General features: G+C 43.2%; 49 protein-coding genes, 1 tRNA gene and 3 pseudogenes (1 of these 53 running past the window's edge). 42 read left to right on the top strand and 11 right to left on the bottom strand.

What is annotated here, in order from left to right; all coding sequences use genetic code 11:
• On the top strand, positions 1-289 hold the 3' portion of the coding sequence (locus AB5170_RS09555; RefSeq protein ID WP_148463155.1) for a helix-turn-helix domain-containing protein. The gene continues 266 nt to the left of window position 1, outside the view; 289 of the gene's 555 nt are visible here — the last part of the coding sequence; its start codon lies beyond the left edge, outside the window; its stop codon occupies positions 287-289.
• 69 nt (positions 290-358) lie between these two features.
• On the opposite strand, the gene AB5170_RS09550 is transcribed toward AB5170_RS09555, so the two are convergent.
• Positions 359-529, bottom strand: coding sequence for a DUF362 domain-containing protein (locus tag AB5170_RS09550; protein WP_118583690.1), 171 nt, complete (start codon positions 527-529; stop codon positions 359-361).
• Positions 530-826: 297 nt separating this feature from the next.
• Between AB5170_RS09550 and AB5170_RS09545 the strand changes: the two genes are divergently transcribed.
• Positions 827-1,030, top strand: coding sequence for a DUF1858 domain-containing protein (locus AB5170_RS09545; RefSeq protein WP_117851487.1), 204 nt, complete (start codon positions 827-829; stop codon positions 1,028-1,030).
• Here AB5170_RS09545 and AB5170_RS09540 read toward each other — a convergent pair.
• On the bottom strand, positions 1,027-1,194 hold the full coding sequence (locus AB5170_RS09540; protein ID WP_368361631.1) for a DUF6783 domain-containing protein: 168 nt from the start codon (positions 1,192-1,194) through the stop codon (positions 1,027-1,029). The genes AB5170_RS09545 and AB5170_RS09540 overlap by 4 nt on opposite strands.
• On the opposite strand from AB5170_RS09540, the pseudogene AB5170_RS09535 reads away from it, so the two are divergent.
• Positions 1,172-1,336: pseudogene (locus tag AB5170_RS09535) on the top strand (hypothetical protein); the annotation flags it as partial. The gene AB5170_RS09540 and the pseudogene AB5170_RS09535 overlap by 23 nt on opposite strands.
• Here the strand turns inward: AB5170_RS09535 and AB5170_RS09530 are convergent.
• Positions 1,296-2,075: an adaptor protein MecA gene (locus tag AB5170_RS09530; RefSeq protein WP_148463156.1), complete on the bottom strand. Its 780-nt coding sequence runs from the start codon at positions 2,073-2,075 to the stop codon at positions 1,296-1,298. The pseudogene AB5170_RS09535 and the gene AB5170_RS09530 sit on opposite strands and share 41 nt — an antisense overlap.
• A gap of 704 nt (positions 2,076-2,779) precedes the next feature.
• On the opposite strand from AB5170_RS09530, the gene AB5170_RS09525 reads away from it, so the two are divergent.
• The 23 genes and pseudogenes from AB5170_RS09525 to AB5170_RS09415 all read left to right on the top strand — a co-directional run bounded on the left by AB5170_RS09525 (position 2,780) and on the right by AB5170_RS09415 (position 29,114).
• Positions 2,780-2,947 carry a hypothetical protein gene (locus AB5170_RS09525; protein WP_227200025.1) on the top strand — a complete coding sequence of 56 codons (168 nt, stop codon included), beginning with the start codon at positions 2,780-2,782 and terminating at the stop codon, positions 2,945-2,947.
• Between the two features lie 418 nt (positions 2,948-3,365).
• Entirely contained in the window at positions 3,366-5,024 is a 1,659-nt protein-coding gene (locus tag AB5170_RS09520) for a glycosyl hydrolase family 18 protein (protein ID WP_148463157.1), read from the top strand.
• A 191-nt stretch (positions 5,025-5,215) separates the two neighbouring features.
• Positions 5,216-5,902: an N-acetylmuramoyl-L-alanine amidase gene (locus AB5170_RS09515; RefSeq protein ID WP_226815392.1), complete on the top strand. Its 687-nt coding sequence runs from the start codon at positions 5,216-5,218 to the stop codon at positions 5,900-5,902.
• 109 nt (positions 5,903-6,011) lie between these two features.
• The gene (locus tag AB5170_RS09510) at positions 6,012-7,994 is read left to right on the top strand and encodes a hypothetical protein (RefSeq protein WP_148463158.1); all 1,983 of its coding nucleotides are present in this window, start codon (positions 6,012-6,014) and stop codon (positions 7,992-7,994) included.
• Positions 7,978-10,251, top strand: coding sequence for a DUF2298 domain-containing protein (locus tag AB5170_RS09505; protein WP_368361620.1), 2,274 nt, complete (start codon positions 7,978-7,980; stop codon positions 10,249-10,251). Before AB5170_RS09510 ends, AB5170_RS09505 begins: the two co-directional genes overlap by 17 nt.
• Positions 10,252-10,335: 84 nt before the next feature.
• Positions 10,336-11,379 (top strand): L-threonylcarbamoyladenylate synthase, encoded by a 1,044-nt coding sequence (locus AB5170_RS09500; protein ID WP_347088245.1) that lies wholly within the window; start codon positions 10,336-10,338, stop codon positions 11,377-11,379.
• Positions 11,376-11,810, top strand: a complete 435-nt coding sequence (gene rpiB, locus AB5170_RS09495; protein ID WP_173770842.1) for a ribose 5-phosphate isomerase B — start codon at positions 11,376-11,378, stop codon at positions 11,808-11,810. The genes AB5170_RS09500 and rpiB overlap by 4 nt, the downstream gene beginning before the upstream one ends.
• A gap of 82 nt (positions 11,811-11,892) precedes the next feature.
• Complete coding sequence (locus tag AB5170_RS09490; protein ID WP_118581740.1) at positions 11,893-12,378, top strand: dCMP deaminase family protein; 486 nt, start codon at positions 11,893-11,895, stop codon at positions 12,376-12,378.
• A gap of 16 nt (positions 12,379-12,394) precedes the next feature.
• Positions 12,395-14,548, top strand: a complete 2,154-nt coding sequence (locus AB5170_RS09485; protein WP_195409156.1) for an LTA synthase family protein — start codon at positions 12,395-12,397, stop codon at positions 14,546-14,548.
• Positions 14,549-15,054: 506 nt separating this feature from the next.
• Positions 15,055-16,494, top strand: a complete 1,440-nt coding sequence (proS, locus tag AB5170_RS09480; RefSeq protein ID WP_148463164.1) for a proline--tRNA ligase — start codon at positions 15,055-15,057, stop codon at positions 16,492-16,494.
• A gap of 134 nt (positions 16,495-16,628) precedes the next feature.
• Positions 16,629-17,969, top strand: a complete 1,341-nt coding sequence (locus AB5170_RS09475) for a CCA tRNA nucleotidyltransferase (RefSeq protein ID WP_195409157.1) — start codon at positions 16,629-16,631, stop codon at positions 17,967-17,969.
• A gap of 78 nt (positions 17,970-18,047) precedes the next feature.
• Positions 18,048-19,031: a CotS family spore coat protein gene (locus tag AB5170_RS09470; protein ID WP_368361619.1), complete on the top strand. Its 984-nt coding sequence runs from the start codon at positions 18,048-18,050 to the stop codon at positions 19,029-19,031.
• A gap of 71 nt (positions 19,032-19,102) precedes the next feature.
• Positions 19,103-19,378 (top strand): HU family DNA-binding protein, encoded by a 276-nt coding sequence (locus AB5170_RS09465; protein ID WP_117851504.1) that lies wholly within the window; start codon positions 19,103-19,105, stop codon positions 19,376-19,378.
• Between the two features lie 72 nt (positions 19,379-19,450).
• A complete protein-coding gene (locus tag AB5170_RS09460; protein ID WP_173773275.1) occupies positions 19,451-19,690 on the top strand; it encodes an RNA-binding S4 domain-containing protein in 240 nt (79 codons plus the stop codon).
• 101 nt (positions 19,691-19,791) lie between these two features.
• Entirely contained in the window at positions 19,792-20,073 is a 282-nt protein-coding gene (yabP, locus tag AB5170_RS09455; RefSeq protein ID WP_118581555.1) for a sporulation protein YabP, read from the top strand.
• 3 nt (positions 20,074-20,076) lie between these two features.
• Positions 20,077-20,580 (top strand): spore cortex biosynthesis protein YabQ, encoded by a 504-nt coding sequence (gene yabQ, locus AB5170_RS09450; protein WP_368361618.1) that lies wholly within the window; start codon positions 20,077-20,079, stop codon positions 20,578-20,580.
• Positions 20,534-20,848 (top strand): septum formation initiator family protein, encoded by a 315-nt coding sequence (locus AB5170_RS09445; protein WP_226815895.1) that lies wholly within the window; start codon positions 20,534-20,536, stop codon positions 20,846-20,848. The genes yabQ and AB5170_RS09445 overlap by 47 nt, the downstream gene beginning before the upstream one ends.
• A gap of 177 nt (positions 20,849-21,025) precedes the next feature.
• Positions 21,026-21,088: pseudogene (locus AB5170_RS09440) on the top strand (DUF6783 domain-containing protein); the annotation flags it as partial.
• Positions 21,089-21,103: 15 nt separating this feature from the next.
• Positions 21,104-22,594 carry a SpoIIE family protein phosphatase gene (locus tag AB5170_RS09435; RefSeq protein WP_173770428.1) on the top strand — a complete coding sequence of 497 codons (1,491 nt, stop codon included), beginning with the start codon at positions 21,104-21,106 and terminating at the stop codon, positions 22,592-22,594.
• 122 nt (positions 22,595-22,716) lie between these two features.
• A complete protein-coding gene (gene tilS, locus AB5170_RS09430; RefSeq protein ID WP_173770427.1) occupies positions 22,717-24,252 on the top strand; it encodes a tRNA lysidine(34) synthetase TilS in 1,536 nt (511 codons plus the stop codon).
• Positions 24,245-24,772, top strand: a complete 528-nt coding sequence (gene hpt / locus AB5170_RS09425) for a hypoxanthine phosphoribosyltransferase (RefSeq protein WP_173770426.1) — start codon at positions 24,245-24,247, stop codon at positions 24,770-24,772. The genes tilS and hpt overlap by 8 nt, the downstream gene beginning before the upstream one ends.
• 16 nt (positions 24,773-24,788) lie before the next feature.
• Positions 24,789-26,639: an ATP-dependent zinc metalloprotease FtsH gene (gene ftsH, locus AB5170_RS09420; protein ID WP_173770425.1), complete on the top strand. Its 1,851-nt coding sequence runs from the start codon at positions 24,789-24,791 to the stop codon at positions 26,637-26,639.
• A gap of 342 nt (positions 26,640-26,981) precedes the next feature.
• Entirely contained in the window at positions 26,982-29,114 is a 2,133-nt protein-coding gene (locus tag AB5170_RS09415) for a glycoside hydrolase family 13 protein (protein WP_173770005.1), read from the top strand.
• A 455-nt stretch (positions 29,115-29,569) separates the two neighbouring features.
• On the opposite strand, the gene AB5170_RS09410 is transcribed toward AB5170_RS09415, so the two are convergent.
• Both AB5170_RS09410 and AB5170_RS09405 read right to left on the bottom strand, forming a co-directional pair.
• Positions 29,570-29,651: transfer RNA gene (locus AB5170_RS09410), tRNA-Tyr, on the bottom strand.
• Between the two features lie 13 nt (positions 29,652-29,664).
• A complete protein-coding gene (locus tag AB5170_RS09405; protein ID WP_334285894.1) occupies positions 29,665-29,748 on the bottom strand; it encodes a hypothetical protein in 84 nt (27 codons plus the stop codon).
• On the opposite strand from AB5170_RS09405, the pseudogene AB5170_RS09400 reads away from it, so the two are divergent.
• From AB5170_RS09400 to AB5170_RS09360, 9 genes and pseudogenes are all read left to right on the top strand, one after another.
• A pseudogene (locus AB5170_RS09400) lies at positions 29,733-29,831 on the top strand (DUF6783 domain-containing protein); the annotation flags it as partial. The gene AB5170_RS09405 and the pseudogene AB5170_RS09400 overlap by 16 nt on opposite strands.
• Before the next feature lie 183 nt (positions 29,832-30,014).
• On the top strand, positions 30,015-30,884 hold the full coding sequence (gene fba, locus AB5170_RS09395) for a class II fructose-1,6-bisphosphate aldolase (RefSeq protein WP_148463679.1): 870 nt from the start codon (positions 30,015-30,017) through the stop codon (positions 30,882-30,884).
• 312 nt (positions 30,885-31,196) lie between these two features.
• Positions 31,197-32,474, top strand: coding sequence for an ABC transporter substrate-binding protein (locus AB5170_RS09390; RefSeq protein ID WP_256144472.1), 1,278 nt, complete (start codon positions 31,197-31,199; stop codon positions 32,472-32,474).
• Between the two features lie 194 nt (positions 32,475-32,668).
• On the top strand, positions 32,669-33,523 hold the full coding sequence (locus AB5170_RS09385; RefSeq protein ID WP_195983006.1) for a carbohydrate ABC transporter permease: 855 nt from the start codon (positions 32,669-32,671) through the stop codon (positions 33,521-33,523).
• Positions 33,523-34,359, top strand: coding sequence for a carbohydrate ABC transporter permease (locus AB5170_RS09380; RefSeq protein WP_118581591.1), 837 nt, complete (start codon positions 33,523-33,525; stop codon positions 34,357-34,359). The genes AB5170_RS09385 and AB5170_RS09380 overlap by 1 nt, the downstream gene beginning before the upstream one ends.
• 215 nt (positions 34,360-34,574) lie before the next feature.
• Positions 34,575-36,176, top strand: a complete 1,602-nt coding sequence (locus AB5170_RS09375) for a response regulator (RefSeq protein ID WP_243243651.1) — start codon at positions 34,575-34,577, stop codon at positions 36,174-36,176.
• Positions 36,148-37,968, top strand: coding sequence for a sensor histidine kinase (locus tag AB5170_RS09370; RefSeq protein WP_368361617.1), 1,821 nt, complete (start codon positions 36,148-36,150; stop codon positions 37,966-37,968). Before AB5170_RS09375 ends, AB5170_RS09370 begins: the two co-directional genes overlap by 29 nt.
• Entirely contained in the window at positions 37,952-39,799 is a 1,848-nt protein-coding gene (locus AB5170_RS09365; protein ID WP_368361616.1) for a sugar ABC transporter substrate-binding protein, read from the top strand. The genes AB5170_RS09370 and AB5170_RS09365 overlap by 17 nt, the downstream gene beginning before the upstream one ends.
• 3 nt (positions 39,800-39,802) lie before the next feature.
• Positions 39,803-40,705 carry a radical SAM protein gene (locus AB5170_RS09360; RefSeq protein ID WP_368361615.1) on the top strand — a complete coding sequence of 301 codons (903 nt, stop codon included), beginning with the start codon at positions 39,803-39,805 and terminating at the stop codon, positions 40,703-40,705.
• A 222-nt stretch (positions 40,706-40,927) separates the two neighbouring features.
• On the opposite strand, the gene AB5170_RS09355 is transcribed toward AB5170_RS09360, so the two are convergent.
• The 4 genes from AB5170_RS09355 to AB5170_RS09340 all read right to left on the bottom strand — a co-directional run bounded on the left by AB5170_RS09355 (position 40,928) and on the right by AB5170_RS09340 (position 43,042).
• On the bottom strand, positions 40,928-41,560 hold the full coding sequence (locus AB5170_RS09355) for a manganese catalase family protein (protein ID WP_173715653.1): 633 nt from the start codon (positions 41,558-41,560) through the stop codon (positions 40,928-40,930).
• Positions 41,561-41,566: 6 nt separating this feature from the next.
• Positions 41,567-41,842 (bottom strand): spore coat protein CotJB, encoded by a 276-nt coding sequence (locus tag AB5170_RS09350; RefSeq protein WP_148462539.1) that lies wholly within the window; start codon positions 41,840-41,842, stop codon positions 41,567-41,569.
• Positions 41,839-41,961, bottom strand: coding sequence for a spore coat associated protein CotJA (locus AB5170_RS09345; protein WP_226815951.1), 123 nt, complete (start codon positions 41,959-41,961; stop codon positions 41,839-41,841). Before AB5170_RS09345 ends, AB5170_RS09350 begins: the two co-directional genes overlap by 4 nt.
• A 427-nt stretch (positions 41,962-42,388) precedes the next feature.
• The gene (locus AB5170_RS09340) at positions 42,389-43,042 is read right to left on the bottom strand and encodes a restriction endonuclease (protein ID WP_148462538.1); all 654 of its coding nucleotides are present in this window, start codon (positions 43,040-43,042) and stop codon (positions 42,389-42,391) included.
• Positions 43,043-43,644: 602 nt separating this feature from the next.
• Here AB5170_RS09340 and trkA point away from each other — a divergent pair.
• On the top strand, positions 43,645-45,003 hold the full coding sequence (gene trkA / locus AB5170_RS09335) for a Trk system potassium transporter TrkA (RefSeq protein ID WP_148462537.1): 1,359 nt from the start codon (positions 43,645-43,647) through the stop codon (positions 45,001-45,003).
• Between the two features lie 12 nt (positions 45,004-45,015).
• Positions 45,016-46,455 (top strand): TrkH family potassium uptake protein, encoded by a 1,440-nt coding sequence (locus tag AB5170_RS09330; protein ID WP_173773265.1) that lies wholly within the window; start codon positions 45,016-45,018, stop codon positions 46,453-46,455.
• Between the two features lie 100 nt (positions 46,456-46,555).
• On the opposite strand, the gene AB5170_RS09325 is transcribed toward AB5170_RS09330, so the two are convergent.
• Both AB5170_RS09325 and AB5170_RS09320 read right to left on the bottom strand, forming a co-directional pair.
• Entirely contained in the window at positions 46,556-47,329 is a 774-nt protein-coding gene (locus AB5170_RS09325; protein ID WP_173773264.1) for a DUF6062 family protein, read from the bottom strand.
• A 35-nt stretch (positions 47,330-47,364) separates the two neighbouring features.
• On the bottom strand, positions 47,365-47,985 hold the full coding sequence (locus AB5170_RS09320) for a TetR/AcrR family transcriptional regulator (RefSeq protein WP_173773263.1): 621 nt from the start codon (positions 47,983-47,985) through the stop codon (positions 47,365-47,367).
• Positions 47,986-48,333: 348 nt separating this feature from the next.
• On the opposite strand from AB5170_RS09320, the gene AB5170_RS09315 reads away from it, so the two are divergent.
• The 5 genes from AB5170_RS09315 (at position 48,334) to AB5170_RS09295 (ending at position 57,320) form a co-directional block, all read left to right on the top strand.
• Entirely contained in the window at positions 48,334-51,915 is a 3,582-nt protein-coding gene (locus tag AB5170_RS09315) for a hypothetical protein (protein WP_368361942.1), read from the top strand.
• Positions 51,916-52,128: 213 nt separating this feature from the next.
• On the top strand, positions 52,129-53,349 hold the full coding sequence (locus tag AB5170_RS09310) for an FtsW/RodA/SpoVE family cell cycle protein (RefSeq protein WP_330386282.1): 1,221 nt from the start codon (positions 52,129-52,131) through the stop codon (positions 53,347-53,349).
• 102 nt (positions 53,350-53,451) lie between these two features.
• A complete protein-coding gene (acpP, locus tag AB5170_RS09305) occupies positions 53,452-53,685 on the top strand; it encodes an acyl carrier protein (protein WP_021924300.1) in 234 nt (77 codons plus the stop codon).
• A 331-nt stretch (positions 53,686-54,016) separates the two neighbouring features.
• Positions 54,017-55,471 carry a glutamate--tRNA ligase gene (gene gltX, locus AB5170_RS09300; protein ID WP_195391922.1) on the top strand — a complete coding sequence of 485 codons (1,455 nt, stop codon included), beginning with the start codon at positions 54,017-54,019 and terminating at the stop codon, positions 55,469-55,471.
• 19 nt (positions 55,472-55,490) lie between these two features.
• Positions 55,491-57,320, top strand: coding sequence for an ATP-dependent helicase (locus AB5170_RS09295; protein ID WP_368361943.1), 1,830 nt, complete (start codon positions 55,491-55,493; stop codon positions 57,318-57,320).
• Positions 57,321-57,671 lie beyond the last annotated feature (351 nt).

The following is a 57,671-nucleotide window of genomic DNA, read 5'->3' as shown; positions in this document are numbered from 1 at the left end:
AATACATTTACTGGAATATGAGAGTATAGAAAAAGAAGAGAATGAAACAAGAGATACACTTCGGGAAGAACTGCTGGAGAATGTTCAGAATTTTAAAGCGGAGCCAGATAAAAAGATTCTGGAGTTTCAGGAGATATTAGAACGTCTGATTACTCAGGAGCTTCATGCCCAAAAAGAAGGAGAAGACAGGTGGCGCACTCTGGATGCAGCCATCAGGAGACAGCAGATGGCAAGAAGAGAAGCAGCGGCAGCTTCGGAGAAGAAAGGAAAAAAGAAAAACGGAGTGTAGAATGTGTTTGAAAAAGGGGAGCTCCATAGGAAGCTCCCCTTCATGCTATCATCACTTATGTGGGAAAAATCAACCCTCGCTGATAGCGCCTGTAGGACAGGCATCAGCACAAGTTCCGCAGTCCATGCAAGAATCTGCATCGATTACGTAATGATCATCTCCCTGAGAAATAGCACCTGCTGGGCACTCGCTCTCGCATGTTCCACAGCTTACGCACTCGTCAGAAATTACATATGCCATTGTTATATCCTCCTTTAATCTCTTTAGTTCCCTTATGATTACTGGTCACAGAGTGAACAGAAACCCCTTCTGGGATATGAGTCTATTCTAATATATATGTCAAAGGATATCAAGTACAAAATTATAAACAAAATTTTAGAATTGTGACGGTTGCGTAAATGTGTATTTGGTATTATAATAGTGGAACGTGGAGAGTTACTGCCGGTTTTGATGTAATGGCAGGGAATTTTTTACGAGAGAAGCAGTTGCTGGTCAGGCATGAACAGTAACTCGATATAAAAAAGGAGGAAACAGATCATGGCACAGGTGACAAAAGATATGCTGATTGGTCAGCTTCTTCAGTTAGATCCTAATATGGCTGGTATTCTTATGGCATCCGGTATGGGATGTGTAGGATGCCCATCCGCACAGATGGAATCTCTGGAGGAGGCTGCTATGGTACACGGAATTGATGCTGATGTTTTAATCCAGCAGCTGAACGATTATCTTGCAGGCCGTTAGTATATAGTTTCTTGACGGGGGGTCCGGTTGAGAAGGTAACCCCGACAGAGTATATACGAACTTATAATAAAAAGGACTGGCGATTTGCCAGTCCTTTTTAATAAGGTTTTAGAGCGTGTTTGAAAAAGGCTTTCTGCAAGATGTGCGTCACAATTTGCGGGAATGATTTTTCAAACACGCTCTAGCATGTTCAAAATGTCTGCGCAGCGTGCAGGCATTTTGGAATTGTCAGGCGGAGAATCCTGCAGGCAGGATTCTTTTTATTTCAGATTTTTGCAAGCTGCTGCAAGGCTTTGCGGGAAATGAGCTCACCATGTTCCTTTAAATGAGCCTCTCCGGCAGCAGTAAAAGCGCGTCCGCTGCCGTATTCAGAAAGAATATTGCATACTTTATTGAATTCTTCTGCTGTGCAGGAGGATTGATGTACAATCAGCTGGTAAAGGGAATTCTCATCCTTGTAAAGGGTATTGATGCCTTTATAGAATCCATCCAGTCCATGTGCGGCAGCAATGACATCATCCAGAGTATGGAAAGTATAGAGCCGTATCAGGTTTACCGAAACTTTCCGGGTATTGGAAACAGATTCAGAAGCTTCCGTACTTCTGGAAGTCCTGGAAGCTCCAGATTCTTTGACCTCCTTGTTACTGGAAGAAGCTCCCTGAGAGGCTGCTTTCTGTGTCTCCTCATATAATTTCTGGAAGATATCGATGATATTATCAGCACCATCGAAATGAAGGGTATCCTGCTTGGTTTTCTTATATGGTGAAAATTTGGAGAAACGAGTGTCAAGTTCTTCGGGATCCTCTACCTTGGTGACAATCAGAATGACACTTTCACCGTTTACGGGAATTGCCTCGATCATCAGCGGGATGTTATCAGCTTCAAAGCCAAATTCAATCTGAGCCTGCTGCATCATTTCACGGAAAAGCTTCTTGGCTTTATCTGTGCCGTAGGCAAGCTCGCTGATACGGATCTGGTGGCTGTCCAGATCTTCCTTTGTAAGAGTACAGCGGATTTGATTGTCACTGATTTTTTCTATTTTCATATGATCACATCCTGTTCTTGGAAATAGTGTTTATTATTAAAAGATTACCATAATCAGTTGTTAATGCTCACTTCGCGAATAACAACACACTTCGCGATGCACAGAAATCATGCATTCGCATGATTTCGCGCCGGGTTTCCCAGGTTTTCTGTGAACTATATTCACAAAAACACCTCGCGGAACACTACCAGTGAACAGTAACAATCAGCTATCTTGATTCCTCATTGTATAATATATGTTTCAAAAGTGCAATAGGAAAAAAACAGGTAATTTCAGTTTGTAAATTTCAGTTGCAACTTATTAAATTTTTCGAAACAGAATGGAAAAAAAGAATAAACTGGTCAAAATCTATTGCATAATGGAAAATGAATCCGTATAATGGGGAACAAGAAAAAAGAAATGGATCTGTGACTCACAAGCAATTGAGAACAGAGATAACACAGATTCGTATTAAATATTAACATTAACATCTATTTTTTCTAAAAACAGCGTCGATTTATCATGCAGCGTATCAGCTGGGGCGGTGTTTGCATTCCCTGAAGATGAAATGAGCTCACATTCCGTCTCTTTTTTCTGCAAAATGATTCAGGTGTTTTCTGAATCCATAAAGGAGGAAAGGAGGTTAGGACACGAAGCGTATATCACGATCAGGAAAGGAAGAATCCTGCAGATCGCTGGAGGGTGAGCTGAATCAGTATGAAGAATTGGGAATTGCTCTTTATCTGGAAGGGCTGCCCAGTGATGCCAGAGCCATTGCAAAAGCCTGTCAGATTGCAGATGGCGGAGGATATATGCGGGATTATACAGAGGACGAGAATGGGCATATAGCCCGTGTGGATTTCGATTTTGTAATCGATGATCAGCAGTTGTAAACCATGAATATTCAGTACATACCGGAATTTCTTCAAGACCAGCAGTTTCCCCCTACTCATGCTTTGGCAGGAAGAAATTTCCGGTGCTGCTGATTGCAGGAATGATTCTAGTACATCGAATATTAAGTAATTGCCATATTGACTTGTCTGATTTTTCATCTGCTGCGTTGTCGTCAGTCGCCGTAGCCACCGCTACGCCTCCTTCCTCCGCCTTGCATATGAGAAAATCATCCTACGTCAATATAGCAGATACTTAATTTTCGATGTACTAGATACCAACATTCAATAATGTAAACAAATTGTAAAAAGTCGAATTATGTAATACAATCCTGAAAAAAAATATGTTATAATGATAATCGACTGTGGAAAAGTCCGCAGCAGATATCAATTAGACGTTCACTGAGAGGATAAATATTTTATGAAGAGAAGAATTAATCCTGTAGTAGTGGTATGCATGCTGATCGCAGCAGTTACCCTGATCGGAATTGTTACAACCCTGATCATGCGCCGCATTCCTACCAGGAAACAGATGGATTTGACTGAATATTATGGACAGACAGACGATTCAGAAGCCGTAATTATAGTAGGTACCCAGATTCTGGAGCAGAAGGCAGTTATGTCTGGCGAACAGCCATATCTTCCTGTAGATGTGGTGGATAGTTATCTGAACCAGAGATATTACTGGGATGAAGAAGGTCAGCAGATTCTGTACGCTACTCCGTCGGAGCTGATTTATACACCTGCTTCCGCTGAGGCGGGCGGTGATGTATGGCTGAAGGACGGAACCGCTTATCTGAGCCTTGATTTTATAAAGAGATATACAGATCTGGATACTTATGTGTACCAGCAGCCAAACCGTATAGCGATTCAGAAGGATTTTTCAGGCGTATCAGTTGTCACAGCAACTAAGGATACATATGTGCGCTACCGTGGAGGAATCAAATCAGAAGTACTGTCCAGGGTAAACAAAGGAGATAATCTGATCCTTATGGAAGAACTGGAGAACTGGGATCAGGTAGCCACATGGGATGGTTATATCGGATATATAGAGAAGAGCAGTGTAAGTGATATTCAGAATCTGAATATGGACAGAGAAGCAGTTGGGGAATCTTATACTTATCTTACCATGGACCAGCCAGTGAATCTGGTATGGCATCAGGTAATGTCCACAGATGCCAATGCAGGACTTTCGGAGGCTATTCAGAATATGACCGGAGTGAATGTAATTTCACCAACCTGGTTCTATGTAACTGACAACAATGGTAATATTATCAACAATGCTACAGCTGATTATGTATCTCTTGCCCATGAAAAAGGGCTGAAGGTATGGGGACTTGTGGACAATTTTACGCAGGACATCAGTACTTATGAGGTATTGTCCAGAACAAGTTCCAGACAGAATCTGGTTTCACAGTTGGTGAATGCAGCTGTTGGAGCTGGAATTGATGGAATTAATGTGGATTTCGAGCAGCTTAGTGAGGACGTGGGCGTTCATTTCCTGGAGTTCCTCCGGGAGCTTTCTATAGAATGCCATAAGAACAATCTTGTTCTTTCCGTAGACAATCCGGTTCCAGAGGATTTCACCAGTCATTATGACAGGGCTGAACAGGGCAAGGTAGTAGATTATGTCATTATTATGGGATATGACGAGCACTACGTTGGATCCGAGGAAGCGGGCTCAGTAGCGTCTCTTCCATGGGTAGAGAAGGGAATTCAGGATACTATCGCTGAAGTTCCGGCGCAGCGTGTGATCAATGCAGTTCCATTTTACACAAGATTATGGAAAACAGAAGCTGGCAGCTTATCCAGTGAGGCAATTGGCATGGATACTGCCCAGGAAGTAGTAAATACAAATAATGCCCAGGTATACTGGGACAGCGATGTAAGTCAGAATTATGGAAGCTTTGAGAAGGATGGATGCACTTACCAGATCTGGATTGAGGATTCTCAGTCTATTGCAGCGAAGGTACAGCTGGTACAGAAATATAATCTTGCCGGTGTGGCAGCATGGAAATTGGGATTTGAGAATAGCAGTATCTGGCAGGTGATCACAGATAATCTGTCTGCGTCTAATTAAAACAGGTACTATTTTGCGAAGCATATTGCTGTGAGGGTACTGAACAGTTACGCCTTTTTCAAACATGCTCTAATACACGAATGATAAAAACACTCTCTGAGACATATAAATAATGTGAAGGTCGTGAACAGCGACAAAAGACGAAAGTTTAACGATAACATTATATATTATATGCCAGGGGGTGTTTTATATTGAAAAAGCATATAGTGGAGCTGATTATGGGATGTCTTTTGCTGATATGCTTTTATTATCTTTCCCGCGAGGCGGCAGCAGTATCGGTAGAGATGAATCAGAAGCAGGTAATTGTGGTGGATTGTGGTCATGGAGGAATGGATCCAGGTATGATCGGGATAGACGGTCTGAAGGAGAAGGATGTAAATCTTGCCATTGGCCTGAAAGTGAAAAGTGCATTGGAAAAGAAAGATTTTCAGGTGGTTATGACCAGGGAAACAGACGTGGGATTATACGATGAAGACTCTAATAATAAGAAAGTACAGGATATGCAAAAAAGGATTTTTCTTATTCAGGAAGTAAAGCCTGTACTTGCAGTAAGTATCCATCAGAACAGTTACGAAGATTCTGGGGTGAAGGGTCCTCAGGTTTTCTATTATCGGGACTCTGTTAAGGGAGAAGAACTGGCGGAAATAATTCAGGAGAAACTGAATGATTATCTTGAGGTGGAGCGGCCAAGGCAGGCGAAAGGAAATACTACTTATTATCTTTTGAAACGAAGCCCGGGGATATTGAATATTGTGGAGTGTGGATTCCTTACGAACCCGGAAGAAGCCGGAAAACTGTTACAGGATGATTATCAGGAAAAAGTAGCGGCAGCAGTGGCTGACGGTGTGGAAGAATACATAAAAAATAATGAACAATGAGAATCCTCTGTTAATGAAAAAACATTTCAGTTTATCAAAAACTATACACTTTTCAGAAGCTGTGGATTCTGCTATACTGGACTGGAAAAAATAAGCGAGGGAAAATACCATGTTAGGATGTGTTTATCTGATTCTGGCAGCATTATTGGGTAGGGAAATTACCCATAATTTTTTGCCGGAACAAAGAATGAGAGAAAAAGGAATCACGCCCTTGTGGGTGACTTTTGCAGCGTCATTTGGAAGTGGTGTGCTGCTTATGACCTGGGCTGTCTATATAGCAGCATGGCTGCTAAGCGTGTACTCTGAAGCGGAGAACCCCCTCTTTGGAGCAAATCTGATGGTGATGGCAGCTGTGGGGATATTTTTGCTCTTGTGCTGTTATAGAAGAAAAGGTTCTTTTGGGAAATTTATTAAAAGACTTTCCGGCGAGGTTCCTCCAGCGAAAGAAATCGTGTTCTTATTGATTTTACTGGCGGGAATTACCTGGATCATGGTATTTGTATTTCATGTTAGTGACGGATATTTGTATTCCGGATTTACTGTATTTGGAGATTATGCCCCTCATACAGCGATGATGAGATCATTTTCGCTGGGAAATAATTTCCCCACGCAGTATCCTCATTTTGGTGGTGAAGATGTAAAATACCATTTTATGTTTCAGTTTCTGACAGGAAACCTGGAATATCTTGGAATGAGAATTGATATAGCGTACAATGCCGTAAGCAGTCTGTCACTCTGGTGCTTCTTTATCATGCTGTATTCTATGGCGAAAAGGTTCTTTGGCAGTATGAGTGCCGGAGTGCTTTCTGTTTTGTTTGTTGTATTTCGAAGTGGAACTGCTTTTTTCAGATTTGCATATGAACATTTACAGGCTGGTGATTTGTGGGAGACTCTGGCCGGGAATACTGCTTTTATTGGATATACCCCCAATGAGAACTGGGGACTTTGGAATTTTAATGTATATTTGAATCAGCGGCACTTGGGATTTGGTCTTTTGATGGCTGCGCTGGTATTATGGATTTTCCTGGACTGGGTGGAAGAAAGCTGTGCAGAGAAAGATAAGGGAATATTGTGGCTGAAGAACAGATTTCTTACAAAAAAAGCATGGATGTTTAAGAAACCTGATACAGCTCTTTTTGCCGGAATGCTATTGGGTCTGTGTTCATTTTGGAATGGAGCTGCTGTAATTGCATGTCTTCTGATTCTTATGGGATTTGCCTTTTTTTCTGATGGAAAACTTGACTATCTGATTCTGGCAATCGTGACAGTTGTGTTCTCGGAAATTCAATCTAAAATGTTTGTATGGGGAAGTGTTGTATCACCTTCTGTATATTTTGGATTTCTGGCAGAAAAGAAATCACTTCCAGGCATAGCTGTATATTTATTTGAAATAAGCGGCATTGTTTTCCTTGGCGTTTTAGTACTGCTGTTTTTTCTGAAAAAAATGGAAAGAGCAGTTGCAGTGAGTATACTTTTCCCAACAATCTTTGCATTTGTGGCGTCTCTTACACCAGATATAAACGTGAATCATAAATATATTATAATATCTTATGCATTCCTTGCTGTTTTCTGGGGTGGAGCTGTAAGCAGATTGTTCCATTGGAAAGGTGCTGTTGGGAAAATTTTGAGTTTGATTCTGGCACTTAGTCTGACCATAACAGGAATTTATGATTTTGCAGTAATCCTAAAAGATAATGATTCGGGACATCGGGTTTCTGTGAACCTGAACAGTGGACTGACCAGCTGGCTTGCAGAAAATCTGAAAAAAGACGATCTGATTTTGACACCGGAATACAGTATAAATGAAGTCACTATGTCAGGGGTTATGATGTATCTGGGATGGCCTTATTATGCATGGTCCGCAGGCTATGACACTTATTACAGGGCTGCCAGGGCAGTAGAAATCTATACAACAGCCAGCGCACAGGTACTAAAGAAAACAGTTGAGGAAGAACAAATTACATATATCCTTTTTGAGGAAGGTATGAAATTTGAGGAGAAAGAATGCCGCGAAGATGTGATTGCGGATACATATCCTCTGGTGTATCAGTCAGATGACGGGAGAATAAGAATTTATGGAACAAAAGAATAAGAAAAAAATCAGTACACAAACAATAATTAAACTTCTGCTGGCGGTGGTGCTGCTTGGCCTATCTGCATTTTTACTGAAAGGTGATGTGTGGACTTTCTGGACTTGGTGGCTTCTGGCGGGAGTGATGGGATTTGCTGCAATGCCTGTTACAGGAAGACTGTTCTGGCGTTTTGAGGACAAAGGATGGATTTTTTCTAAGGTACTGGCGATTGCTGCAACAGGTTTTCTTACCTGGTTTCTGACAGCTATCAGACTAATCCCTTTTAATGCCCTGACTTGTGCTGCTGTAACAATCCTATGCGCAGTTATCTGTTTTTTCCTTCTTCGAAAGGAATCAAAAGAAAAGACAGAATGTTTTCCAGTTGACAGGATTTCTCTGATTTACTGGGAAGAATTATTGTTTTTCCTTGCATTTCTTATGTGGACATATCTGGCAGGATTCCGCCCTGCTGCATATGGAACCGAGAAGTTCATGGATTATGGTTTTATGGAAGCTATGATGAGAAGCACCACACTTCCGGCAAGAGATCTGTGGTATTCAGAAGGACATATTAATTATTATTATGGCGGTCAGTATTTTGCTGTTTTTCTTACCAAGCTTTCCCATACAAAGGTGGAACTGACTTACAATCTTATGCGTACTTTTGTAGCCGGACTGGCTTTTGCAATGCCATTTTCCCTTGTTTACCAGATGATGTCAGACCGTATGAAGGGACAGCAAAAAAGCGAAAAAGTAATAAAAGGACTTCCTTTTGCAGCTGGATTTACAGCTGGTACAGCTGTTTCCATTGCAGGAAATATGCATTACGTAATTTATGCGCAGATCATTCCCCTGATTGAGAAGCTGACAGGTAAGGAAGTGAGCAGTTACTGGTTTCCGGATGCTACCCGCTATATAGGATATAATCCATATCGTGAGGAAGACCGGACGATACATGAATTTCCCTGCTATTCTTTTGTACTGGGAGATCTTCATGCTCATGTGGTAAATATTATGTTTGTACTTCTTGTAATAGCATTTCTTTATGTATGGCTAAGGGGTGTGCGCAAGAAAACAGTACCGGTTGAGACTTCCATGAAAGATGGAAAATTCTGGAAAGAGCAGCTTCTTATGCCTCATCTTCTGGTAATCAGTGCGCTTCTCGGAATGTTTCAGTGGACAAATTTCTGGGATTTTGTAATTTATTATGTAGTAACTCTTGGAACGGTGCTTTTTGCCAATATTATCCGTTTCCAGGGAAAAATAAAGAAAATCATGGTTGTAACTTTTGCACAAATGGCAGAAATCTATCTGCTTGCCTATCTTGTGATCCTGCCATTTACCTTACAGTTTGACACTATGGTGGATGGAATAGGAATTGCCAAGTACCATTCCTATTTCTACCAGCTGCTGGTTCTCTGGGGACTTCCGGCAGTTCTTACCATTACATTTGTAATTTCTATTCTCTGGGAAAAGCTGCGGGGGATGGAGCACAAGAGCCTGTACCGTCTTATGAAAGCTATCCGCACGGCAGATCTTTTTGCCATTATTATGGGACTTTGCGCTATTGGTCTGGTGGTAATCCCGGAATTTGTTTACGTGCGTGATATTTATGAAAATGGAAATGCCAGGGCAAACACTATGTTCAAGCTTACTTATCAGGCATATATTATGTTTGCACTGACTATGGGATATGGAATTTACAGACTTCTGGCTGTTAGCAGACAGAAAGTATTTAAGATCATTTCCGGAATCTGTCTGTTTTTCCTGATCTGGACGGTAGGATATTTTGGAAAAAGTGTGGATTCCTGGTTTGGAAAGGTTTTGAATCCGTCAGGCTATCAGGGGCTTTATGCTCTGGGCTATCTGGATACGGATTTTTCAGAGGATGTGTCTGCAATCCAATGGCTAAAGGAGAATATTAAAGGGGCTCCGGTAGTGCTGGAGGCAAACGGTGACAGCTACAGCGGTTATGAGCGTGTTTCTGCAGCTACAGGTCTTCCAACAATTCTTGGCTGGTATGTACACGAATGGCTCTGGAGGAATGATACAGATGATCTGAACCGGAAACAGGCAGATATTATGAGTATTTATACTTCACAGGATGAGACCCAGGTAAGAGCTCTTCTTACGGAATATGGTGTTTCCTATATCTTTGTGGGCTCTAAAGAAAGAGAGAAATATGAGGACAGCCTGAATAATGCACTTCTTCAGTCACTTGGAGAAATTGTATTTATGGATGAAGATTCCGGCACTTATATTGTTAAGGTGGATTGACAAGGTTTTTAAACAGGTGTTATATTAAAGAATGCTGAAAAAATAATAGAAAGCTGGACTAAAATGAAAGCAGAAATTGTAGCCATGACGGCAGATGCTATCGACCATGCGGCACTTGCCAGAGGCGGAGAGATATTGAAACAGGGAGGACTGGTGGCATTCCCTACAGAAACTGTTTACGGTCTTGGAGGAAATGCACTGGATCCTATGGCTTCGAAGAAGATATATGCAGCCAAGGGACGTCCTTCGGATAACCCGTTGATCGTTCATATTGCAGATTTAAATGCGCTGGTTCCAATTGTAAAGGAAGTACCGGAGAAGGCGAAGATACTGGCAGAGAAATTCTGGCCTGGTCCCCTGACTATGATTTTTGAGAAATCAGACCTGGTTCCATTGGAGACAACTGGTGGTCTCAACAGTGTAGCTGTGCGTTTTCCAAGTGATCCCATTGCAGCGGAGCTTATTTTGCAGGCAGGGGGATACGTGGCAGCGCCAAGTGCAAATACTTCCGGACGGCCAAGCCCGACTACAGCACAGCATGTTGAGGAGGACTTAGGGGATGCCATTGAGATGATCATTGATGGAGGTCCTGTGGGAATTGGCCTGGAGTCAACGATTGTAGATTTTACCGAGGACGTGCCGGTGGTTTTAAGACCCGGTTATATTTCACTGGAAATGCTCCAGGAGGTTCTTGGTGATGTGAGAATGGACAAAGGTCTTATAAAGCCTGATAGTAAAGTTCATCCCAAGGCGCCGGGAATGAAATATCGGCATTATGCACCGAAAGCAGATCTTGCAATTGTGGAGGGCCCCACAGAAGAAGTAATAAATGCCATTAATCAGTTTGTAAAGGAAGATCAGGCAAATGGACTTCAGGCGGGGATTATTGCCACAGAGGAGACTATTTCCAGATATCCCTGTGGAACTGTGAAGTGTATTGGAAGCAGAGAGGCAGAGGAAACCATTGCTCATAACCTTTATGAGGTGCTGCGTGAATTCGATCAGTGCCAGGTAAGCAAAATTTATTCCGAAGCTTTTTATACCCCAAAAATGGGACAGGCAATTATGAACCGGCTTCTAAAAGCAGCCGGTCACAAAATAATCAATATAAGGAGAGAAGAACAATGAGAGTAGCATTAGGTAGTGATCATGGCGGATTTGAACTGAAACAGGAGATTATCAAATATCTGGAAGAAAAGAATATTGAGTATAAGGATTACGGCTGCTACAGCACAGAATCCACAGACTATCCGATCTATGCAAAGAAAGTTGCACATGGGATTCTGGAAGGAGAGTGTGAGCTAGGAATCCTTGTATGCGGAACTGGTATTGGTATTTCTATCACTGCAAACAAAATTAAGGGAATTCGTGCAGCAGTATGTACAGATTGCTTTACTGCTGAAGCAACCAGACTTCACAATGACGCAAACATCCTTGCGCTTGGAGGACGTGTAGTTGGACCTGGACTTGCAGTTAAGATTGTGGATACTTTCCTGAATACACCATTTTCAGGAGATGAGAGACATATCCGCCGAATTGCTCAGATCGAGACGGAATAGGAAGGAGAGCTCTTCTATGGAGAACACAAATCAGAAAAACACCGGGAATATACAGATCGCGCCTGTAAGTGCCGCGGCAGATCTGAACCACAAAAGAGAAGGTTACCTTACCTGGGACGAATATTTCATGGGAGTTGCCATGCTTTCCGGCATGCGCTCCAAGGATCCCAATTCACAGGTAGGAGCGTGTATTGTCAGCGATGATAATAAAATTCTTTCCATGGGATATAATGGTTTCCCAAAAGGCTGTTCCGATGATGAATTTCCCTGGGCAAGAGAGGGAGAGCCTCTGGATACCAAATATCTGTATGTGACCCATAGCGAGCTCAATGCGATTTTGAATTACCGTGGAGGAAGCCTTGAGGGAGCGAAAATGTATGTAACTCTTTTTCCATGCAATGAGTGTGCCAAGGCAATCATCCAGGCAGGAATCAAGACTCTGGTCTATGATTGTGACAAATATGCAAGCACTCCGTCAGTCCTTGCTTCCAAGAGAATGCTGGACTCCGCCGGTGTACGCTATTATCAATACAAGAGAACCGGACGCGAGATTTCGCTGACGGTGTAAGTTAAAGAGGTTTGTTGTGGAAAATACGAAAGAAAATACAGATTTGAATATGGGCAGAGCGAAGAATGACAGATGGAAAAAGATACTGGGAATCATTTTGAACATTGCTTTGCTTCTGCTTATAGATGGATTGTTGGTATATACTTTTATTAACGAAGGAAATCGTATATATAAAGGAACAATCATTAAAATATTACTAATTGTTACAGGAAATATTTTGTTTCTTGTTCTTCTGTTCTGGGGGGAGAAAATCTGCAGTGCAATTAAAAATACCACTTTTTTGAAAATAGCAGATGTCGTATTGCTGTTGGCAACTCCTGGAATTGTATTTATGCTTGTCCAGATGGTCACCTGGGTGTCGGGATATAAGAATAAGGCAGTGTCAACATTTAAAGGCCTGGTTAAGATGTCATTACTGATGGAGCAGCCTTATTTGACACTGAATCTTATTATTTATGCAATATTTTTTATAATACTTATTATTTTATTCAGGAAAATCAATATTGCTTCTTCTGCGTTGTGTTACCTTTTTATAATCCTTGCAATGGTAAACTATTATGTAATGGAATTCCGTGGAGAACCATTCCAGCTTCTTGACATTGTAGGAATGGGAACGGCAGCAGAAGTTGTTGGAGAATATAGCTTCAAAATCAAACTGATGCTTGGAATTCCACTGATCTATGCCCTGGTATTTGGTGAGTTTGTACTGAAATTCCAGAAACTGGAGCTTGGAAAAAAGAGCAGAAAGAATACAGCTGCCCGGTTTGGTGTACTGGCTGTGATCGTGATTACATTATGTTTTACTATAAGACCTATCCTCCAGAAGCTTGACGCTGTTACTTTATGGCAGATTAACCGTATTTATAAAGAACAGGGCTACATTTCCTCTCTTGTTAAGGAAATCAAGTATTTTTATATCGAGCAGCCAGAAGGCTATTCTGTTGGAAAAACCGTAGAACTGGCACAGGAAATTGAAGATGGGGAGAATATTGTTTCAGAGACAGACAAGAGTGAGTCTGAAGAAAGTGTTGATAATACAGCTGCAGATACTTCTGAAACAGTAACACCGAAAAATATTATCCTGATTATGAATGAAAGTCTTACAGATTTTGAAAATGTAGGTGAAATAAAGTCAAATGTAGAAATTTTGTCATACATAAGAAGCCTTAACAAAAATGTAAAACATGGACAGCTTCATGTACCTACATTCGGAGCCGGAACTGCACGCTCTGAATATGAGGCTCTTACAGGAAACAGTATGAGCTTTTTGCCATCCGGAAGTGTTCCTTATCAGCTTTATGTGCGGGATCCGGAGTATGGTCTGGCAGATATCCTGAAATCCCAGGGATATTACACAATTGCCATGCATCCCAACAAGGCTCATAACTGGAACCGGGCCTCTGTTTATCCATGCATGGGATTTGATGAATTTATCAGCCTGGAGAACTGGGGAGATGAACACAGAGAGCTTCTTCGAAATTATGTAAGTGACAAAGCAACATTTGAAAAGATCATCAGCCTTTATGAAGAGAAGGATGCGGATGAAAAATTATTTACATTCTGTGTAACCATGCAGAATCATGGCGGTTATACAGTAGAAGACAGAGCTGGATTTGAACCTACTGTAAAGCTTGGATATGATACAGAGTATCCTCTGGCTGAAACGTATTTATCGTTGGCAAGAGAATCTGATTCAGCATTTAAGGAATTGCTGGAGTACTTTGAAAAAGTAGATGAGCCTACCATGATTGTTATGTTTGGGGATCACTGGCCTAAGATTGAAGAAGAATTTATGGCGAAACTTTTAGGCGGCAACAGGCAGAGCCTGGGACTTGTTGAAAGCCAGCAGTCCTATACAACTCCTTATGTGATCTGGACAAATTATCCATCTGAGACAGTAGAGGAAGATTTCAGTGCTAATTATCTGGGAAGCTATATGCTTCAGCTGGCTGGTCTTGAAATGCCAGGCTACAACCAGTTCCTTATGAATCTGAAAGAGCAGCTTCCAATCATCGGAGTTGGTGCTGTTTGCGACAAAGATGGAAACTGGTATGCAAATGATGCGCTTCCGGATGATTATAAAAAACTGATGACGGATTACAATATCCTGGAATATAACAACCAGTTTGAGAAAAAAGATGTAATAGAGAGCTTGTTTACATTGAAGTAATAAAAAAGTACCCGGACAAAACAGATGCGGTGGATGGTAACTCTGGCTGTTACTGTGAACGGAGTGAACAGTAACCTCTGGCTGTTTTTTGTCTGGGTATTTTCTGTTTCGCCACTTGACATATGGGAAAATTTCGCATAAAATAAACAAGACTTAACGAGCAAATTAAATAAATGAAGTGGCAATGAAGAGAATAGTACATGAGGAGCAATCTCAGAGAGAAATCCAGGCCGACAGGCAATGGTGTGAGGATTTTGTGCGCAAGTCATGGAACCGGCCTCAGAGCTCCGCACAATTGAAGTGCGGCGTCTGTCCTACGTTATCAGGATAATTGAGTGAGCAGTGGAGCAGTCATTTCCAGTGTTAATCAGGGTGGTACCGCCGAAGCCTTTCGGTCCCTTTTGCAGGGATGGAAGGTCTTTTTTTATGTGTTTTTCAAATAATACATGGAATTTACCAGATTTCCCTGGCGTTTAAATATTAGAAAATCAAAAAGGAGAAAAATCATGGCAAAAGAAAAGAAAATGGTAGAAGCTATCACATCCATGGATGTGGATTTTGCACAGTGGTATACCGATGTTGTAAAAAAAGCGGAACTTTGCGGCTATACAAGTGTAAAGGGATGTATGGCAATCAAACCGGCAGGATATGCAATCTGGGAGAATATCCAGAAAGAGCTTGACCGCAGATTCAAAGAGACAGGCGTAGAGAATGTATACATGCCAATGTTCATTCCGGAATCCCTTCTGGACAAAGAGAAGGATCACGTAGAGGGATTTGCACCGGAAGTTGCATGGGTAACACACGGCGGACTTGATCCTCTTCAGGAGCGCCTTTGCGTACGTCCTACATCCGAGACTCTGTTCTGTGATTTCTATCAGAAAGAGATCCAGTCCCACAGAGATCTTCCGAAAGTATATAATCAGTGGTGCTCAGTAGTTCGCTGGGAGAAAACAACCCGTCCGTTCCTTCGTTCCCGTGAGTTCTTATGGCAGGAAGGACATACTGCCCACGCTACAGCTGAGGAAGCAAAAGAACGTACCATCCAGATGCTGAACCTGTATGCAGACTTCTGCGAGGAAGTACTTGCAATCCCGGTTATTAAAGGTCAGAAGACAGAGAAAGAGAAATTTGCAGGTGCAGAGGCTACTTACACAATCGAGTCTCTGATGCATGATGGAAAAGCACTTCAGTCTGGAACCAGCCATAACTTTGGTGATGGATTTGCAAGAGCATTCGGCATCCAGTACACAGATAAAAACAACCAGCTTCAGTATGTACACCAGACATCCTGGGGAATGACAACTCGTATGATCGGTGCTCTGATCATGGTTCATGGAGACAACAGCGGACTTGTTCTTCCACCAAGAATTGCTCCGGTCCAGGCTGTTGTAATCCCGATCCAGCAGAGAAAAGAGGGCGTTCTGGAGAAAACAGAGGAGCTGACACAGATTTTGAAAGCAGCTGGAATCCGTGTAAAAGCAGACGTTACAGACAAGAGCCCGGGATTCAAATTCGCAGAGCAGGAAATGCGTGGTATTCCGGTAAGAATTGAGTGCGGTCCGAAGGATATCGAGAGCGGACAGGCTGTTATCTGCCGAAGAGATACCAGAGAGAAATATATTGTGAAGTTCGAAGAGCTTGCTGCTAAGGTTCAGGAAGTTCTGGACACCATGCAGAAGGAAATGCTGGAGCGTGCAAGAGCCCACAGAGATGCTCACACCTATGTAGCAACAAATTACGAAGAATTCAAGGAGACCATCAACACAAAACCTGGTTTTGTAAAAGCTATGTGGTGCGGCAACCGTGAGTGCGAAGATAAGATCAAAGAAGACGTTCAGGCAACATCCAGATGTATGCCGTTTGAGCAGGAACATTTAAGCGATGTCTGTGTATGCTGTGGAAAACCTGCCAAGAAAATGGTATACTGGGGACGTGCTTATTAATAACAAAAGGGATTGCTGTTTATTTTGCAATCAGTAGTCAAAAAGGGGCAAAATTATTTTGCCCCGCTTTGTTTTTCAAGGCAGAGAAGTGTATGAGGAGAAATTTTGTTTTAAATCAGAGGCAGGTGATAAAGATGGTATTTGAAATTCCACAAAAAGTTGAAATGATTATAAATATTCTGGAAAAAGCTGGTTATGAGGCCTATGCAGTAGGTGGCTGTGTCCGCGATGCCCTTCTTGGAAGAACTCCAAATGACTGGGACATCACAACCTCAGCCAAGCCGGAGCAGGTCAAAGCCCTGTTTCACAGAACGGTAGATACAGGAATCGCTCACGGAACCGTAACAGTGCTGCTTGAAAAAGAGGGATTCGAGGTTACCACCTACCGGGTGGATGGCGAGTATGAAGATGGCCGTCACCCGAAAGAAGTAACCTTTACGGCCTGCCTGGAAGAAGATTTGAAGCGTCGGGACTTTACCATCAACGCCATGGCCTACAATCCCAGGAAAGGGCTGGTGGACCTTTTTGAAGGGCAGAAAGACCTGGAAAACAAGGTGATCCGCTGTGTTGGTGATCCTCTGGAGCGTTTTACAGAAGACGCTCTTCGCATTATGCGTGCTGTACGTTTTTCTGCGCAGCTTGGCTTTTCCCTGGAAGAAGAGACCAGAAAAGCTCTTTCTGTGCTTGCACCAAATTTAAAACATGTAAGCGCAGAGCGGATCCAGGTGGAACTTGTAAAACTTCTGGTGTCCCCTCATCCGGATTATCTGCGGATTGCATATGAAGCAGGAGTTACCAGTGAATTTCTGCCGGAATTTGACCGCTGTATGGAGACACCTCAGAACACTCCACACCACTGCTATAATGTGGGAGAACACATTCTCCACAGCCTTTTGTATGTGAGGGAGGATAAGGTGTTAAGGCTGACCATGCTCCTTCACGACATTGCCAAACCTGTTGTACGAAAAACAGACGAAAACGGCAGGGATCATTTCAAAACACATGCTTCTGTGGGAGAAAAAATGTCCAAGGAAATTTTGCGCCGTCTGAAGTTTGACAATGACACCATTTCCAGAGTGAGCCGGCTGATCCGCTGGCATGATCTGCGCCCGACTCCGGCACCGGCCGAGGTGCGGAAAGCCATCAATGTAGTTGGGGAAGATCTTTTTCCCATGTGGATGGAAGTCCAGTATGCGGATAACAAAGCGAAAAGTGATTACCGTGGGGAAGAAAAAGCTGCTCGTCAGGCCGGAGTTCGAATGACTTGGGAAGAAATTATGGAAAAAGGCGAATGTGTTTCCATGAAAGGTCTTGCAATTACTGGCAGTGACCTGATCGCAGCTGGAATGAAGCCTGGAAAAGAAATGGGAAGTGTGCTTCATGAGCTTTTGGATGCTGTTCTGGAGAATCCGGAACTGAACAAGAAAGAATCACTTCTTTCCCTTGCTTTTGCAGCCGATAAAAAACTTCTTTAGAATAACATATCCCTCCCACTCATAAGATAGAAGGTATCTGAAGACCTTTGGCATATGTGAGTGACGGGGGGATTTTTATTGTATGATTATGGTCTTAGCACCCTGACCCAGTATGGAATTGAAGTGAAATCTTCGTCCAGGACCCGGGGAGCATTGGTATGTCGTACAGAACAGGGAATTCTGCTCCTTAGAGAGTTTCACGGCTCCGAAAAAAAACTGCTTTTTCAGCAGGAAGTGTTAAAAAAACTTTCCCAGGAAGGCTGTCTGGTTGATACTTTTATTGAAAATCAGGAAGGCTCTTTGGTTACCAGAGATAAGGATAATATTCCTTATACCCTTCAGAACTGGTATGAAGGCAGAGAGTGTGACACCAAGTCCAGGGAAGATATTATAAGAAGTGTGCAGATTCTGGCAAGGGTACATAAATTTATGAATATGCCTGTGGAAAAAGCCTACATGGCGCGTTCCCTTGCAGATGAATATACAAGGCATAATCAGGAAATCCGCAAGATCCGTAAGTTTATCCGCCAGAAAGGTGCCAGTGCCAGATTTGAAAAGGAATTTCTGGGCAGTGTGCAGTGGTTTCTGGAAAAAGGGGAAAAAGCACTGGAAATGCTTGTAAAGTCGGACTATGAAAAACTAAGGGACAAGGCGGGCGAAGAGGGGCTTCTATGTCATGGCGAATATAATCAGCACAATGTTCTTCTTTGTAAAAATCAGGCTGCTGTGACAAATTTTGATCACTTCAGCTTTGATATGCAGATCAGCGACCTGTACTGTTTTATGCGAAAAATCCTGGAAAAATATAATTGGGATGTTTTTCTGGCCAGGCGGATGCTGGAGCAATATGACAAAATACGTCCTATTTCCTCTGGAGAATGGGAAAACCTGCAAATCCGTTTCACATATCCGGAAAAATACTGGAAACTGGCAAATTACTACTTTTCTCATAACAAAGCATGGATTTCCGGCAAGAATACGGAAAAGCTGGAAAAGGTAATTGCCCAGAAGAAAATATGGGGAGATTTCCCTGAAAAATGCTTTGGAAAATCCCCTTTCTAGCGCAAAAACCTTGACAATACAGGGCAAAAGGTATATATATAGATAGAAGAATCTTTAGAGGAGGAAACACCATGAATAAGACTGAATTAGTAGCAGCTATGGCGAAAGAAACCAATCTGTCCAAGAAGGACGTTGAAGCTGTTTTAAAATCATTCATCGACGTTGTATCAGAAGAACTGAAAAAAGGTGAGAAAGTTCAGTTAGTTGGCTTTGGTACATTTGAAGTCAGCGAGAGAGCTGCCAGAGAGGGAAGAAATCCTCAGACTGGTGAGACCATGAAGATCGAAGCTTCCAAGGCTCCGAAATTTAAAGCTGGTAAAGCTTTAAAAGATATGGTAAACGCATAATCGCGTAAGCTTTTACAGGAGGAACTTTATAGTTCCTCCTTTTTTAAACACGCTCTGACATAGGAGAGTATTATGAGATTAGATAAATTTTTGAAAGTATCCCGCCTTATTAAGAGAAGAACTGTGGCAAATGAGGCATGTGATGCAGGAAGAGTGCTTGTAAATGATAAGCCGGCCAAGGCTTCTGTCCAGGTGAAGACAGGAGATACTATTGAAATCCAGTTTGGAAGCCGCAATGTGAAGGTGGAAGTGCTGGATGTGAAAGAGACTGTGAAGAAGGAAGAAGTTGAGAATCTGTACAGGTATGTTTAAGAGTTCTGTGAATGAAGGAAACAGTATTACTTAAGCAAGTTCTAATTTAACAGAAAATTTCATAGATTATCTGTGAACCCACATATTTGGGAGAGAGGGATTTGGAAGAAAAGGTTGTGAACATTTCCCATAAGCTGATACTGGATAACAGGAAAGAAGCATCTGTCACAGGTGTGAAGGATGTGATTTCTTTTGATGAAAAGGAAATCCTTCTTCAGACTGCTGACGGGAAGCTGCAGATTCGCGGCAGCGGGCTTCATGTAAAAGGACTAAACCTGGAAAAAGGAGAAGCTGCTCTTGCCGGACATGTGGATTCTCTTGTCTATTTGTCTAAAGATTCCCCACGAAAAGAAGAACCATTATTTACAAGGCTGTTCCGTTAAGCTATGAGCATATATATCTACAATGAGATCTGGCTTTTCGTCCGGGCTTTTGTAGGGGGTGCGGTGCTGATCCTTTGCTACAGCCTGCTTCAGGAAATAAGAAGGCTCATTTTCTGCAGTCCGGCAGCAGGAGGGATTTTGGACCTTCTTTATTGGGTGTGCGCAGGACTTCTGGTATTTGCAGGAATTTACCGGATCAACCAGGGAATCCTGCGTAGTTTTCTGTTTTTGGGAATTATATCAGGGGCATTTCTTACATATCTGACAATAAAACCTTTATTTGAAAAAATTTGTTATATAATCCTGGAGGTTCCTGTCAGATTCGTAAAAAAAACTTCAAAAAAATATATAAATTGGTTGCTATTTTTTTGTAAACGTTGTAAAATTTTAGTTAAGCAATCTGCAAATCAGTACAAAAATAGTACCAGAAATCGTTTGCAGATGAGAAGAGGCAGGAAGTTTGGGAAAATCAGGGAAAAAACGAAGAAAAAAGACAATAGGGTATAATCATCTCGGGATGTTCGGTATTTCTCTGATCGTTCTGATTCTGATTCTGACGCTTATGGCACAGAGCCGGGACCTTAAGGAATCTCTTGCCGGCTATGAGACCAGGGCAGAGGCATTAAGCCAGCAGATTGAGGAAGAGCAGGCGCGCACTCAGGAGATTGAAGATCTGAAGCAGTATATGCTCACGGATGAGTACGCAGAGCAGGCCGCCAGAGAGAAGCTGGGTCTTGTGAAGGAGAATGAGATTATTTTTCAGGAGGAGAAGTAAGGTTCTGGGAAAAACGAAGTTTGGAAGTTTCTGACGATATATTTTTCAATATGGTCGTCTTTGTTTGACATATATTTTCATACCTGTCCCCTATAATAGGCATAAGGTGCTGCCGAAGATGATGTGAATGCAGCATTCCTTTGCAAAAACAAGGGCAGCAGTTAAAGACTACATGAACAGTGGGGCGTGCAGCTTGCAGGAATGCTTTTTCAAACAGGCTCTGGCACTGTAAGGCTGTAAAGGGGAGGGGAGAATATGCAGGAATGGATAATTGCCATGCTCGTGATCAGTGTGCTGCTGGTGCTGCGGGACATGGCAAAAGTTTTTTTCAGGGGAAGAAGTTTCCTTAAGGCAGAGCAGCCGGCCGAAGAGAAAAATCCCCAGAAGGAGAAGGTGGAGCGGTATGCTGCTTCTTTTCGGAAGCTTGCAGACAGCTTTTATGGATTACCCTACCGAAAAGACTATTTAAGCAACGGCCAGGTGGATGGAATCATAAGGGAGACCTGTGATGAGATATGCAGCCACTGTTATCAGCGGGAAATCTGCTGGGGCACCCAGTCGCAGGAAATGTACAGAGGAAGCGAGCGGATGATTCGTTCCATGGAGGAGGGAAATCAGGAGAAAATACAGGAGACAAAAAGCGACTGGATGAGTGTATGCAGTCGTTTTTCCCAGTATTATGAGACACTTGGTAACTCTTATATGAGGGAGCGGCAGAAGCTGATATGGGACAACCGGATGATCGAAAGCCGCCTTGCCGTGGCACAGCAACTCCAGGAGATGTCCAGAATCATGGATATGGTGGCAGAAGACCTGTACGACATTTCCATTGCGGATCCCCAGCTTATGACGGAATTGCAGAAGATTCTCAGGAAGCGCCACATTGTGGTGAAGCAGGTCTGGGTGATGGATAAGGTGGAAGGAAGACGTGAGATTTTTCTTACCATGCGTGCCAGAAGCGGGCAGTGCATTTCTGTTAATGAGGTGGCACAGCTTTTGTCCCAGGAGTTCGGAACTCCCATGGCGGCAGCAGGAGGGGGAAGAAGAATTGTAAATGGAGAATACCATACGGTTCATTTTATGGAGGATGTAAGCTATCAGGTACTTTACGGAGTGGCAAAGCTGACCAAGGAAATGGAGAAGGTTTCCGGAGACAATTATATTTGCAGACAGGAAGAGGCAGGCCGTTTTGTAATGTGTCTTTCTGATGGAATGGGCTCCGGGGTGGAGGCATGCCGGGAAAGCGAGGAAGTGGTAGAACTTCTGGAACAATTTCTGGAATCCGGTTTTACCCAGGAGACGGCGGCGAAAATGGTGAACTCTGCTCTTGTGATGAAGGGACAGGAAGGGATTTTTTCAACAGTGGACATCTGCGCAGTGGATTTATATACGGGAATCTGTAACTTCCTGAAAGCGGGGGCTTCCGCCACTTTTATCAAAAGGGATCACTGGGTGGAGGCCATTTCTTCAGAGAGTCTGGCGGCAGGGCTGATACAGCAGGTGGATTTTGAAACATCTTCAAGGAAGCTGTATCACGGGGATTATCTGATCATGATGACAGATGGCGTCTTGGATGCGCTGCCTGCCATGCGGGAGGAGGAGACCATGAAAGAAATCATTATGGATATCCATGAAGAGACTCCCAAGGAGATGAGCCGGGGGATTCTGGAGCGGGTGCTGGGATACAGCGATTACTGCGCCAGGGATGATATGACGGTTCTTGTAGCTGGAATGTGGAAGAAATAGAAGCATTAGTTTTTGAGCAAAAAACAGATATGGAATCATATGAGCATATGAAATATATTTGAAAGAAGTAATATTGTTACGGTTCACGAAAGAATCAGTAACGTATCAGAGGCAGAGCTAGTATGTATCAGAAAGTGAAAGCATATATGAAAGAACATGGCATGGTAGTGGATGGGGATGTGGTCCTTGCCGGAGTTTCCGGAGGAGGAGACTCCATGGCTATGCTGGAAATGTTAAAAAGATATCAGGCTGAAGCAACTTTTTCGCTGTGTGCGGTACATGTGCATCATGGAATCCGCGGCGAGGAAGCTGACCGGGATGAAAGAGTAGTAAGAGAGACCTGCGAAAAATGGACGATTCCTTTTTTATCCTATCATTACCCGGTACCGGAGCTTGCAAAGAAATGGAAAATGGGACTGGAAGAGACAGGAAGAAAAGTCAGACAGGATGCGTTTTCCAGGGCAGAAGCTGATTATTTTGGAAAATCAGAAACGGCTGACCTCCAGGGTGGGGGAAGAGTCTCTGCCGCCAGAGAAGGAAAATTACGGATCCGTATTGCTCTGGCCCACAATGAAAATGATGTGGCGGAAACTTTGCTCCACAATCTTTGCAGAGGAACGGGGCTGAAAGGTCTGGCTTCTATTTTGCCGGTGCGGGATGAAATTATTCGGCCCATTTTGTGTTTAAATAAACAGGAAATTGTCAATTATTTAATAAAAGAACAGATTCCCTATGTAACAGACAGTACCAATCTTACAGATGATTATACAAGAAATAAGATCAGACATCAGATATTGCCTATTCTGGAAGAACAGGTGAATGCTTCTGCTGTCCGCCATATGGCGGAGACGGCCAGTCTTGTTAGTCAGGCAGAGGAGTATTTGTCCCGTCAGGGAGAACGCCTTGTGAAAAAGTATGGGGAAAACAGGGAGCGGGGAATTTTCCTGTCAGAAGCATTCTGGCGGGATGAGCCTGCCATAGCTTCTTACGGAGTGCTTCAGGTTTTTGAAGAGCTGGCTGGGAAACGTAAGGATTTTACAGCTGCTCATGTAAAAAGTGTGGAGAGCCTTCTGAAGCTTCAGGTGGGACGACGGATCAATCTGCCTTATGATCTGGCGGCGCTTCGAACTTATGGAGGAATTTTGCTTGGAGAAAGACAATTACTGGGAATATCAGATAGAAATCTGAGTTCAAAAGAGTACGATCCAGTGAAAGTTGAAAAAAATCAGGAGAGGAATGCACTGCAAAAAAGTGTCCAGTTGAGTAAAAAGGAGCTGAAAACTGCTTGTGAACAGGTACTTTTTACAGATAATGTTTTTTATCTGAAAATATTTTCTAATGAAGGCCAGAAGATTGAAGAAAAAAAGTATACGAAATGGCTGGATTATGATAAAATAAAACAGGAACTGTCCATCCGGACCAGACAGCCGGGAGATTTTCTCATTGTAGATGACAAAGGGAGCAGCAAGAAGCTGAACCGTTATTTTATAGATGAGAAGATCCCATCAGAGGAAAGAGACAGCATCTTGCTTCTATGTACCGGCTCTGAGGTTTTGTGGGTGGTGGGAGGCAGAATAAATGAGAATTATAAAATAGCTCCCAGAACCAGGAGAATATTGGAAATACAATACCAAGGAGGAAAAGATAATCATGAGTGAAAAAATCAGAGTTTTACTGGATGAGGAGACTGTGGAGAAGCGTATCTGCGAAGTAGCAGCCCGAATCAGCGAAGAGTACAAGGGAAAAGAAATCCACATGATCTGCGTCCTTAAGGGCGGAGTATTTTTCATGTGTGAGCTTGCCAAGAGAATCACAGTGCCGGTAACTCTTGATTTCATGTCTGTTTCCAGTTATGGAGATGACACCAAATCAAGCGGAGTTGTAAAGATCGTCAAGGATCTGGATCAGCCTCTTGAAGATAAAGAAGTTCTTGTTGTGGAGGATATTATTGATTCCGGAAGAACCTTAAGCTATCTGCTGGACGTTCTGAAGAGACGTAATCCAAACAGCGTGAGACTTTGCACCTTGTTGGACAAACCGGACCGCAGAGTGGTAAAAGGGGTTGATGTGGATTATTGCTGCTTCAATATTCCAGATGAGTTTGTTGTGGGCTATGGTCTTGACTATGCCCAGAAATACAGAAATCTGCCATACATCGGAGTGGTAGAGTTCGAATGAAAGGAGAATTATACAAGTGAATAAGCAGTCAGGCAGAATTGGCTTGTATCTTGTCCTGATCGTAGCTTTGATCGCAGGTTACCTGTATCTGAACAATCAGGTAGCTGTCCAGAGTGATTATACTTATGGACAGCTGGAGCAGGCAGTGACAGACGGAAAGGTGACCAGTGCCACGATCCATCAGAACAGTGAGGTTCCAACAGGTTCTGTGATCGTGAATGTAAGCGGCGAGGGACAGAAGCGTATTTATGTGGCAGATGTAAATGAGGCAGAGCAGCTTCTTCGAGAGAGCGGGCTTGATCCTGCTGTTGAGGATGTGCCGAAGCAGAGTGTATTTATGAACTCTGTTTTCCCGGTACTTCTTACCTGTGGTCTTATCATCTTCCTCATGCTGATGATGAACCGTCAGATGTCAGGTGGGGGTGGTGGAACCAATGCCAAGATGATGAATTTCGGCAAAAGCAGGGCAAGAATGTCCATGCCGGATGATAAGAAAGTGACTTTCCAGAACGTAGCGGGCCTGGAGGAAGAGAAGGAGGAGCTGAAGGAGGTTGTAGATTTCCTGAAGGATCCCCAGAAGTATACCAAGGTGGGAGCCAGAATCCCGAAAGGAGTTATCCTTGTAGGACCTCCAGGAACTGGTAAGACGCTTCTGGCCAAGGCTGTTGCCGGGGAAGCGGGAGTTCCGTTTTTCTCCATTTCCGGTTCTGATTTTGTGGAAATGTTTGTTGGTGTAGGTGCTTCCCGTGTAAGAGATCTTTTCGAAGAGGGCAAGCGTCACGCACCTTGTATCATCTTTATTGATGAGATCGATGCTGTTGCAAGACAGCGTGGAACCGGCATGGGAGGCGGTCATGATGAAAGGGAACAGACTCTGAACCAGCTTCTTGTAGAGATGGATGGATTCGGGGTAAATGAAGGCATTATCGTAATGGCCGCTACCAACCGTGTGGATATTCTGGATCCTGCAATTCTTCGTCCGGGACGTTTTGACCGCAAGGTTGGCGTAGGTCGTCCGGATATTAAAGGAAGGGAAGAGATCCTCCATGTCCATGCCAAGGATAAACCTCTTGGCGAGGATGTAGACCTGAAACAGATCGCTCAGACTACAGCTGGATTTACAGGTGCAGATCTTGAGAACCTGATGAATGAGGCGGCTATTGCTGCAGCCAGAAAAGGTCATGTATTTATTCGCCAGAAAGATATTAAGAATGCCTTTATCAAGGTTGGCATCGGTGCAGAGAAAAAGAGCAAGGTGATCTCCGAGAAGGAGAAAAGGATCACCGCTTATCATGAGGCAGGCCATGCAATCTTGTTCCATGTGCTGCCGGATATGGAGCCTGTTTACACCATTTCCATTATCCCTACCGGAATGGGAGCAGCCGGCTATACCATGCCTCTTCCAGAGAATGACGAAATATTTAATACTAAGGGTAAAATGCTCCAGGATATTACCACACTTCTTGGAGGACGTGTGGCAGAGGAGCTGATTTTCGGCGATATTACAACTGGTGCATCCAACGATATCAAGCGGGCTACCAGCGAAGCAAGAGCTATGGTGACCAAGTATGGTATGTCCGATAAGATTGGACTGATCTCCTATGGAGATGATGACGATGAGGTATTTATTGGACGAGATCTGGCGCACACCCGCGGTTACAGCGAGGATGTTGCCAAGGCAATTGACAGTGAGATTCACAGTATCATTGAGGAGTGTCATGACAATGCGAAGAAGATTATTTCTGAGCATATGGAGGTTCTTCATGGCTGTGCCAAGCTCCTTCTCGAGAAGGAAAAAGTTCATCGGGATGAATTTGAAGCACTTTTTACAATGGAAAAATCGGGTGAATCAAATGAAAGTATATAACATGCACAAAAAATAATAGTGATTTTTGTGAAGTTTGTGCACACTTTTTGGTGGACACATGGTACTATATACATCGTAAAAACCCCCCAATACATTATATAGTTTTTGCTACACCCCATAAGAAGAAATACCTTCTCCAAAAAAGACAGCTTTTACCGGCTGTCTTTTTTACGTTAAATGAATAAGGTATTTTAGAGCGTGCTTGAAATGTGGTGGGAGTTCTTTGGTGAAAACGTCGGTAAGCTGGGCGGAAATTTGGAGAATAAGCCGAATTTTAACAGTTGTGGGAAGAAATGTTTTCAGTTAAAATATAGGGTGTAATTTTTTTGAAAGAGGGATGTTATGGATCGTAATAATGCAGATGTAATGAAAAAAATGCAATATATATTGAATATGAGACCGGTTTTGAATACAGAGGCATTGTTCAGCGATGGTTCTGATTATTACCGTTGTCCGTCAAATCCCAAAGCAGGAGACAAGGTCCGTATCCGCTTCCGCACCAAGCGGAACAACGTAGATATGGTTTATTTAGTATACGATGGCAAGCGTCAACAGATGGAGCGTGTGGCCAAATCCAATGGATTTGATTATTATGAGACTTCTATTATTATGGGAGAGGAGATTGTCCGTTACCATTTTGAGATCACATACGGATGGGTGACCTGTTATTATAATTATCAGGGTGTTTCCATGAACCCGGAGGAGCGTCTGGAGTTTGAGATTTATCCGGATTATGATACACCCCAGTGGGCGAAGGGTGCTGTTATGTACCAGATTTTTGTGGATCGCTTCTGCAATGGGGATCCGACGAATGATGTGGAGGATCGTGAATATTTTTATATTGGCGATATGACTTCCAGGGTAAGAGACTGGGGAAAAGTTCCGGCAGTAATGGGGGTGCGGGAGTTTTATGGCGGTGACCTGCAGGGAATTATGGATAAACTGGATTATCTGCAGGATCTGGGAGTGGATGTTATTTATCTGAACCCGATTTTTGTTTCTCCAAGTAATCACAAGTACGATATTCAGGATTATGAGTATGTGGATCCCCATTACGGCAAGATCGTGGAGGATATGGATGATGGCCTTCTGAATGAGGGGGACCGCGAGAATGCCCATGCCCGGAAATTTATTAAGCGTGTGACCGATAAGCGGAATCTGGAGGCAAGTAATGAACTGTTTGCAAAGCTTGTGGAGGAAATCCATAAGAGAGGCATGAAAGTAATCCTGGATGGAGTGTTTAACCATTGTGGATCTTTTAACAAATGGATGGACAGAGAGCGGATCTATGAGAACCAGGAGGGATATCCAAAGGGAGCGTATATTTCTGCAGACAGTCCATATAGGTATTACTTTAATTTCTATGACGAGAACCGCTGGCCGTACAATCCTACCTATGATGGATGGTGGACTCATGATACTTTGCCGAAGCTGAATTATGAAGCCTCCAGGGATCTGTATGATAAGATTCTGGAGATTGGTAAGAAGTGGGTTTCTGCGCCTTATAATGTAGATGGATGGAGATTGGATGTGGCGGCAGATCTTGGGCACAGCAACGAATTTAACCATCAGTTCTGGAAGGATTTCCGGAAAGCTGTAAAGGAGGCAAATCCCAATGCGATCATTCTGGCAGAGCATTACGGAAATCCGGAGAGCTGGCTGCAAGGGGATGAGTGGGATACGGTTATGAACTACGATGCCTTTATGGAACCTCTGACCTGGTTCCTGACGGGCATGGAGAAGCACAGTGATGAGTGCAGGGATGATCTTTATGGAAACAGTGATGCCTTTATTGGGGCTATGAAGACTCATATGAGGGCACTTCATATGTCTGCACTTTATACGTCCATGAATGAGCTGTCCAATCATGATCATTCCAGATTTCTCACCAGAACAAACCGCCGTGTGGGAAGGATTTCCTATGCCGGTGCGGAAGCTGCTTCCCAGAACATCAATCCTGCAGTGATGCGTGAAGGTGTTGTGGTGCAGATGACCTGGCCGGGAGCACCAACTGTTTATTATGGTGATGAGGCAGGTGTCTGTGGCTTTACAGATCCGGATAACAGAAGAACTTATCCATGGGGACATGAGGATCAGATGATGATTGCGTTCCACAGAGATATGATTAAGATCCATAAGGAATATGATTTCTTAAGTAATGGTTCCCTTGTGTTCCTCTGGAATGATTATCAGGGACTTTGCTTCGGAAGATTTTCCCATGATGAAAGAATGATCGTGATTCTGAATAACCGGAATGAGGATCGGGAGGTTGAGATTGAGGTCTGGAAGACGGGAATCAGCAGATTGAAGGATTCTGTATTGAAGCGGATCATGCTGTCTTACCGTGATGGATATACCACGGAGGAATATGAATATACAGCTAAGGTAGGTGTGATCAGGGTGCCGATGCCAGCGTTTGGGGCGATGGTGTTGTATCATAAGTGTGAGAATCCGACTATATTTGTGGAAGATTAAGGGACGCCGCGAGGAGGGACCTATGGGCTGACGGCCAGAGCTGCGGTTCCGGGATTTTCCATATACGCTTATTTGCAGGAGGTGGAGCAAACTCGGCCACGGGGTGGCCTCAGACAGTGCTCCACCTCCTGCGCATATATGAAAAATCCCTGGAATCCTCGCAATGGCCGCCAGCCCATAGGCCCCTCCTCGCGGCTGAGTATTCCAGGCGGAAAAAGAAAGTTTGGTATCAGGGCGCTTCGCTGCTGATACAGAGAAGAGGGATAAAAAACTCCCAGACAAAAATACCTGGGAGTTTAGAATATAGTGGATGGAGAAGGATTCGAACCGCTTTGGCATATGACAGAAAAACTCCAGAGCGAATATGCTCTGGAGTAGTAGTGGATGGAGAAGGATTCGAACCGCTTTGGCGTATGACAGAAAAATTCCAGAGCGAATATGCTCTGGAGTAGTAGTGGATGGAGAAGGATTCGAACCTTCGAAGGCATCGCCAGCAGATTTACAGTCTGTCCCCTTTGGCCACTCGGGAATCCATCCTTGAATGAATTTATTATATACAAAGAAGAAAGTTTTTGCAAGATATTTTTTCAGTTTTTTTGATGTTTTGCGCGCCAGAGCGTGTTTGAAAAATCATTCCCGCAATCTGCACGCCCACTTTGCAGTATATTTTGCCCGAATTCAGTTGCCGTAGCCCGCTACGGCGCCCTCATCCGGACAAAATCTTCCACAAATTGTGACGCACATCTTGCAGAAAGCTTTTTTCAAATACGCTCCAGGTGAATGAAAAAAGAATCAATAACTCATTTTTTTTGCAAAGAGGTAGACGAATGGGGAAAAATCTGCTAAACTACAGACAATGGAAATAGTTAAGGTGTTTCCAAAGATAGGAGGAATTTTATCATGTATGAGTTAGTTAATGCAACAGAAATGCTGAAAAAAGCAAAAGCTGGACATTATGCAGTAGGTCAGTTCAATATCAACAACCTTGAGTGGACAAAGGCTATCCTGCTTACAGCACAGGAACTGAACTCCCCGGTTATTCTGGGCGTTTCCGAAGGCGCTGGTAAGTACATGGCTGGTTATAAGACTGTTGTTGGAATGGTTAAAGGTATGATGGAAGAGCAGAAGATCACTGTTCCGGTTGCACTTCACCTGGATCACGGTTCATATGAAGGATGCCTGAAATGTGTTGAGGCTGGATTCTCATCCATCATGTTCGACGGTTCTCATTACCCGATCGAAGAGAACGTTGCTAAGACTAAAGAACTGGTTAAGATCACAAGAGAGCACGGAATGTCCTTAGAGGCAGAGGTTGGCTCCATCGGTGGTGAGGAAGATGGCGTTATCGGTATGGGCGAGTGCGCAGATCCTAAGGAATGCAAGATGATCGCTGATCTTGGTATCGATTTCCTGGCAGCAGGTATCGGTAACATTCATGGTAAATATCCGGCTAACTGGAAGGGCTTAAGCTTTGAGACTCTGGATGCAATCCAGCAGCTTACAGGTGATATGCCGTTAGTACTTCACGGTGGTACAGGTATTCCTACAGACATGATCAAGAAAGCTATCGACCTTGGAGTTTCCAAGATCAATGTTAACACAGAGTGCCAGCTTTCTTTCGCAGATGCTACACGTAAATACATCGAGGAAGGCAAAGATCAGCAGGGTAAAGGATATGACCCACGTAAGCTTCTTGCACCTGGCTTCGATGCAATCAAGGCTACTGTTAAAGAGAAAATGGAAATCTTCGGATCCGTTGGAAAAGCCTGAATATGATTTTTCTCCGCACATGCGGAACGAGAAAGGGGACTGCGCAAGCAGTCCTCTTTTGCATATATGAGATGTTTCACAGACTGCTTTTTCCAACAGGTTCTGGCTTGTGACCCGAATTATTATTCAAAGTCCGGACCTGATAAAAATTGTAATGTTTTGTACAAGTTGCGATAAAATATCCATATTCAAATATCACTCTCTAAAAAAATGAACATGTTTCTTGATTTTTTATCATGGTTTTTTAACAGAAAAATCAGTATTATATAAACATCTTAAGAAACGGTTCTCAAAGAAAAGGAGAGTAAAATTATGAAGATGAGAAAAATCGCAGCAATGGGACTTAGCGCAGTTATGGCAGCTTCTATGGTACCGGCATTACCGGTTATGGCTGATGATGCAGCTGGAAAGGTTTACTACTTAAACTTCAAACCAGAGCAGGATGAAGCATGGCAGAACCTGGCAGCAAAATATACAGAAGAAACAGGCGTTCCGGTAACAGTTGTTACAGCAGCTTCCGGACAGTATGAGACCACACTTCAGTCTGAGATGGCTAAGAGCGATGCTCCTACACTTTTCCAGGTAAACGGACCAGTAGGACTTAAGAACTGGAAAGATTACTGCTATGATCTGTCCGGATCTGATATCTACTCACAGCTTACATCTGATGCTTACACTGTAAAAGATGGTGATGCAGTTGATGGTATCGCATACGTAATCGAGTCCTATGGACTGATCGTAAACAAAACCTTACTGGAAAAAGCTGGTTACACAGTAGACGATATTAAGAGTTTTGATGATCTGAAAAAGGTTGCTGATGACATCCAGGCAAGAAAAGATGAGCTTGGAGTAAAGGGTGCTTTCACAAGTGCTGGTATGGACGGATCCTCTGACTGGAGATTCAAAACACACCTTGCAAACCTCCCAATCTACTATGAGTATCAGGCAGATGGTATCGATGATACAGATGCAATCAAGGGAACATACCTTGATAACTATAAGAACGTATTTGATCTTTACATTACAGATTCTACCTGCGATGGAGCAGAGCTTTCTGCTAAGACAGCAGATGACTCCCGTAACGAGTTCATCAACGGTGATGCAGTATTCTATCAGAATGGTTCCTGGGAATATGGCGAACTGTCCAAGACATACAGCGATGATGAGCTGGCTATGATCCCGATTTACTTCGGTGTTGATGATGAGAACGAAGGTCTTGCAACTGGTACAGAGAACTTCTGGTGTGTAAACAAAGAAGCTTCTGAAGAAGATATTCAGGCAACACTTGATTTCATGAACTGGTGCGTAACTTCTGAGGATGGAACAAAGGCTATGTCAGAAGACCTGGGCTTTACAATTCCTTTCAAAACAGCACAGGAGCCCACAAACGTATTTGTAAAACAGGATGCAGAGTATACAGCAGCTGGCCTTACACCTGTATCATGGAACTTCACAACAATGCCATCTGAAGAGTGGAAGAACGGTCTTGGTACAGCGCTTACATTATATGCAGCAGGAAGCGGTTCCTGGGATGATGTAGTTTCCGCATTCGTTGACAATTGGGCAACTGAGAAAGCTCTTTCCGAATAATCGTAACAGGTAATAAATTTCTTTCCAACAGCATATAATATGTCCAGAAGAAATTCAGGACATAATATAGAATGGTGAACAGGGTGGGGAGGCGAAATACAGCCTCCCCATTTTAATGGGAAAATGATGTAATGTTTTGGGGTGGTGGATAATCTTCCACAAAGGTGTCATAACAGGAAAAGGAGGAGTGAAAAATGGTAGGAAAATCTCTGAAAAAATGGTGGCCGGTATTTGTTCTGCCAACATTGGCTGCATTTATTATAGGTTTCTTATGGCCGTTTATCTGGGGTATTTATCTTTCATTTTGTAAATTTTCAACTGTAAAAGATGTAGTCTGGGTTGGACTTTCCAACTATCAGAAAATTTTTATCGGCGGTGACTTCAGTCATGCATTCTGGCTGACCGTTGTATTCGCATTTGTTTCCAGTATTCTGATTAATGTGTTGGCATTTTCCATTGCATTGGCTTTGACAAAAGGCTTCAAAGGAACAAACGTGTTCCGTACTGTATTCTTCATGCCGAACCTGATCGGTGGTATTGTACTTGGTTATATCTGGCAGACACTGTTAAACGGTCTGCTTTCCATGTGGGGACAGCCTCTTCTGAAGTTGTCTGCAACAAATGGTTTTATTGGAATGATCATCCTGTTGTTATGGCAGCAGATTGGATATATGATGATCATTTATGTGGCTGGTCTTAATAACGTATCTCCGGATCTGATTGAGGCCGCACAGATTGATGGCGCAACCGCATCACAGATCCTGTTTAAAATCAAGATTCCGATGATCATGCCATCTGTTACAATTTGTACATTCCTTACTCTTACAAACGGATTCAAGATGTTCGACCAGAACCTTTCCCTTACAGGCGGAGATCCTGGAAAACAGTCACAGTTACTGGCACTGAACATTTACGATACATTCTACGGACGAAGCGGCCCTGCATGGAAGGGGATCGGCCAGGCAAAAGCAGTTGTATTCTTTGTACTGGTTGTTGCAATCGCATTGATCCAGCTTCGTGCAACATCATCTAAGGAGGTGCAGGCATAATGGCAGATAAGAAAAAAAGTATTATCCCAACTATAATTCTTTCTATAATTTCAATTATCTGGATCTACCCGATTGTTATGATCCTGTTTAACTCCTTAAAAGTGGAGTCCGCAATTACTACATCTGGTGTTTTCCAGTTTCCTACATCTGAGACCTGGAACGGAATCCAGAACTTTATAGCCAGCGTCACACAGATGGATTTCCTGAAATCCTTCTGGTACAGCCTTGTGATCTCAGTTATGTCTGTTGTTTTGATTCTGCTTTGTTGCTCTATGTGCGCATGGTACATTGTACGTGTAAACGGCTTGCTTTCCAAGGTTCTGTATTACCTTTGCGTATTCAGTATGGTTGTTCCTTTCCAGATGGTTATGTTTACCCTGGCAAAAACAGCAGATACTTTGAAACTGAATAATCCATACACCATTTGCATTGTTTACCTTGGATTTGGTGCCGGACTTGCAGTATTTATGTTTACCGGTTTTGTAAAAGGAAGCCCGCTGGAAATTGAGGAAGCTGCCATGATTGATGGATGCAGTCCTCTGCAGGTTTTCTTTAAGATCTTGATTCCGATTTTGAAACCAACCATTATCTCTACTGCAATTCTGGAACTGATGTGGGTATGGAACGATTACCTTCTTCCAACACTGGTTCTGGATATTAAGAAGTATAAAACAATTCCAATGGCAATCCAGTATTTCCGTGGAAGCTATGGTCATGTGCAGATGGGACCGATGATGGCAAGTATTATGATCGACATTATCCCGATTATTGTTGTATATCTGGTTTGCCAGAAATATATTATCGAGGGAGTTGTTGCAGGTGCAGTTAAGGGTTGATTTCTTTGGGTAAAAGAACGGTTTTTACCTGAGAAATTTGGAGATTATTCCCTTTTCAATATGATACCAGAATGTTAAAATAAAGATAGTTCTTTGCAGAGATGCGAGGGGCTATCTTTATCTTTATATAAGATTTCATGTGCGCCAGACAGAAAAAAAGAGGCAGAAGCAACAGGCGATATGAAATTTCTGGCTTTTCTGACAGGCGGACATAAATGACAGTTGGAAGAGTTGTCCCGGTGTTAAATATAATAAAAGATCGGAGTACCAATATGTACAGAGTTTTGATAACAGACGATGAGAAAATTGAGCGGGAGGGAATTAAATTCCTTCTGGCACAGGAAGAGGGAGAATACGAGATCCATGAGGCTGCCAATGGCAGGCAGGCACTGAATGTATTGCGAAGTGAAGAGATTGATTTTCTTTTAACAGACATAAAAATGCCTCATATGGACGGTCTGGAGCTGGCTAGCAAGGTCAGAGAAGAGTATCCCAATCTTCCAATTGTAATTTTTAGTGGATACAGTGATTTCGCTTTTGCCCAGGAAGCTATGCGTTACGGAGTGAAGGATTACGTGCTGAAGCCGGTTGATCCGGATACCTTTCATACAACTATCGGGAAAGTAAAAGCAGAGCTTCAAAGTATCCGGTCCAAGAAGCAGAAGGAAGAGAAAGGGAAGAATTTTCTTCTTCAGTATTTTCTTCAGACTTACCTGTATTCCGGAAATGAAGAAGTGTTGAAAAAAGCTGGGGAGATTTTAGATGAATCTAACTGGGAGCAGTGGCACTGTGCGATTCTTATCGAATCAGATAAGGCATTTTTTGATAATGTTCCAGATAATATTGATGAGGAACTGATGCAGGGATTGCACCGGAATTTCTTTTACCTGAATCTGAATACCAGACAGTCTGTGCTGTTTTTTTCTGATGTGTACTGCGATTATCAGCTGGTTGCCAAGCATTTATATGACATTTTGAAGCAGAATTACTCTGCAAGTTTTCACCTTGCAGTGAGCAGCCGGTTTGAAGGGCATGAGGCGCTGCCTGAAATCATGTCCCAGCTGGAGCAGACCATGGAGGAGAAATTTTATCATCCAGATGTGCATGTGTTTAATAATGAGGCCTCTGACAGCCAGCCAGTGAATGCGGAGACACAGGATTCCCGTCTGATGGAGAAGATTTCCGAAGACATTTCCCGCAAAGATGTGGAGCAGCTGAAGAAGCATTTTGAGTGTCTGGTAAAGAAATATGAAAATGATACCCGTTTTTCTGCCATGTATGTGAAATTTGTTTTTTCCAATGTGATCCAGGAGCTTTTTCAGGAAAATCAGTTCTCTGAGGAGCGGAAGCTGGATCATGAGGTAGAGCGGCTGTACAGTTGTACCGATCTGAAGCAGATCCTTGCAATCACCCAGGAGAATATTAAGGAGTACGAGGAGTTTCTGGAGCGTTCCATGAGTGATTCCAGAGATGAAGTTGCTTCTGTGAAGAATTATATTTACCAGCACTATGCGGAGGATTTAAGTCTTGAGACATTGGCGGAGAAGGTGTATTTATCCTCTGGCTATCTTAGCTTTATTTTTAAAAAAGAGACTGGTATGAACCTGAACCGCTTTATACGTGTGGTTCGCATGGAAAAGGCGAAGGAGCTTTTGTGTAATTCCAATATGAAGGTGGCACAGGTCAGTGAACAGGTAGGAATCCCCAATGTTTCTTATTTCTGCAGAAGTTTCAGGGAATATTATGGAAGCAGCCCGGAGTCCTATCGGAAAGGAACCGGTGAAGAGGATGAAAATACCGGCAGTCATAAAGAATAAATTTGAGAACATGAAATATCGGCATAAGCTGACTATTCTTCTTGTGACAGCCAGCCTGGTTCCCATGATCCTGCTTGTGTTGTATAGCCATGACCGCATGAGCAGTTTGCTTCGGGAAAAAGAAATGGAGGATATGTATTCCATTCTGGAGCAGACCGGAGAGGGAATCGACAGCCAGATAGAAGTTTTTTCCAGTCTTCTGAATTATCTCACTTATTCCCCGGATATTGAGGATCTGATCACTGAGAAAAATATGGATAATTATCAAGCTTATAAAAAATATACAGAAGTAGCAGATCCTCTTTTGTCTGTACCAAAGTCTTATCATGATGCCATTATACAGATCCAGTTGTTTGCAGAAAGCATTAAAGTGCGCCATGAGTATACACTTGTGCCTTTGTCAGAGGTGGATAAGGAGTGGTGGTATGACAAACTGGCAGAGGATGTGTCTGTGCAGTGGGTGGTGGACAGCCAGATACCGGAGATTGCAGCTGTAAGGCGGATTTATACTGGCAGAGAGCAGACAGCAGTTCTTTGCGTTACACTGGATTATAATAAGATTTTTCAGCCCTTTGAAAAGATTATTTCTGCAGAATCCGGGGGCATGATCCTGGATAAAGGGGGAAATGTTCTGTTTCAGAAGGAAATGCTGGGTGAAAAGGAAGAAAAGGATTCGGGAGAGGCTGTCTCCAGGGAGTTTCTGGAGTCCGGGCAGGGAGATTATGCTTTTGTAAACCGGAAGAACGCGGCTTGCGGATGGATTTTTTATTTGTATAAGCTGCAATCAGCAGTGGACAGCTCTGTGTCAGGAATCCTGGTCAGCGAGATTCCCCTGATTGCGGCCTGTGTAGCCATAATTCTGGTGTTGGGACTTTCTTTTTCCAGACTTTTTACCAGAAAGATCGAGGAGCTTACCGATAACATGAACCGGGTAAACCAGGGGAGCCGTGAGGTTACGGTGGACAGCAATGCTGGAGATGAAATTGGCCTTCTGGTGCGCAGCTTCCGAAGCATGATGGACGAGATCAATCGTCTGATCCATGAGGTTTATGAGAATAAGATTGCGTTGAAAGAGTTTGAACTGAAGGCACTGACTGCCCAGATCAACCCTCATTTTTTGTATAACTCCCTGTCTGTTATCAACTGGATGGCTATTCGAAGCAATCAGAGGGAAATTAGTAAGGTTACTTTGTCCTTATCTATGTTCTACCGGACTGCTTTGAGTAAGGGGCAGGATATGGTAACTGTGGATAACTGTATTCAGAATATTAAGGCGTATCTGGATATCCAGCTGGTGATGCATGACAATGATTTTCAAGTGATCTGGGACATTGACCCGGAGGTGAAAGGAGATATTGTGCCTAAATTGTTGCTGCAGCCTGTTGTGGAGAATGCATTGGAGCATGGGCTGGACATGAAAGAAGAAGGAGAGAAGATTCTGAAACTGTTTTTTGTAAAGGACGGTGAGGATGTGCTTCTTGCTGTGGAGGATAATGGACCAGGAATGGAACAGGAAGAGGCAGATAAGCTGGTAACTTACAAGGCTTCCGGATATGGTCTTAAAAATGTCAATGACAGAATGCAGCTTCTTTATGGGATGGAGTACGGAATCAAGGTGTTTAGCCAGATTGATCAAGGTACCAGGGTAGAAATGAGAATTCCAAGAGAAAAAGCGGATGAGGAGGCTGTGGCAGCCGGAGAGTTTTCTACGAAAAAGTTTTTGCAGGAACCGGAAGAAGACACAGAGGACACAACAGGAAAGAAAGGTGGAAAAAGTGAAGAAAAAAAATAGAATTCTGGTATTGGGACTGACTTTTTCCATGGTGATTTCGTCTGGTTCATTGACAGGCTGTGATAGCGCAGCTGGAAATATGGGAAAAGAGACAACGGGTGTGGAATACGAAGAAGCAGATTATGAGCTTTCTGAGGAATCATGCAGTGATTTCGGAATTGATGCAGCTGACCCAGGCACTGTAGACAACGAGACGGAAAAGACAGCAGAAAACAGAACGGATGCAGAGAAAAGTACAGAAACAGAAGAATCCCAGACAGATAATTCTACAGATAGCGGATTGTGGAAAAAAGCTTCCACAACTCCGTATGGAAAGTACCCGGAGCTTGTGACTTATACTTTAGGACAGATGAGCGGTGCCAATAATTCCAATCTTCCAGCAGGAAATACCTACGAAGACAGCGCTTATACCAGATATCTGAAAGAGATTCTGAACGTGCAGAATGAAAATGCCTATATGGAGCGGGAGGATCGCTACGACGAGTATGTGAATGTGCTGGTAAATGATCACACTTTGCCGGATGTACTGGTGGTTTCAGACAGGGAGACTTTAAATGTTCTTGTGGAAAATGACATGGTGGAGGATCTGACTGAGGTTTATGCAAACTGTACCTCCCCGAGAATCAAGGCCATGTATAACAGCTATGGTCCCCAGCTTCTCGGTGCAGGAACCTTTGATGGTAAGCTGATGGCGCTTCCGGAAGCAGTAATCGACCACGGTCCCTGTCTTTTGTGGATGAGAAAGGACTGGATGGATCAGCTGGGTCTTGCAGAGCCAGAGACTCTGGAAGAGGCTATGGATATTATCCAGGTTTTTCAGGAAAACAGGATGGGAGCAGAGGAAGGGGAAGATCCTGTGGGACTTGTGTGTGATACCAATTTTGTGTCTACTACCAGTCAGAATTATTCGGTGGAACCTGTTTTTGAGAAATTTTATTCTTATCCAAGAAGATGGATCAAGGACAAAGACGGGGAAATTGTCTATGGTTCTTTGACAGAGGAGACCAGATCTGCCGTTGCTTATTTGCGTGAGCTATATGAAAGAGGAATACTGGATCAGAACTTTGCCCTGCGTGCTCAGAATAATCTCCGTGATCTGGTAGTGGAAGGTAAATGCGGTGCGTTTTTTGGACTTTGGTGGGCACCGAATAATCCGCTTATGGATGTGGCTGAGAATGATCCGGAAGCAGACTGGGAGCCTTATTACCTTACTGCTGAATACCAGGAAAAAGATAACGTTTATGCTTCTTTTCGGGACAACAAATATGTGGTTGTGAGAAAGGGTTACGAACATCCGGAAATTGTAATGAAAATTATCAGTGTTCTGTTTGATTACAGCCGGTTCGAAGATGAGGAAAATGCGGATGAGATCAACAGCTATTTTGCTTTGAATGTGGACCCTACAGCCAGACCGCTGGTTATTAATGTGGATTATAATGAGGCAATTTATAATGTTACGAAGGATATCAGGAGAGTAATGTCCGGCAAGCAGAAGGCAAGTAATTTAAGCGCACTGGAGAAGTCTTACTATGATGCCTGTATGAAGTATTTGAGCGGGAAAAATGTAACTGTAGAGGACTGGGCTGCGTACAAGTCCAGAATTTCAGCAGTGGGCGTGCTGGTTGACGGCCATTATAGTTCGGTGCGCAGAACATATCTGGTTGATTCGGATGGAGAGATTCCCAACCTGCTTGCTTCCCTGGAGAAAAATGCCTTTATTCAGATGATCATGGGAGAGCAGCCCATGGATTACTTTGATACCTTTGTGGAAGAGTGGTATGACCAGGGGGGAAGGGAACTGACCGAGAAGATCAGAGAGGAGAATTCGTAATTTATGCGAGAAGAATTATTTAAGAATTGTACCTTATGCCCTCGGAAGTGTAATGTGAATCGTCTGGAGGGCAAAAGAGGATATTGTGGCATGGACAGTACTATAAGGGCTGCCCGTGCCGCTCTTCATATGTGGGAGGAACCTTGTATTTCAGGAAAAAAAGGATCAGGGGCTGTTTTTTTCTCTGGCTGCGGCTTGCGGTGCTGTTTCTGCCAGAACCGGGATATTGCCATTGGGGATTCTGGAAAAGAAATTTCAGTGGAGCGGCTTGCTGAAATTTTTCTGGAATTGCAGGAAAAAGGGGCGGCAAATCTGAATCTGGTCACTGGGGCGCATTATGTGCCGCATATTATTTCGGCGTTGGAGCTGGCCAGAGGAAAGGAAATGAATCTTCCAGTCGTGTACAATTCCAGTGGGTATGAGAACGTGGAAACTATCCGGAGACTGGATGGTTATGTGGATGTATATCTGCCAGATATGAAATATATGGAGCCTGAATTGGCTGCTGCTTTTTCCAACGCAAGGGATTATCCGCAGGCGGCGCAGAGTGCAATTGCCGAAATGATGCGTCAGACCGGTCCCTGTCAGTTTGCGGAGAATGGATATATAAAACGCGGGACAATTGTTCGTCATCTGATTTTGCCAGGGCATACCAAAAATTCTATTGCAGTATTGAAATATCTGTACCGGACTTATGGGGAGGATATTTTTATCAGCGTAATGAACCAATATACGCCTGTCTGGAAGAATGAGAAATTTCCGGAACTGAATCGGAAAGTGACCAGACGAGAGTATGAAAAGGTGCTGGACGCTGCCATTGAGCTTGGAATTGAAAATGGCTATTTTCAGGAAGGGGAGACCGCGGAGGAAAGTTTTATACCGGCGTTTGATTATGAAGGGGTATGAAAGAAAAAGTATTATGCACGAATCCGATGATATAGTTCCAGAGGATATTTGTGGTGACTTTGAAGTTGAGTAAACGAACAATTGGTATGGGGAGAAAAAGCCTGCTGACTACTGTTTTGAAGCTGCCCAGCAATTGCCGGGCAGTATTAGAGCGTGTTTAAAAAAGGTTTTCTGTGAGATGTGTATTGCTGTTACGGTTATCTTTATGACCAGCAGCATATGCTATTTTGCTTCAGGTGCACAGCTTGCAGAGCAGGGATTGTCAAAGCCAGGATTGAAAGCGTAGAAGTTTTTAGCGTCCAACTGTTCCTGGATGGAGCGAAGTGCTTCGCCAAATCGCTGGAAATGTACCACTTCCCTTGCACGCAGGAAACGGATAGGATCAGCAACTTCCGGGATATTTCGTACTACACGGAGAATATTGTCATAAGTGGAGCGTGCTTTCTGTTCTGCTGCAAGGTCTTCAAATAGATCCGTGATCGGATCACCTTTACTCTGGAATTCGCAGGCATTAAAGGGAACGCCTCCTGCTGCCTGCGGCCACACGCCAACTGTGTGGTCAATATAATATGGTCCCAGCCCGGAATTCTCAATTTCTTCCATAGTGAGGTCACGGGTAAGCTGGTGAACCATGGTGGAAACCATCTCCAGATGCGCCAGTTCTTCAGTACCGATATCATTAAGCACAGCTGCAGAGGCTCGGTTCGGCATGGTAAAGCGCTGGGAGAGATAGCGCATAGAAGCACCGATTTCTCCATCCGGGCCACCATACTGGCTCATAATGAACTGAGCCAGCTTCGCATTTGGCGTTTTGATATTGATTGGATACTGTAATCTTTTTTCATAATTCCACATAAACTGTCACGCTCCTTCCTTTTCCCATGGAAATGGCTGCTGAGACCATTTCCATGCATTTTCACTGCTTACAGCTGCATTGTCGATGGTCAGAGGACCGTATTTCTCAGCATATTCGGCCATCAGCTGGTTGCGACGGTCAGAAATATCGGAAAAATAGCGCAATGCTTTTTGATCCTCAGGGTGAGTATCCAGATAAAGAAGCATGTCATTGACAGCGAAACTAACCTCATTGATCTGCTGTAAAAAAGAGCATCTTGGGGAAGGCTGCTTTCTCATCATCTTCGAATACCTCTCTTTCCACAGAATGGTTTACAAAGCTGTGGGAAAATAGTGCCCACAGACAAGGCATAATCAAGATCATAGGCTGAAGTGAAATTCTGATATGGTACATAGGCCATTGCTGGTGCTAGGTGTTTCAGGTGCTCATACATATTATCTGTTTTTGATGAAACTGGTTTAGCGCAAGGGCAGTTTGGTGTTTGGGAAATTGACGGATTGTATGAAGACTTCACAGGTATGAAATCACCGGAATTTTTATATGGTCTGGTACAGTCTGAGGACTCACAATTCATTTCGCTGCAAGAAGTCTGTCGCCGCATTTGCGACAGTGGAGCGGGAGAGAAATTCATCATCCCGCAGGTTCTATTATAAGGGCGGCAGCCCGAACGGTTCATCTGATAATTTTCCATAAACAGATCCTTTCCTTATTCCGTAAGGTCTTTCCCTTTATTCTATGTAAAAATATATAAATGTGTTTATATAAGAGAATGTAATAGTTACGTATACTGTTGGTGGTGCAGTGAAAAGAACGGATGGTATTTTTTATTATGGCTTTGGTTTTAAGAGATACACATGCACAAAATAAATCAGTGATGGAATCAGAAATACAAGATTTACACCGCCTGCCAGGAATTCAGGAACATTGCCTGTTCCTTGAAATGTAAATCCAAGGAAAAGGTACAGTGCTCCAGCTAAAGTACTTAACATCCAGTTCTCCCAGCCCAGCCAGCCAAGAAGCCCAGCCAGAATCAGGGAAAATTCCCGATAATACTGCATATAAGTATCCGAAGAAAATGGAAAAACATTTCTTAGAAGATAACATCCAAATAGGATTCCAAGAATATTCATTGCTCTCATTATTTCAAAAATCAGACTTGTACTCTTTAACATAGAGCAGTTGTCCCATAGCTTTACATCTAATTTATTGGCTGCGCTGATAGCTGCCTTGGTGAAAGTGCCATTTGTCATAACGATGCAGCGGTCGCAGTCATAGTATTTGCCCCCGGCATAGACCTCTTGCACTGCTTTATTCCCAACTGGATAAGAATAATATTTGCATTGAACTGCATATTTTGAAAAATGTTTGTAGGCAATGATGTCGACACCCTGGTCACCACTTTTTTTGGTAACTTCTACATGGTGAAATCCCTTTCGGCGCAGCATCCGGGCGCATTTATATTCAAATTTGTGTCCGTTCATCTGGTAAAATTCCTTATTTTGAGTTATTGTTTCGTTTTTTTATACAAAAACAGCAGAAATCGTTTCATGATTTTTTCAAAAGTCTTTCACACTTTTATCACATTTGTTTCGTATATTATTAACTGTAGAAAGCACCAAGTCTTTCTTAATTTAATATTTTTCTTTTTCATACGCGCCGGTGCGAAAGCACCGGCCTCCTTCCATTTCTGGGGAAAATATCCTGTTTATAAAGTTAACGGCGAAAGCCAAATTCGGGAAAATGAAATAAAGTATATTTATAGAGATAAAGTCATTGTACTACATATGAAATAAAAAGTAAACACCTGTTCGAACAACACGTTGCTGTTCACTCCGTTCACAGTAACGCGCTTCGCGATGCACAAAAATCACGCATTCGCATGATTTCGCGCCGCACTTCCCGGGTTTTGTGTGAACAAAGTTCACAGTTAACTTCAAACATACTCTAAGATTTACTGTAAGAAAATGACTATTTCCAAAAGCAAACAGTAGTGCTATAATAGCAGTGTTTAGAATGTTAGGAACAGACTCATTTTTTGTCTGTGACCTGACATTTTCCTATTATTTATATATTTGGAGGAGTTATGCAAATTATAATTGTCGGGTGTGGAAAAGTTGGACGTACACTTGCAGAGCAGCTTCAGGAAGAGGATACTGATATAACTCTGATCGATATCAATCCGGACAGGATTAATGAGATTACAGATGAAGTAGATGCTATGGGCGTTGTTGGAAATGGAGCAAGTATCAATACTCTTATGGAAGCGAGAATTGAGACTGCAGACATTCTTATCGCAGTTACTGTATCAGATGAGATGAACCTTCTATGCTGTCTGATCGCCCAGAAGACTGGTCACTGCCACACAATTGCCCGTGTGCGTAATCCGATTTACAGTAAGGAGATTGGTTTTATCAAGGAGCGTCTGGGTGTAACCATGATCATCAACCCGGAACTGGCAGCAGCCCAGGAGATTTCAAAACTTCTGCGTTTTCCATCCGCCATAAAGATCGATACTTTTGCCAGAGGCAAGGTAGAACTTCTGAAATTTAAAGTAATGCCTGAATTTGAACTGGATGGAAAGAGCATTCAGCAGATTACGGAGCACTTTCGCTGCGATATTCTTTTCTGCGCTATTGAGGGAAAAGATTATACTACCATTCCAGGCGGTACCAATGTGATCCGGAATGGAGATGTGATTTCTATTCTTGCTACCCCGCAAAATGCAGCAGTTTTCTTTAAAAAGATTGGCTTGAAGACCCATCAGGTAAAGAACACCGTGATCGTAGGAGGTGGAACTATTTCTTATTATCTTGCCAAGGCCCTGCTTGCCATGAAGATCAAAGTCAAGGTAATTGAGAAAGATAAGAACCGCTGTGAGTTCCTAAGCGAAGAACTTACAGATGCTACGATTATTAACGGTGACGGCACAGACCGTTCCCTTCTTCTGGAAGAGGGGCTGGAAAGTGCTGAGTCCTTTGTAACTTTGACCAATATGGACGAGGAGAATATTTTCCTTTCCCTTTTCGCAAAGACTATTTCAAATGCCAAGCTGGTTGCCAAGGTAAACAGACTTGCCTATGACGATATTATTGACAGTCTGGACATCGGAAGTGTTATTTACCCGAAATACATTACTGCAGATTATATTTTGCAGTATGTAAGAGCAACTCAGAATTCCATTGGAAGTAATGTGGAGACTTTGTATCACATTCTGGATGGAAAGGCAGAAGCTCTGGAATTTAAGATCTGTGATAATTCACCTATTGTAGGAAGGACATTGTCCGAACTGAATCTGAAGAAGAATCTTCTGGTTGGATGTCTTTACCGGGATGGCAGTGTCCGCATTCCTCGTGGACATGATGCCCTGGAGATTGGAGACAGAGTTGTAATTGTTACCACGAACAGAGGTCTTCGTGATATCAACGATATACTTGCAAAGTAAAGGAGTCCGGACATGAATTATTCCATGATATCTTATATTCTTGGCTGGATCTTCAATTTTGAAGCGGCATTTATGATTTTGCCAGGAATTACAGCAATCATTTACCGGGAAAAAAATGGTCTGGCATTTCTGATTACGATGTTGATCTGTCTGACAATTGGAATTCCGCTTACCAGGAGGAAAAGAAAAAGCAAAGTATTCCATGCCAAAGAGGGTGCTGTTACAGTTGCTCTCAGCTGGCTGGTACTCAGTATTGCAGGAGCCCTTCCCTTTATTATTTCAGGAAGTATTCCACATCCTATAGATGCAATATTTGAGACTGTTTCCGGTTTTACTACGACTGGAGCCAGTATTTTGAACAATGTGGAGGCACTTTCTCACTGTATGCTGATCTGGAGAAGCTTTACCCACTGGATTGGCGGAATGGGAGTACTGGTATTTATTCTCTGCCTGCTGCCTCTTACCGGTGGATACCACATGAATCTGATGAAAGCAGAGAGCCCGGGACCGTCTGTCAGCAAATTGGTGCCGAAGGTACAGTCCACAGCCAAGATTTTGTATACCATATACATTATTCTGACTATTGTGGAGATCATTTTTCTTCTCATTGGAAAAATGCCTCTGTTTGATACATTGTGCCTTAGTTTTGGTACCGCAGGTACCGGTGGTTTTGGTATCAAAAATGACAGTATTGCAAGCTACAGCACGTATAATCAGGTGGTGATCACAGTCTTTATGATTCTTTTTGGAATCAACTTTAATGCCTATTATCTGCTTCTGACGAAGAAAGTAATGCAGGCAGCCAAGAATGAAGAGGTACGTTACTATCTGGGGATTATTGGCTTGGCCATTGTAGCTATCGCTATTAATACAAGAGAAATGTTCACAAGCTTTGGAAGGGCTTTCCAGCAGGCTGCTTTCCAGGTGGGTTCCATCATTACTACTACTGGATATGCTACCACAGACTTCAATGTGTGGCCGGTATTTTCCAAGACCATTCTGGTTATCCTTATGTTTGTGGGAGCCTGTGCAGGAAGTACAGGCGGCGGTATCAAGGTATCCCGTCTTCTGATCCTGTGTAAATCTGCACGTAAGGAACTGCAGCTGTATCTGCATCCAAATGCAGTGAAGAAGATTAAGATGGATGATAAGGCGATCCCCCATGAGGTGGTGAGAGCTACAAACATGTTCCTGTTTGTGTATATTATGATTTTTGTTACTTCACTGTTGATCATAAGTCTGGACAATCTGGATATGGTTTCCAATTTCACCGCGATCGCAGCCACTTTGAATAATATAGGACCTGGTCTTGGAGCTGTGGGACCTACCGGGAACTTTAATACGTATTCTTATATTTCCAAGGCTGTTATGATCTTTGATATGCTGGCAGGAAGGCTTGAAGTATTCCCGCTGTTACTTTTGTTTAAGAGAGATACCTGGAGAAAGTTCTGAAAACTGACAAATAAAAAACTCCTCAAATTAACACGCTCTAAAGAATGTTAATTTGAGGAGTCTTTATTTGTGTAAGCAACGAGCAGGAGCCTGTTTGGTCTTACTTGTCCATAGTATATGGCTCATCTGCCGGATATCCTCCTGCCGCTTTCTGCATTCCACGCGGTAGTGCATCCTTGGAAGTACGCCAGTCCGCATCTTTATTGCGGTAATCAAACTTATCGCAGAACCAGTCCAGATCATCAGAAAGCCTTTGCATATTCTGCTCCATCATTGGGAAAAGGATAGTGTAAAAGGCTTTTTTCTCTTTATCAGATAAAGCACTTTCAGCTGTTTCAACCAGATCTCCGAAATGGGGAATGCAAAATCCCTTACAGGTTTCAAAAAGCGAGAGAAATTCCTGATTTTTTTTAAACAGTTCGAAAAAAGTATCCAGATATCTTGCATAGGTATCTTTATAAAAATTGCAGATATAGCAGGTATCTTCCTGTTCTTTTACCCATACGCCAAGAGAAGTCTTCGGTGCATCTGTATCTGTGTTTCCCTTCTTAAATCGGGAAAAAACGGAAGCCCTGGAAGGGGCGAAAATCCTGATCTGTTCATGAAGCTCTTTTGTTTTGTACTGAAAATGGGTTTTCAGAATCAGCCCTGTACCCAGACGGTTTCCGTAGTCATACATTTTCTTATAGTGGGTACGGCAAAAGCCCATTTTATCAGTTTCTGCCCGTACATCGTCTTCCATATAAGATGCGCCGGCACCTAAAACGAAATCCATGGCATGCTGTTCCAGCTGGCGCTCCACAAAACAGAAAGGGCATTCGTCCTCTGCTTTAAAAGCATCCATCAGGGGAATGGTATATAATTTTTCTTTCATCTGTAAGGTCTCCTTCAGGATTTTAATGTATAAGTCTATAATTTTTCAACATCTGCTCCATGGATAAATGCCTGCAAAATACAGTCTATCGTCCGATGAAGATAAGGACGGTATTCAGCAAGACAGACTGGCTGGGAGTGAAGAATACAGCTGTAACTTGTGGAACTTACCAGTTCAATAATGGTAAAAAGAAGCAGCTCCGGGGAATCATACTGTACATCAGATTGATCCAGAAGATTGAGATATTCCTGGAAAAATGGAAAATCATCGTCATCTGCCTGTTCCTGAAACGCATCCTTAAAAACTCCCCAGGACAGATTCTTGGAAATAAAGCCAAGCAGATTACTCTCAGTTTCCAGCCTGTCCAGAATATTATCTACAATAAAATGAAGCTGTGCAGTGAAACCGGTAATGTGGGAGGCTTCCAGAGCATCATGCGCCTCGGAAAAAAGTTCGCCGGCTTTGTGAGAGATCAGCTTATTTCGAATATCATATTTATCTTTAAAATAGAGGTAAAAAGTTCCTTTGGCAACTCCTGCATTTTCCACAATATCGGAAATGGTTGTCTTGGCAAGCCCCTTAGTGGTAAAGAGTTCAAAGGCAGTGTTGTATAGAGCACTTTTCTTCCTTTTTTTATTTAACTCCAGTTTTCCCATGCCAGTTCCTCCTAAGCTTATGTCCGTCAGACATTCTATAAATAAAAGTTTACTGTCTCTCCCAGCAGCAATAAAAGCCGGTTGTTACAATTACAGCTTCACTATCTGAACTTTTCTTGATAATTATGGTGGTTTATTTCTATTTTAAACAAAAATGACCAAAAGTCAATATCAAAACAGGAAAAGATTTGGGTAAAAAGCAGATATTGACTACTGGTCAGTTTTGTTGTATAACTTTCATAGGCTAAGAGATGACTAACTGATGTCGGGAAAACAGATACGCTGCAGGACAGCGGGAGGAGTTTGCAGACGTCAGATATTTAAGTAAGAATTAAGGAGTTGGCTAACATGAACCGAAATAAAAAGATTCTGAATGTTACAATGGCTGCCGGAATGGCTGCCGTCCTTGGAACTACACCGGTAATTGCTGCAGCACAGGAAGCAGACAATGGAATATCCAAGGAAGAAACCGTATATGTAAACGCCACTGCAGAAGGTGAAATAAAAGACATCACCGTATCTGACTGGCTGAAGAATTCCGGATCAGCAGAGGGAGATATATCCGATGTATCTGACCTGGAAGGAATCAAGAATGTAAAAGGTGATGAAACCTTTACCCAGGATGGCGACAAGGTTACCTGGAATACAGACAGCAGTGATATTTACTATCAGGGAACTTCCAACAAGGAACTTCCGGTAGATATGAAGATCAAATATTATCTGGATGACCAGGAAATTACTCCAGAGGAGCTTGCTGGCAAGAGTGGACATCTTCGTATGGAAGTTTCTTATACAAACAAATCCAAAAAGACAGTAAAAGTTGATAAAAAAGACGTAGAAGTTTATTCTCCGTTTGTTATGGTAACCGGAATGATCCTTTCTTCCGATAATTTTTCCAATGTTACCATTGATAATGGAAAGGTGATTTCCGATGGTGACAAGGAAATGGTTGTAGGAGTTGCAGTTCCAGGTTTAAAGGACAGCCTGGATTTAAGCGGTGACCTTTCCGATAAGATTGATATTCCGGAAGGATTCACAATGGAGGCTGATGTTACAGACTGTACTATGGGAAATACTTTCACTATGGCGGTTACAGACTTGCTCAGCAGTCTGAATCTTGAGGATTCCGATGATTTGGATGAACTTCAGGATTCTCTGGATGAACTGGATGATGCAGCAGTGAAGCTGGTAGATGGATCTAAGGATCTTTTTGATGGAACTAAGAAGCTTTATGATGGAACGAAAGATCTTTATGATGGAACCGAAGATCTGAAAGACGGAACCAGCCAGCTTTATGATGGAGCCAAGGACCTGGATGACGGAGCCAAGACTCTGAAAGATGGAACCAGCCAGCTTTATGATGGAAGTAAAGACCTGGATGACGGAGCCGGCCAGCTTTACGACGGAGCCAAGACTCTTAATACAGGAGCCGGTCAGCTTTATGATGGAACTACTTCCTTATACAGTGGAACAAAGACTCTGTACGATGGAACCAGAACGCTTTATGGCGGAGCCAATACACTGGCTTCCAGCTACAATGAATTTGATGCTGGTGTGGCAAGTGCCAAGACTGGTGCTTCCCAGTTAAACAGCGGTGCAAAAACACTGCAGAGCGGTATTTCCCAGTATACTGCAGGGGTGGATTCACTGGCTTCTGGTGTGAACAGCTACACAGAAGGTGTTGACACTGTAAACAGCAACATGGCAGAGTATAATAAAGGAATGAAATCCCTGACAGATGGTGTGAACAAATATGTGGCTGGTGGAAATCAGCTGGCAGACGGTGTAACCGCTTATGTAAATGGTGCAACTCAGCTGACTGACGGAGTAAGCACTTATGTAAGCGGTGCAAGTGCCCTGGCACAGGGAACCAAGGAATATGTAAGTGGAACATCTGCACTGGTTGAAGGGGTAGGACAGCTGGCACCTGGAATCCAGCAGGCTTCAGAAGGAATCAGCGCTGCTTCTGCAAAACTTACAGAAATTGCCAAGAATGTAGCAGCTGCAAAGCCGGAAACAATGGTGAAGAGCCTGAATCAGTATGCAGATGGAGCTGATTCCCTGGCTGACGGTGTAACGGAATACGTTGGAAAAGTAGGTGAGGCTGCTTCTGGAGCAGCAAGTGTTGCAGAGGGTGCAAAGAGCCTGACTGATGGTACAGCGGCTCTTGTTTCCGGTGCAACTCAGGTAAAAGACGGAATTGGAAAATTAAAAGAAGGAACAAGCTATTCAATCAGTCAGATCGGCGACAGTGCCTCTAAGACAATGAAGGATTCAGCAGCAAGTATCCGTGAGGCAGCTGCCCAGATTGAGACTACGGTTACTGCACAGTCCGCAGGGGTATCTACAGATGCTGCCGCTGGTGCAATCAGTGCAACCCAGAGCTCTATGAGCAGTGCAATCGCAACTTTGCAGGGAGCACTTGGAACAGAGGGACTTGACGAAGGAACTGCAGCAGCTATTAATTCTGCAATCGAGCAGTTAAATGCAGGTCTTGGAAATGCTTCTGCCGCCCAGGGTGAGCTGGGTAACATTCAGGCACAGTCACAGGTAGCTGTCCAGGCTGAGACAAACGGAAGCAGTGTTCAGGAATCCTTAAATGCCATTGCGTCCACCCTGGAAGGTGCAGCGGGCAGTATTTCAGAAGCAGCATCAGCGAGCTCCTCAACTTTAGCTGGTGAAGCAGATAAACTGATTGCAGGTGCAGCTTCTGTTGAATCAGGAGCCCAGACCGCAAATGCAGGAGCCGCACAGCTGAGCACAGGTGCTGATTCTCTGAACAGTGGAATGGCACAGCTGAAGGAAGCAGGTGAAGGTCAGTTATCTACAGGAGCATCAAATCTGAAAGCAGCCGGAACGCAGGTAAGAGAGAGTCTGACAGCAGTAAGCAGTCTGATTGCAGGACTTGGAGATCTTTCTTCCATGACAGATTCTGTGAATCAGTTAGCGGAAGGTGCTAAACAGATTTCAGAAGGAAATGAGAAGCTTCAGGCTGGCTATAAACAGTTACAGGATACCAAGGCTGCTGAGACACTTACAAGCGGAGCAGATCAGATCCTTAACAGTGAGAAGACTATTACAGATGGAATCAATACCCTTCAGGGCAAGGATAATGCCAATGCAACAGCACTTCTCAGTGGCGCAAGTACATTAAAGAGTGCAAAGGAGAGCCTTGATGCAGGTATCAGTTCAATCAGCAAAGCAACCGGCAAGCTGGTAACTGGTGTTGGTCAGATTGCAGCAAACAGTGTGGCACTAAGAAGCGGAGCTTCTCAGCTGACAGCAAGCAGTGATACCCTGAACAGTGGAGCATCCCAGCTGACAGCAGGAACCAAGAGCCTTGTAAGCGGAGCAGGTACATTAGTAGCAGCCAGTGGACAGGTAAAATCCGGTATTGCACAGCTAAAGAACGGTGCTGCAGATCTGAGAAGCGGAGCTTCCCAGTTAAGAAGCGGTGCAAACAGTGTTAATAATGGAACTCGTGAATTGAAGAGTGGTACATCTTCTTTAGTAAGCGGAACAAAAAATCTGAAAGACGGAACCAAGACTTTGAAGGATGGAGCTAAGGAGCTGAATGACGGAGCTAAGACTCTGAAAGACGGAACAAGCAGTCTGAAAGACGGAGCTAAGACCCTGGATGATGGAGCAAAAGACCTGAAGGATGGGGCAAAAGATCTGAAAGACGGAGCTAAGGATCTGAAGGATGGAGCAAAAGATCTGAAGGATGGTGAGAAAGAGTTCTACGATGAGGGTATCAAGAAACTGAAAGATACTATGGAAGATGATTTCCAGAGTGTTCTGGATCGCCTGGAAGCACTCCAGTCTGATGATGCTGCTTATACATCCTTCACAGGAAAAGATGCTTCCATGAGTGGCAACGTGAAGTTCATTATTGAAACAGAAGGCTTCGATGATGGCAGTGAAGACTGATCTTAAGCAGGTCAGATATAAATTTCTATAAGGAAACAGAGAAGGGCAGGAGAGTATCCTGCTCTTTTCTATTACGGGATAAACCCTGCAGCCGTTACCGTTCACGGAGTAACAGCACCTTTGGGTTGCACCTGCAAAAAGAGTCTGCTATAATGAAAAACAATTAAGGAAATAAAAGAGTTTATATAAAAATGAACAGAAAAAGGTGATAAAGTGGATATTGCGAAAAAGAAAAAAGCAAGTATCCGGTCAGGAAAGAAAAAGGCAGGTCCTGGCTATAAGTCCAAGATCAAAATGAAAAAGGCGAAATCAGATTACTATGATTTTAATCTGGTCGCAGTAATCATATTGATCATGTGTTTTGGTCTGATCATGCTTTACAGTACAAGCTCTTATATGGCTCAGATTAATGAAGGGGACGATATGTTCTATTTCAAAAAACAGGCAATGTACAGTATTGGCTGTCTTGTGCTGGCAATTGTAGAGTCCTATTTCGATTATCATATTCTGGCGAAATTTCCGTTTGTGATCTATGTAGCAGCCGCTTTTCTCATGGTGCTGGTAAAGACTCCCCTGGGAGTCACCTCTCATGGAGCGAGAAGATGGCTGAAGCTTGGGGTACAGTTTCAGCCGGCAGAGATTGCAAAGATTGCGGTGATCATCACATTGTCCTATCTGATCGTCAAGATGGGAAAGAGAGTGGAAACCCTGAAAGCTACTATGGTACTGCTGGGAATGGGCGGCATTCAGGCTCTGTTTGCCTATATGTTTACAGATAATCTGAGTACTGCTATGATTATTTTTGGGATTACCGTAGGTCTGGTGTTTATTGCACATCCAAAAACAAAACCATTTGTTATCCTTGCAGTTGTTGCAGTTATTCTGGTGGCAATCCTGGTATACAGTCTTTCCCATATGGATCAGAGCTCTAACTTCCGTTTACGTCGTATTCAGGTATGGCTACATCCAGAGGATTATGCAAGCGGAGATGGCTATCAGACCCTGCAGGCTTTGTATGCAATTGGTTCAGGAGGTTTCTTTGGCAGAGGACTTGGAAACAGTATTCAGAAGCTTGGAAGTGTGCCTGAGGCACAGAATGACATGATATTTTCCATTATTTGTGAAGAACTGGGGATTTTTGGCGCGATCATGGTTTTGGCGTTGTTTGGCTATCTGTTATACAGATTGTTTTTTATTGCACAGAATGCACCGGATATGTTTGGCTCCCTGCTTGTGAGCGGTGTTTTTGTACATATCGCTTTGCAGGTTATTATGAACGTGGCCGTTGTGCTGAACATCATGCCAAACACAGGTGTCACATTGCCATTTATCAGCTATGGAGGTACCTCCATTTTGTTCCTGATGGCAGAGATGGGACTGGCCTTAAGTGTGGCCAGACAGATTAAATTCCAGGAGCCGGAATTTATCCTATAATTCTCTTGACAAATGAGCCAGCAGATTATATACTTTCCGCAGTGTATGACATACGGCTGATGGAAGCCGGTTTTCGAGATATTTATTAAAGGAGAATGAGCAATGTTAGAAAAGATGAGTGAAATGATCGCAGAGCAGCTTAACTGCGACGCAGAGACAATTACAGCAGATACTTCTTTCAAGGATGACCTGGGAGCAGATTCCCTTGACCTCTTCGAGCTTGTTATGGCTCTGGAAGATGAGTACAACATCGAGATTCCGGCAGAAGAGCTTACAGAGCTGAACACAGTTGGTGATGTGATCGACTATCTGAGAGATAAAGGAATCGATGCTTGATTTTTTTCGCAGATGATGATCTCCCGCTACTGTTCACTGGTAACATTCCGCGAGGTGTTTCTGTGAACAAAGTTCACAGAAAACCCGAGAATTAAGTTTGCGCAGCAAACGCTACTTCTTGTGCTTGTCACAAGAAGGTTCGTCTTTCTGTGCATCGCGAAGCGCGTTACGGTGAACGGAGTGAACGTAACGATCTCCCTGAGGCTGGGCTTCAGGGGGATTTTTTCTATAGACATTTTGAATGGATTAGGTATATAATGTGAAAAGGCAGCTGCCATCACGGAATGGCAGCAGAAGATAAGAAAGAATAAACAGGGAGAATAGAGAAGACATGACTAAGATCAGAACCAGATTTGCACCAAGCCCTACTGGCAGAATGCATGTTGGAAATTTACGTACTGCGTTATACGCATATCTTATTACAAAGCATGAAGGCGGAGATTTTATTCTCCGTATTGAGGATACAGACCAGGAGCGCTATGTAGAGGGCGCTGTAGATATTATTTATCGTACTATGGAGAAGACTGGTCTTATTCATGACGAAGGTCCGGATAAGGACGGTGGATATGGCCCATATGTACAGAGCGAGCGCCAGGCACAGGGGATTTATATGAAATATGCCAGACAGCTTGTAGACCAGGGCGACGCATACTACTGTTTCTGCCAGAAGGAAGAATTAGAGAGCATGAAGCGTGTGGTAGCAGGCAAGGAGATTTCCATTTATGACAAACGCTGCCTGAAGCTTTCTAAGGAAGAAGTTCAGCGCCGTCTGGATGCCGGAGAGCCACATGTAATTCGTTTTAACATGCCTACAGAGGGAACTACCACTTTCCATGATGTAATTTACGGAGATATTACAGTAAACAATGAGGAACTTGAGGATCTGATCCTGATCAAATCTGACGGATATCCGACTTATAATTTTGCTAACGTTGTAGACGATCATCTTATGGGAATCACACATGTAGTACGAGGCAATGAATATCTTTCCTCTTCCCCGAAATATAACCGTATCTATGAGGCATTTGGCTGGGATATTCCGGTTTATGTACATTGTCCGCTGATCACGGATGAAACTCACGCCAAATTGTCCAAACGTTCCGGACATTCCTCCTATGAGGATCTTCTGAATCAGGGATTTGTTTCCGAGGCAATTGTAAACTATGTTGCACTTCTGGGCTGGAGTCCGGCAGATAATAACGAGATCTTCAGTCTCAAGGAACTGGTTGAAAAATTTGATTATCATCACATTAATAAATCTCCGGCTGTATTTGATATCAACAAGCTTCGCTGGATGAATGGCGAGTATATTAAGAAAATGGATCCGGAAGTATTTTATGAGAGAGCACTTCCATACATGAAGGAAGTTCTGAAGGGAGACTTTAACTTTAAGAAAATTGCAGGAATGGTTCAGACCAGAATCGAAACTTTCCCTGACATTCCGGCATTGATCGATTTCTTCCAGGAAGTTCCGGAGTATGATGCATCTATGTACTGCCATAAGAAAATGAAAACAAACGAAGAGACTTCTCTTACAGTTCTGAAAGAAGTTCTTCCGCTTCTGGAGGCTCAGGAGGATTACACCAATGATCCGCTGTTCGCTTCCTTAAGCGAATTTGTCAAGGAGAAAGGTTACAAGAACGGCTATGTAATGTGGCCTCTTCGTACAGCTGTTTCAGGCAAGCAGATGACACCGGCAGGCGCTACCGAGATCATGGAGATCATTGGCAAGGATGAGACAATCCGCCGTGTGAAAGCTGCAATCGAGAAGCTTGAGAATCTGTAATGAAGAATCTGTCTCAATTATGAAGAAAAATCCATCTCAATTAAGGGCAATCGCCCACCTGTCAGGACCTATGATGGTTCTGGCAGGCCCCGGTTCGGGGAAAACTTCAGTGATCGTTGAAAGAACTGCATATATGACTGGTGAGGGGGGAATACCGGCGTCCTCTGTTCTTGTTGTAACCTTTTCTCGGGCTGCAGCAAAAGAGATGAGAGAGCGTTTTCTGAAGTTTATCGGACAGACCTCCACGGCTGTTACCTTCGGAACCTTTCACGGTGTTTTTTACGGAATCCTGAAGCAGGCTTATGGACTTGGTGCCGGCAATATTTTGTCAGAAGAAGAAAAATATGCCATTTTAAAAGAAATGACTCTGGAATTTGGTCAGGAACTGGCTCAGGAGGGAGATTTCCAGGAGGATGTGGCAAAGGAAATCAGCGTGGTAAAAGGGGGGCGGATTTCCCTGGATCACTATTATTCTTCCTGCTGCCCGGATGAGATATTCCGCCAGATTTATAATGGGTATCAGAAGGCTTTGCGCCAGAGAAGAAAACTGGATTTCGATGACATGCTTCTTTGCTGCTATGAACTTTTTGTCAAGAGAAAAGATATTCTGGCGGCATGGCAAAACAAATTCCAATACATTATGGTAGATGAATTTCAGGATATCAACCATCTACAGTATGATATTGTTAGGATGCTGGCAAAGCCCAGGGATAACCTGTTCATAGTGGGAGACGATGATCAGTCTATTTATCATTTTCGTGGCGCCAAGCCAGAGATCATGCTGAACTTTACCAAAGATTATCCTAAGGCAGAAACGGTTCTTTTGGACATTAATTATCGCTGTACGAAAAATGTACTTCAGGCAGCCATGAATGTGGTGGGCTGCAACCAGATCCGCTTTAAGAAGAGGCTGTCTACGCCAAATGAGCAGGGAAAACCTGTGAAGTTGATGGAATTTGACAATCCAAGAGAAGAGTATGTGAAGATTGCCGCTTTTTTGAAGAAGCGGCTGGAGGCAGGAGAGAATCTGGAGGATACTGCAGTGCTTTTTCGTACCAATCAGGAGGCAGAGGGGCTTGTTGGAGCCTTGATGGAGTACCAGATTCCTTTTACCATGAAAGAACAGCTGCCCAATCTGTTCCGGCATTGGATCAGCAGAAACCTGATGGCATATCTGAAAATGGCAGCAGGAGACAGGACGAGAAAGCTTTTCCTGGAAATTATGAACCGCCCCAACCGGTATATAGCAAGGGATGCCCTGACACAGACCACAATCTCATTTTCTGCATTGAGAGATTTCTATAAAGATAAAGACTGGATGTGCGACAGGATTACCACACTGGAAACACATCTTCGGATTCTTTCCACTTTGGCACCCTATGCTGCAGTGAATTTTATCCGAAAAGGAATGGGCTATGAGCAATATCTGATTGAATATGCCCAGTACCGTAAAATTCGTCCGGAGGAGCTTCTTGAGGTCCTTGAACGCATACAGGAAAGTGCCAAAGGCATGAAAACCCTGGAAGAGTGGGAAAACTACATAGAGGATTACACAAAGAAGCTGGCCGAACAGGCGAAAAAACAGGAGACGAAAAGGGAAGGGATTGTAATTTCCACCCTTCATGCGGTAAAAGGGCTGGAATACGACAAAGTTTATATTATGAATGTAAACGAAGGGAGCATTCCCTATAAAAAGGCTGTTCTGGCAGAGTCTTTGGAAGAAGAACGCCGGCTTTTTTATGTAGGCATGACTCGGGCGAAGAAAGAACTTATGCTCTGTTATGTGCGACGTCAGTACGATAAAGAGCGTGCCCCTTCACGGTTTCTGGAAGAAACCGGGCTGTTCTAATTTCCTCTTGTAAACGTAAACCTGATAAAGTATAATGATGTCTGTTGTGAAATTATAACAAAAAAAGAGGTAACTATTTAGGAGACAGTATTTCGCGAGGTTGTTTTTGTGAACACAGTTCACAGAAAGCCCGGGAATTGCGGCGTGAAATCATGGAAAACATGATTTTTTACTTTATAGGAAAGACCGCCTGAGGCGCTCTCTTGAATTGAAAAATGCCCGCACGGAGGCGGGCACGACGACAAGACGATCCTTGGATTAGAAGATATAAAAGCCTTCCTCTCCAAAATCGTCATCAAGTTCGTCATCATTTAGAAAATAATCCATATCCAGAAGTTCTTCTTCGCTCAT

Source organism: Ruminococcus sp. RTP21484sp1_RTP21281st1_A8_RTP21281_210402 (assembly GCF_040914025.1).
GTDB classification, from domain to species: domain Bacteria; phylum Bacillota; class Clostridia; order Lachnospirales; family Lachnospiraceae; genus Blautia_A; species Blautia_A faecis.
This window is presented reverse-complemented; position numbering and strand designations above follow the sequence as displayed.

Excerpts from the sequence above, each read along its gene's own strand:
- AB5170_RS09550 (WP_118583690.1), bottom strand. The coding sequence starts at position 529 with ATGGCATATGTAATTTCTGACGAGTGCGTAAGCTGTGGAACATGCGAG.
- AB5170_RS09545 (WP_117851487.1), top strand. The coding sequence starts at position 827 with ATGGCACAGGTGACAAAAGATATGCTGATTGGTCAGCTTCTTCAGTTA.
- AB5170_RS09530 (WP_148463156.1), bottom strand. The coding sequence starts at position 2,075 with ATGAAAATAGAAAAAATCAGTGACAATCAAATCCGCTGTACTCTTACA.
- AB5170_RS09520 (WP_148463157.1), top strand. The coding sequence starts at position 3,366 with ATGAAGAGAAGAATTAATCCTGTAGTAGTGGTATGCATGCTGATCGCA.
- AB5170_RS09510 (WP_148463158.1), top strand. The coding sequence starts at position 6,012 with ATGTTAGGATGTGTTTATCTGATTCTGGCAGCATTATTGGGTAGGGAA.
- AB5170_RS09505 (WP_368361620.1), top strand. The coding sequence starts at position 7,978 with ATGGAACAAAAGAATAAGAAAAAAATCAGTACACAAACAATAATTAAA.
- AB5170_RS09500 (WP_347088245.1), top strand. The coding sequence starts at position 10,336 with ATGACGGCAGATGCTATCGACCATGCGGCACTTGCCAGAGGCGGAGAG.
- rpiB (WP_173770842.1), top strand. The coding sequence starts at position 11,376 with ATGAGAGTAGCATTAGGTAGTGATCATGGCGGATTTGAACTGAAACAG.
- proS (WP_148463164.1), top strand. The coding sequence starts at position 15,055 with ATGGCAAAAGAAAAGAAAATGGTAGAAGCTATCACATCCATGGATGTG.
- AB5170_RS09475 (WP_195409157.1), top strand. The coding sequence starts at position 16,629 with ATGGTATTTGAAATTCCACAAAAAGTTGAAATGATTATAAATATTCTG.
- AB5170_RS09465 (WP_117851504.1), top strand. The coding sequence starts at position 19,103 with ATGAATAAGACTGAATTAGTAGCAGCTATGGCGAAAGAAACCAATCTG.
- AB5170_RS09460 (WP_173773275.1), top strand. The coding sequence starts at position 19,451 with ATGAGATTAGATAAATTTTTGAAAGTATCCCGCCTTATTAAGAGAAGA.
- yabQ (WP_368361618.1), top strand. The coding sequence starts at position 20,077 with ATGAGCATATATATCTACAATGAGATCTGGCTTTTCGTCCGGGCTTTT.
- AB5170_RS09435 (WP_173770428.1), top strand. The coding sequence starts at position 21,104 with ATGCAGGAATGGATAATTGCCATGCTCGTGATCAGTGTGCTGCTGGTG.
- tilS (WP_173770427.1), top strand. The coding sequence starts at position 22,717 with ATGTATCAGAAAGTGAAAGCATATATGAAAGAACATGGCATGGTAGTG.
- hpt (WP_173770426.1), top strand. The coding sequence starts at position 24,245 with ATGAGTGAAAAAATCAGAGTTTTACTGGATGAGGAGACTGTGGAGAAG.
- AB5170_RS09415 (WP_173770005.1), top strand. The coding sequence starts at position 26,982 with ATGGATCGTAATAATGCAGATGTAATGAAAAAAATGCAATATATATTG.
- AB5170_RS09405 (WP_334285894.1), bottom strand. The coding sequence starts at position 29,748 with ATGATTTTTCAAACACGCTCTGGCGCGCAAAACATCAAAAAAACTGAA.
- fba (WP_148463679.1), top strand. The coding sequence starts at position 30,015 with ATGTATGAGTTAGTTAATGCAACAGAAATGCTGAAAAAAGCAAAAGCT.
- AB5170_RS09390 (WP_256144472.1), top strand. The coding sequence starts at position 31,197 with ATGAAGATGAGAAAAATCGCAGCAATGGGACTTAGCGCAGTTATGGCA.
- AB5170_RS09385 (WP_195983006.1), top strand. The coding sequence starts at position 32,669 with ATGGTAGGAAAATCTCTGAAAAAATGGTGGCCGGTATTTGTTCTGCCA.
- AB5170_RS09380 (WP_118581591.1), top strand. The coding sequence starts at position 33,523 with ATGGCAGATAAGAAAAAAAGTATTATCCCAACTATAATTCTTTCTATA.
- AB5170_RS09375 (WP_243243651.1), top strand. The coding sequence starts at position 34,575 with ATGACAGTTGGAAGAGTTGTCCCGGTGTTAAATATAATAAAAGATCGG.
- AB5170_RS09370 (WP_368361617.1), top strand. The coding sequence starts at position 36,148 with ATGAAAATACCGGCAGTCATAAAGAATAAATTTGAGAACATGAAATAT.
- AB5170_RS09360 (WP_368361615.1), top strand. The coding sequence starts at position 39,803 with ATGCGAGAAGAATTATTTAAGAATTGTACCTTATGCCCTCGGAAGTGT.
- AB5170_RS09355 (WP_173715653.1), bottom strand. The coding sequence starts at position 41,560 with ATGTGGAATTATGAAAAAAGATTACAGTATCCAATCAATATCAAAACG.
- AB5170_RS09350 (WP_148462539.1), bottom strand. The coding sequence starts at position 41,842 with ATGATGAGAAAGCAGCCTTCCCCAAGATGCTCTTTTTTACAGCAGATC.
- AB5170_RS09345 (WP_226815951.1), bottom strand. The coding sequence starts at position 41,961 with ATGGCCTATGTACCATATCAGAATTTCACTTCAGCCTATGATCTTGAT.
- AB5170_RS09340 (WP_148462538.1), bottom strand. The coding sequence starts at position 43,042 with ATGAACGGACACAAATTTGAATATAAATGCGCCCGGATGCTGCGCCGA.
- trkA (WP_148462537.1), top strand. The coding sequence starts at position 43,645 with ATGCAAATTATAATTGTCGGGTGTGGAAAAGTTGGACGTACACTTGCA.
- AB5170_RS09330 (WP_173773265.1), top strand. The coding sequence starts at position 45,016 with ATGAATTATTCCATGATATCTTATATTCTTGGCTGGATCTTCAATTTT.
- AB5170_RS09325 (WP_173773264.1), bottom strand. The coding sequence starts at position 47,329 with ATGAAAGAAAAATTATATACCATTCCCCTGATGGATGCTTTTAAAGCA.
- AB5170_RS09320 (WP_173773263.1), bottom strand. The coding sequence starts at position 47,985 with ATGGGAAAACTGGAGTTAAATAAAAAAAGGAAGAAAAGTGCTCTATAC.
- AB5170_RS09315 (WP_368361942.1), top strand. The coding sequence starts at position 48,334 with ATGAACCGAAATAAAAAGATTCTGAATGTTACAATGGCTGCCGGAATG.
- acpP (WP_021924300.1), top strand. The coding sequence starts at position 53,452 with ATGTTAGAAAAGATGAGTGAAATGATCGCAGAGCAGCTTAACTGCGAC.
- gltX (WP_195391922.1), top strand. The coding sequence starts at position 54,017 with ATGACTAAGATCAGAACCAGATTTGCACCAAGCCCTACTGGCAGAATG.
- AB5170_RS09295 (WP_368361943.1), top strand. The coding sequence starts at position 55,491 with ATGAAGAAAAATCCATCTCAATTAAGGGCAATCGCCCACCTGTCAGGA.